The 57671-nt window shown below is 65.2% G+C and carries 45 protein-coding genes (1 of these 45 running past the window's edge); 24 read left to right on the top strand and 21 right to left on the bottom strand.

All coding sequences use genetic code 11. From position 1 onward, the window contains the following. Window positions 1–130 precede the first annotated feature (130 nt). Genes QU44_RS09955 through QU44_RS09975 form a run of 5 tightly spaced genes read right to left on the bottom strand, consistent with a single transcriptional unit; the run spans window position 131 to window position 4366 of the window. Window positions 131–907, bottom strand: a complete 777-nt coding sequence (locus tag QU44_RS09955; protein ID WP_443018086.1) for a sulfite exporter TauE/SafE family protein — start codon at window positions 905–907, stop codon at window positions 131–133. 9 nt (window positions 908–916) lie between these two features. Further along, window positions 917–2608: a bifunctional protein tyrosine phosphatase family protein/NAD(P)/FAD-dependent oxidoreductase gene (locus QU44_RS09960; RefSeq protein WP_033921979.1), complete on the bottom strand. Its 1692-nt coding sequence runs from the start codon at window positions 2606–2608 to the stop codon at window positions 917–919. A gap of 20 nt (window positions 2609–2628) precedes the next feature. Next, on the bottom strand, window positions 2629–3069 hold the full coding sequence (locus tag QU44_RS09965) for a DUF6691 family protein (protein ID WP_052134630.1): 441 nt from the start codon (window positions 3067–3069) through the stop codon (window positions 2629–2631). Continuing rightward, window positions 3066–3500, bottom strand: coding sequence for a YeeE/YedE family protein (locus tag QU44_RS09970; RefSeq protein WP_033921981.1), 435 nt, complete (start codon window positions 3498–3500; stop codon window positions 3066–3068). Before QU44_RS09970 ends, QU44_RS09965 begins: the two co-directional genes overlap by 4 nt. After that, window positions 3500–4366, bottom strand: a complete 867-nt coding sequence (locus QU44_RS09975; protein ID WP_231621700.1) for an MBL fold metallo-hydrolase — start codon at window positions 4364–4366, stop codon at window positions 3500–3502. The genes QU44_RS09970 and QU44_RS09975 overlap by 1 nt, the downstream gene beginning before the upstream one ends. Window positions 4367–4515: 149 nt before the next feature. Here QU44_RS09975 and QU44_RS09980 point away from each other — a divergent pair, with 149 nt between their 5' ends. After that, on the top strand, window positions 4516–5190 hold the full coding sequence (locus tag QU44_RS09980) for a peroxiredoxin (protein ID WP_052134638.1): 675 nt from the start codon (window positions 4516–4518) through the stop codon (window positions 5188–5190). 3 nt (window positions 5191–5193) lie between these two features. Next, window positions 5194–5571, top strand: a complete 378-nt coding sequence (locus tag QU44_RS09985) for an ArsR/SmtB family transcription factor (protein ID WP_033921983.1) — start codon at window positions 5194–5196, stop codon at window positions 5569–5571. A 69-nt stretch (window positions 5572–5640) separates the two neighbouring features. Here the strand turns inward: QU44_RS09985 and QU44_RS09990 are convergent, their stop codons facing one another. Together QU44_RS09990 and QU44_RS09995 are read right to left on the bottom strand one after the other, a co-directional pair. Then, window positions 5641–8865 (bottom strand): glycoside hydrolase family 2 TIM barrel-domain containing protein, encoded by a 3225-nt coding sequence (locus tag QU44_RS09990; protein ID WP_033921985.1) that lies wholly within the window; start codon window positions 8863–8865, stop codon window positions 5641–5643. 83 nt (window positions 8866–8948) lie between these two features. Further along, entirely contained in the window at window positions 8949–11741 is a 2793-nt protein-coding gene (locus QU44_RS09995; RefSeq protein WP_033921986.1) for a TonB-dependent receptor, read from the bottom strand. Between the two features lie 128 nt (window positions 11742–11869). Here QU44_RS09995 and QU44_RS10000 point away from each other — a divergent pair, with 128 nt between their 5' ends. Then, the gene (locus QU44_RS10000) at window positions 11870–13444 is read left to right on the top strand and encodes a tryptophan halogenase family protein (protein WP_052134640.1); all 1575 of its coding nucleotides are present in this window, start codon (window positions 11870–11872) and stop codon (window positions 13442–13444) included. Next, window positions 13441–14160, top strand: a complete 720-nt coding sequence (locus QU44_RS10005; RefSeq protein ID WP_033921987.1) for a SapC family protein — start codon at window positions 13441–13443, stop codon at window positions 14158–14160. The genes QU44_RS10000 and QU44_RS10005 overlap by 4 nt, the downstream gene beginning before the upstream one ends. 9 nt (window positions 14161–14169) lie before the next feature. Here the strand turns inward: QU44_RS10005 and QU44_RS10010 are convergent, their stop codons facing one another. Both QU44_RS10010 and QU44_RS10015 read right to left on the bottom strand, forming a co-directional pair. Continuing rightward, a complete protein-coding gene (locus QU44_RS10010; protein WP_033922029.1) occupies window positions 14170–15447 on the bottom strand; it encodes a DUF2264 domain-containing protein in 1278 nt (425 codons plus the stop codon). A 10-nt stretch (window positions 15448–15457) separates the two neighbouring features. Further along, a complete protein-coding gene (locus QU44_RS10015; RefSeq protein WP_033922030.1) occupies window positions 15458–16408 on the bottom strand; it encodes a DUF4861 family protein in 951 nt (316 codons plus the stop codon). A 145-nt stretch (window positions 16409–16553) separates the two neighbouring features. On the opposite strand from QU44_RS10015, the gene QU44_RS10020 reads away from it, so the two are divergent. From QU44_RS10020 to QU44_RS10030, 3 genes are all read left to right on the top strand, one after another. Continuing rightward, window positions 16554–17282 carry a FadR/GntR family transcriptional regulator gene (locus QU44_RS10020; RefSeq protein WP_033921988.1) on the top strand — a complete coding sequence of 243 codons (729 nt, stop codon included), beginning with the start codon at window positions 16554–16556 and terminating at the stop codon, window positions 17280–17282. Window positions 17283–17363: 81 nt separating this feature from the next. Beyond that, the gene (locus tag QU44_RS10025; protein WP_033921989.1) at window positions 17364–20288 is read left to right on the top strand and encodes a TonB-dependent receptor; all 2925 of its coding nucleotides are present in this window, start codon (window positions 17364–17366) and stop codon (window positions 20286–20288) included. A 41-nt stretch (window positions 20289–20329) separates the two neighbouring features. Next, entirely contained in the window at window positions 20330–21484 is a 1155-nt protein-coding gene (locus tag QU44_RS10030) for a glycoside hydrolase family 88/105 protein (protein WP_033921990.1), read from the top strand. 22 nt (window positions 21485–21506) lie between these two features. Here the strand turns inward: QU44_RS10030 and QU44_RS10035 are convergent, their stop codons facing one another. Then, the gene (locus QU44_RS10035; protein ID WP_081987969.1) at window positions 21507–22259 is read right to left on the bottom strand and encodes a FadR/GntR family transcriptional regulator; all 753 of its coding nucleotides are present in this window, start codon (window positions 22257–22259) and stop codon (window positions 21507–21509) included. A 215-nt stretch (window positions 22260–22474) separates the two neighbouring features. Between QU44_RS10035 and dgoD the strand changes: the two genes are divergently transcribed. Genes dgoD through QU44_RS10050 form a run of 3 tightly spaced genes read left to right on the top strand, consistent with a single transcriptional unit; the run spans window position 22475 to window position 25808 of the window. After that, on the top strand, window positions 22475–23635 hold the full coding sequence (gene dgoD / locus QU44_RS10040; protein WP_033921992.1) for a galactonate dehydratase: 1161 nt from the start codon (window positions 22475–22477) through the stop codon (window positions 23633–23635). Then, window positions 23632–24384 carry an SDR family NAD(P)-dependent oxidoreductase gene (locus QU44_RS10045; RefSeq protein WP_231621695.1) on the top strand — a complete coding sequence of 251 codons (753 nt, stop codon included), beginning with the start codon at window positions 23632–23634 and terminating at the stop codon, window positions 24382–24384. Before dgoD ends, QU44_RS10045 begins: the two co-directional genes overlap by 4 nt. A 2-nt stretch (window positions 24385–24386) precedes the next feature. Beyond that, window positions 24387–25808 (top strand): sugar porter family MFS transporter, encoded by a 1422-nt coding sequence (locus QU44_RS10050; protein WP_081987970.1) that lies wholly within the window; start codon window positions 24387–24389, stop codon window positions 25806–25808. Window positions 25809–25852: 44 nt separating this feature from the next. On the opposite strand, the gene QU44_RS10055 is transcribed toward QU44_RS10050, so the two are convergent. From QU44_RS10055 to QU44_RS10070, 4 genes are all read right to left on the bottom strand, one after another. Continuing rightward, window positions 25853–28747, bottom strand: coding sequence for a sugar-binding domain-containing protein (locus tag QU44_RS10055; RefSeq protein WP_052134644.1), 2895 nt, complete (start codon window positions 28745–28747; stop codon window positions 25853–25855). A gap of 90 nt (window positions 28748–28837) precedes the next feature. Next, window positions 28838–29464, bottom strand: a complete 627-nt coding sequence (locus QU44_RS10060) for a hemerythrin domain-containing protein (protein ID WP_231621696.1) — start codon at window positions 29462–29464, stop codon at window positions 28838–28840. Between the two features lie 41 nt (window positions 29465–29505). Next, complete coding sequence (locus tag QU44_RS10065) at window positions 29506–32157, bottom strand: exo-rhamnogalacturonan lyase family protein (RefSeq protein WP_033921993.1); 2652 nt, start codon at window positions 32155–32157, stop codon at window positions 29506–29508. 1 nt (window position 32158) lies between these two features. Further along, window positions 32159–32794 carry a DUF6250 domain-containing protein gene (locus tag QU44_RS10070; RefSeq protein ID WP_033921994.1) on the bottom strand — a complete coding sequence of 212 codons (636 nt, stop codon included), beginning with the start codon at window positions 32792–32794 and terminating at the stop codon, window positions 32159–32161. Window positions 32795–33085: 291 nt separating this feature from the next. Here QU44_RS10070 and QU44_RS10075 point away from each other — a divergent pair, with 291 nt between their 5' ends. From QU44_RS10075 to QU44_RS10105, 7 genes are all read left to right on the top strand, one after another. Next, window positions 33086–34984 (top strand): rhamnogalacturonan lyase, encoded by a 1899-nt coding sequence (locus QU44_RS10075; RefSeq protein ID WP_231621697.1) that lies wholly within the window; start codon window positions 33086–33088, stop codon window positions 34982–34984. A gap of 124 nt (window positions 34985–35108) precedes the next feature. Continuing rightward, window positions 35109–36200, top strand: a complete 1092-nt coding sequence (locus QU44_RS10080) for a rhamnogalacturonan acetylesterase (RefSeq protein WP_231621701.1) — start codon at window positions 35109–35111, stop codon at window positions 36198–36200. Between the two features lie 5 nt (window positions 36201–36205). Beyond that, a complete protein-coding gene (locus QU44_RS10085; RefSeq protein ID WP_231621698.1) occupies window positions 36206–37717 on the top strand; it encodes a rhamnogalacturonidase in 1512 nt (503 codons plus the stop codon). Window positions 37718–37798: 81 nt separating this feature from the next. Beyond that, window positions 37799–38110, top strand: coding sequence for an L-rhamnose mutarotase (locus tag QU44_RS10090; protein ID WP_443018085.1), 312 nt, complete (start codon window positions 37799–37801; stop codon window positions 38108–38110). Further along, entirely contained in the window at window positions 38107–41103 is a 2997-nt protein-coding gene (locus QU44_RS10095; RefSeq protein ID WP_052134648.1) for a glycoside hydrolase family 35 protein, read from the top strand. Before QU44_RS10090 ends, QU44_RS10095 begins: the two co-directional genes overlap by 4 nt. A gap of 42 nt (window positions 41104–41145) precedes the next feature. Further along, window positions 41146–42258 carry a beta-galactosidase BglB gene (gene bglB, locus QU44_RS10100; protein WP_033921996.1) on the top strand — a complete coding sequence of 371 codons (1113 nt, stop codon included), beginning with the start codon at window positions 41146–41148 and terminating at the stop codon, window positions 42256–42258. 14 nt (window positions 42259–42272) lie between these two features. Further along, window positions 42273–44666 (top strand): glycosyl hydrolase 115 family protein, encoded by a 2394-nt coding sequence (locus QU44_RS10105; protein WP_156141074.1) that lies wholly within the window; start codon window positions 42273–42275, stop codon window positions 44664–44666. A 9-nt stretch (window positions 44667–44675) separates the two neighbouring features. Here QU44_RS10105 and QU44_RS10110 read toward each other — a convergent pair whose 3' ends face one another. Further along, window positions 44676–45968, bottom strand: a complete 1293-nt coding sequence (locus tag QU44_RS10110; RefSeq protein WP_231621699.1) for an oligogalacturonate lyase family protein — start codon at window positions 45966–45968, stop codon at window positions 44676–44678. Between the two features lie 144 nt (window positions 45969–46112). On the opposite strand from QU44_RS10110, the gene QU44_RS10115 reads away from it, so the two are divergent. Together QU44_RS10115 and QU44_RS10120 are read left to right on the top strand one after the other, a co-directional pair. Beyond that, entirely contained in the window at window positions 46113–47615 is a 1503-nt protein-coding gene (locus tag QU44_RS10115) for an MFS transporter (protein ID WP_033922001.1), read from the top strand. Beyond that, on the top strand, window positions 47612–48055 hold the full coding sequence (locus tag QU44_RS10120; RefSeq protein WP_156141076.1) for a hypothetical protein: 444 nt from the start codon (window positions 47612–47614) through the stop codon (window positions 48053–48055). The genes QU44_RS10115 and QU44_RS10120 overlap by 4 nt, the downstream gene beginning before the upstream one ends. 117 nt (window positions 48056–48172) lie before the next feature. Here the strand turns inward: QU44_RS10120 and QU44_RS10125 are convergent, their stop codons facing one another. From QU44_RS10125 to rhmD, 6 genes are read right to left on the bottom strand one after another with little or no spacing between them, the layout of a single operon-like run. Then, window positions 48173–49246, bottom strand: a complete 1074-nt coding sequence (locus QU44_RS10125; protein WP_052134660.1) for a glycoside hydrolase family 43 protein — start codon at window positions 49244–49246, stop codon at window positions 48173–48175. 7 nt (window positions 49247–49253) lie between these two features. Further along, window positions 49254–50315 (bottom strand): L-rhamnose/proton symporter RhaT, encoded by a 1062-nt coding sequence (rhaT, locus tag QU44_RS10130; protein WP_033922002.1) that lies wholly within the window; start codon window positions 50313–50315, stop codon window positions 49254–49256. Then, entirely contained in the window at window positions 50312–51214 is a 903-nt protein-coding gene (locus tag QU44_RS10135) for an amidohydrolase family protein (RefSeq protein ID WP_033922003.1), read from the bottom strand. Before QU44_RS10135 ends, rhaT begins: the two co-directional genes overlap by 4 nt. A gap of 15 nt (window positions 51215–51229) precedes the next feature. After that, the gene (locus QU44_RS10140) at window positions 51230–51973 is read right to left on the bottom strand and encodes an SDR family NAD(P)-dependent oxidoreductase (RefSeq protein WP_033922005.1); all 744 of its coding nucleotides are present in this window, start codon (window positions 51971–51973) and stop codon (window positions 51230–51232) included. Then, window positions 51970–52824, bottom strand: a complete 855-nt coding sequence (locus tag QU44_RS10145; RefSeq protein ID WP_033922007.1) for a fumarylacetoacetate hydrolase family protein — start codon at window positions 52822–52824, stop codon at window positions 51970–51972. Before QU44_RS10145 ends, QU44_RS10140 begins: the two co-directional genes overlap by 4 nt. Window positions 52825–52835: 11 nt before the next feature. Beyond that, window positions 52836–54020 carry an L-rhamnonate dehydratase gene (gene rhmD / locus QU44_RS10150; RefSeq protein ID WP_052134662.1) on the bottom strand — a complete coding sequence of 395 codons (1185 nt, stop codon included), beginning with the start codon at window positions 54018–54020 and terminating at the stop codon, window positions 52836–52838. A 220-nt stretch (window positions 54021–54240) separates the two neighbouring features. Between rhmD and QU44_RS10155 the strand changes: the two genes are divergently transcribed. The 5 genes in view from QU44_RS10155 to QU44_RS10175 are tightly spaced (at most 11 nt apart) and all read left to right on the top strand, a layout consistent with a single transcriptional unit that may run on beyond the window. Further along, on the top strand, window positions 54241–55074 hold the full coding sequence (locus tag QU44_RS10155) for an IclR family transcriptional regulator (protein WP_033922011.1): 834 nt from the start codon (window positions 54241–54243) through the stop codon (window positions 55072–55074). An 11-nt stretch (window positions 55075–55085) separates the two neighbouring features. Next, window positions 55086–55850 carry an SDR family NAD(P)-dependent oxidoreductase gene (locus QU44_RS10160; protein WP_033922013.1) on the top strand — a complete coding sequence of 255 codons (765 nt, stop codon included), beginning with the start codon at window positions 55086–55088 and terminating at the stop codon, window positions 55848–55850. After that, entirely contained in the window at window positions 55847–56632 is a 786-nt protein-coding gene (locus tag QU44_RS10165; RefSeq protein WP_033922015.1) for a rhamnogalacturonan acetylesterase, read from the top strand. The genes QU44_RS10160 and QU44_RS10165 overlap by 4 nt, the downstream gene beginning before the upstream one ends. Next, the gene (locus tag QU44_RS10170; RefSeq protein ID WP_033922016.1) at window positions 56629–57579 is read left to right on the top strand and encodes an alpha/beta hydrolase; all 951 of its coding nucleotides are present in this window, start codon (window positions 56629–56631) and stop codon (window positions 57577–57579) included. The genes QU44_RS10165 and QU44_RS10170 overlap by 4 nt, the downstream gene beginning before the upstream one ends. Beyond that, window positions 57576–57671, top strand: partial view of a (Fe-S)-binding protein gene (locus tag QU44_RS10175; protein ID WP_033922018.1) — the 5' end (the start) only. It continues 675 nt past the right edge of the window; only the first 96 of its 771 coding nucleotides appear in the window; the start codon lies at window positions 57576–57578; its stop codon lies beyond the right edge, outside the window. The genes QU44_RS10170 and QU44_RS10175 overlap by 4 nt, the downstream gene beginning before the upstream one ends.

A 57671-nucleotide genomic window follows, 5' to 3' on the forward strand; every position in this document is an offset into this window, starting at 1 on the left:
TGCTTCACTCCCTCTCGTCGCAAAGACGGCGCGAATCACAACATACTGGTATCCCTCAACTACTTTCGGATCGGGGTCTGAGACATGGGTCACGGTAAGTTTGGCCCAACACATTCCGGTGGGTCCGTCCTTACAAAGCAGCCGCGCTTTTCCAGAGCATATAGGCCGCAACGACGAAGATCAGCACCGCGAACACCGTGGTCAAATGCCCGCCGCCCGATAGTTTTCTGGCCGCGATCGCACCTCCCAGCCCGCCGATAATGCCTCCGCCGATAAACACCCCGGCCAATACCCAATCCACCAGCCCCGAAAACGCATAGTTCAGCGCGGTCGTCAGCCCGAACGCGGTCACCGCGACCAGGCTGGTGCCGACGGCGTTGATGATCGGCATGCTGGTCGACGCGACCAGCCCCGGCACGATCAGGAAACCGCCGCCAATGCCGAAGAAACCGGAAAACACGCCGGTCCCCAGGCCATAGCCCAGCACTTTGGGCGCATTGGTGCGATTGCATTGTGCGCCGGGAATGCCGATCGCGTGGCGACCGCGCAGCATCAGCGCGCCGACCACCACCATCACGATCGCAAACAGAAACAGCAGCTTCTGGCCGTCAAACGCCTTCCCCACCGTCGATCCGCCGAACGCGCCCAGCACGCCGGCGGCCGCGTACATCGCGCCGCAGCGCCACTTCACGCTGCCCGCACGGGCGTGGCCGATCAGGCCGGTCGCCGCATTCGCCGCCACCGCCAGCGCCGAGGTGCCGATCGCGACATGCGGATTGGTGACGCCGACCAGATAGACCATCAACGGCACCGCCAGGATCGACCCGCCACCGCCGACCAGGCCCAGCGTGAAGCCGACCAGCGATCCCGAAAGGGCACCCAGCAGATATTGCAGCGGCTCGAGCATCATCATGGCTCAGGCGACCTGTTGCGCGCTGGCGGCGGGCAGCATTTGCGGCGACACCATCCATTCATGCCCCTTCAGCATGCCGTTCCAGTATATCCACGGCAGCGCCTCGGATTTCAGCAGCCAGGGCAATCGCTGCGGCTGCGTTCCGTCGATCAGCCATGTCGGAAAGCTTGGCAGCAGCTTGCCGCCATAGCCGAATTCGGCGAGCACGATCTTGCCGCGCTCGACGGTCAACGGACACGAGCCATAGCCGTCATAGCCCGCGACCGGCGGTTTGCCCGCCAGCATCGCCAACAGGTTTACCGCGACGATCGGGGCTTGTTTGCGCACCGCCGCCGCCGTCTTGGCATTGGGCGTCGATCCGCCGTCGCCCAGCCCGAAGATGTTGGCATAGCGGACATGCTGCATCGTCACCTGGTCGACCTCGACAAAGCCGGCCCGGTCGGCAAGCGGGCTGTCGGCGATGAACGCCGGTGCCTTTTGCGGGGGAGTGACGTGGAGCATGTCGAAACAGCGGGTGACTTCGCCCGCCTTTTCGCGGAACGTCGCGGTCTTGCCCGGCCCATCGACCGCCACCAGCGTCGATTCGAAGTTCAGATCGATGCCATAGCGCTCGACATAGTGCATCAGCGCCGGCACATATTCCTTCACCCCGAACAGCACCGCACCCGCGCTGTGAAACCCGACATAGATATCGTCGAGGACGCCGCGATCGGCCCATGCATCGCACGACAGATACATCGCCTTTTGCGGGGCGCCGGCGCATTTGATCGGCATCGGCGGCTGGGTGAACAGCGCCACGCCTTCGCGCAATTGGCGCACCAATTGCCAGGTATAGGGCGCGGTTTCGTGGCCGAAGTTCGAGGTTACGCCGTTCCGGCCCAGCGTTGCGGGCAGGCCGTCGATCTTTTGCCAATCCAGGCTGATACCCGGCGACACCACCAGCGCGCGATACCGCAAAACTTTGCCCTGCGCCGTCGTCACGCTGTCCTGCTCGGGCTGAAAGCTGGCGACCGCGTCCTTCACCCAGGTCACGCCCTTGGGGATCACCGACGCCATCGAATGGCAGGTCGAATCCAGATCGAACACGCCTGCGCCCACCATCGTCCAGCCGGGCTGGTAATGATGTTCGCCGCGCGGTTCGACGATCGCGATGCGGATCGTCGTATCACGTTTCAGCAGCGATGCGGCGGTCGCTATTCCCCCCGCCCCGCCGCCGACAATGACCACGTCATAGCGATCGGCGGGCGTGACATCGGCACCCACCCCGCCCTGCGGCGCACTTGCCGCCGCGATCCGGGCGCGATGTGCCGACAGGTTATAGCCAGCGGCGCTCGCGGCTTCGAGGATCTGCGCAGTCGGCCGCACTCCTGCCTGCGACAGCGCCCATAAGGTGGTTGAGCGCGTACCGGTGCGGCAAAAGGCCAGCGTATCGCCGTCAGATGCGCGCAACGCTTCGCCAAAGGCACGGATCGAGGCGTCGTCGAACTTGCCGTTGCTGATCGGCAAATGGTGATAGGCGATACCGTTCGCCGCCGCCCGCGCGGCAAGCTCGGTGGAGGTCGGCTGTCCCGGCTCTTCGCCATCGGGGCGGTTGTTGATGATCGATCGCACCCCGCTGGCGGCAGCTTGGTCGATGTCATCGGCAACGATCTGGCTTGCTACCAGCAGATGGTCGACCAGTTTGCGGGGGGTCATCGCGCCTCTCCTTGGGTAATTCAGCGTGCGTCAGCGATTGCCGGCTGGGGCAAGGCATCGATTTTCGTGACGAGGATGAAGCCGGCGATCATCGCCACGATAAACACCATTGCCGCCAGCGGATTGATGGCCAGCGCGGCCAGCGCCGGGCCGGGGCACAAGCCCCCCAATGCCCAGCCGATACCGAACATCGCCGATCCGCCAAGCAGGCGCGGCGTGACCGGATCGGTATCGGGCAAGTGAAACGCCGCCTCTGCGATCGGGGTGGCCATGCGCCGCTGCACCAGCCAGGCCAGCGCCATCGGGATCATCGCACCGCCCATCACGAATGCCAGCGTCGGATCCCATCGACCAAACAGGTCGAGAAAGCCGCGCACCCGCACCGGATCGAGCATGCCCGAAACCGCAAGCCCCGCGCCAAACAACATGCCTGCGATCAGGCTGATCAAGGTTCGATTCACCAGCCGCCTCCCATCCCGTTGACGATCGCCACGGTGGCGAAACCCGTTGCCATGAAGGTGATCGTCGCGACGATCGATCGCTTCGACAGGCGCGACATGCCGCACACGCCATGACCGCTGGTGCAACCCGACCCCAGCCGCGTGCCGATGCCGACGACAAGACCGGCAACCGCCAGCGTCGCCAGGCTCATCGGAAAGCGCGACTCGATCGGCCCGATCAGCAGCGCCACCAGCGCCGCGCCGATCGGCAGCCCGACGACAAAGGCGATCGCCAGCGCCCGGGGCGTGCCGCCGCCAAGCCCGATCGCGCGCGCCGCCATGCCGCTCACCCCGGCGATGCGCCCGGTACCCAGCAGCATGATCGCTGCGGCGGTGCCGATCATCAGCCCGCCGATCAGCCCCTGCAACGGCATGGAATAGGCCGGAAACATCACAGCGCATCCAGCGGGATTTTGAGGTAACGGGTGCCGTTATCCTCTGGCTCGGGCAAATTGCCGCCGCGCATGTTGATCTGGATCGACGGCAGGATCAGCTTGGGCATCGACAGCGTCGCATCACGCCGGGTCCGCATTTCGACGAACTCGTCCTCCCCCACCCCTTCATGCACATGCACATTGGCGGTGCGCTGCTGGCCGATGGTGGTTTCCCAGACATAGCTGTCGCGCCCGGGCGCCTTGTAATCATGGCACAGGAATGTCCGCGTCTCGCGGGGCAATTCCATCAGCCGGCGGATCGATCGAAACAGCTCGCGCGCGTCGCCGCCGGGAAAGTCGGCGCGCGCAGTGCCGTAATCAGGCATGAACAGCGTATCGCCGGTGAACACGGTATCGCCGATGATATAAGCCAGGTCCGCCGGCGTATGCCCCGGCACATGCAGCGCAACCGCGCGGATCGATCCGATCGAAAAGCCGTCGCCGTCATCGAACAATTTGTCGAACTGCGATCCGTCGCGCTGGAACTCGCTGCCTTCGTTGAAGATCTTGCCGAATACATTCTGCACGGTGACGATCTCACGCCCGATCGCCAGCTTGCCCCCCAGATGCTGTTGCAGATAGGGCGCGGCGGACAGGTGATCGGCATGGGCATGGGTTTCGAGCAGCCATTCGACCGTCAGCCCCTCAGTGCGGACATAAGCGATGATCGCGTCGGCGGATTCGCGGTGCGTCCGCCCGGCGGCGGCATCGAAATCCAGCACGCTGTCGATGATCGCCGCCGCCTTGGTGGCGGGGTCATGCACGACATAGCTGGCGGTATTGGTGGGCTCATCGAAAAATGCGCGCACCACGGGCGTCGGCATGCCGCCCGATCGCGTTTCTTCGACCAAATGGCTGGCAAGGGCGAGCGGTTCGTCCCGATCAGTTGTCATCTCGGCTCTCCTCAATGTATCGATTACACGTATCATATAATCGTGTAGCATTATTGCGTCAAGTGCGCTAAACAGCGACAATGCCGATCACTAAAGACGAGAGGTCCGATTTGTCCGCCGAGTCATTACCCGCCTGCTCGCCACTGCGCCTTGGTGAAGCAGCCCCCGATTTCACCGCCCGCTCGACTCGCGGTGTCGTGTCATTGTCGGACTTTCGCGGCCGCTGGCTGGCGCTGTTTTCGCATCCGGCGGATTTCACCCCGGTCTGCACCAGCGAATTCGTCGCGATCGCGCGCGCGCATGATCGCTTTGCCACGCTTGGCTGCGAGCTTATGGCGTTGTCGGTCGACAGCTTGTTTTCGCACCTCGCCTGGATTCGCGCGATCAAGGATCGCTTCGATGTCGTCGTCGATTTCCCCATTATAGAAGACCCGACGCTCGAAATTGCCCGCGCCTATGGCATGGTCGGGCCGAACGCGATGGACGCCAGCGCGGTCCGCACCAGCTATTTCCTCGACCCCGACGGCATCTTGCGCGCGTCGACCTGCTATCCCGCCAGCGTCGGTCGCTCGGTCGATGAAATGCTCCGATTGGTGGCGGCGCTTCAGCGGGTTCACGACGGCAGCGCCCTCGCGCCCGCCGGCTGGATGCCGGGCAGCGATCTGCTGGCGGTGCCCAGCCACGACATCGCCGACGTGCTGGGGGCAGCCGAAGCCTCCGACTGGTTCTACCAGCCTATCAAGGACGCGCGCTGAGCCATGACCGACATTGCAACGCTCGACCTCGAGGCATCAGCCGAACTGCTGCGCGCGCTGGCACATGGCACCCGGCTGGCACTGCTGCGCGCGCTGATCCCGGGGGAACGCTCGGTCGGCGAGATCGATCAGATCACCAATGTCGGCCAGCCGGCCTTGAGCCAGCAACTCGGCATCCTGCGAAAAGCCGAACTGGTGCATACCCGGCGCGAGGCAAAGCTGGTCTTTTACCGGATCAACCAGGATCGGATCGCCGAAGTCAGCGCCTTGCTCGATGCGTTCGCCGGCACCGTCGCCATAGCCCTCGAACAGGCGGCGGTGACCCAGCTACGCAGCGGCAGCGGCGCGGCGATGTTCGCACGGGTTATGCCGCGCGGCTAGGCGGCGCCGTCAGATATTCGCCGCGATCAATAACATGATATATGAAACTGTGCTTGTCGGATGCCATCGCTACTCGGCCTGCGTCGCCACCGCCATTTGCGCGCCCTCACCCGAAAGCCCCTCGCCAGCGAATGGCGTCAGGCGAAACGCGATCCGCGCGGGTTCCAGCTTGGTGCGGTATTTGCCGTGCGGCTGTCCGACCCGGCTCCAGGTAGTGTCGCCGCCGACGCCCCATTGCGCCGCGTCGATGTTGAGCGACACTTGCTCGCGCGGCACGATGCTCGCCGAATTCCAGGTGCCGGGCGCACGGCGATCGAGATCGGTATAGGGAAACGCCAGCGCCTGCATCATCAGCGGCTGTTCGGCGTGGATACGAACCCCGCCATTGCCGCCCGACAGCTCCATCCAACGCACATCGACCTTATTCCCGGTATCCTGCGGTCGCATATAATCATGATGCTGCGCCGCAATCGGCCCGCGCCACCGCCCGATCGGGGCCGAGATCTTGCGATCGACATAGCTTTCATGCGGCCCGCGGCCATACCAGCCGACGGTCTGCATCGTCTGCGGCAGGCTATACGACAGGCCGATGCGCGGCGGCGGCGGCAGATCGCTTTTCAGCGGGGTGAAGTCGCCTGCAACATCGACGCTGCCGTCGGACGCCATGACATAGGTGGTGACGAAGCGCGCGGCCCCTGCCCCCATAGCATGTTCGACGCGGATTTCGGCCTGGCCGCCGGGCAATTGCCGCGCCGTCACCGATCGAACCTGGGTTTCGCGCACCAGTTCGCGCCACGGCGCCGCGGCCTCGTAATTGCCGTTGGCCAGGTCGTTGTCGGTCGGCGCGCGGTGGAAATTGGGCGCGCCGCCGGTGATCAGCGTTCGATCGCCATTGGCATAGCGCTCGATCAATCCGGTGCGGCGGTCGATTGCCAGCGTCGTTTGTCCGGCGCTTGCCCGCACGCGATCGGCGCTGTCGGCAAGCGTCACGCGGCCGGCAGGCAGCGCCGCGCGCATCGGTGCAGCGGCGCTATCCAGCGCGAACTGATCCCACGCGACGACATGCCCCGCCGGCACTAGCGGCACCGCCCCATCCTTGGCCAGCGCGCGCACGGTAACGAAATACTCCGCGCCTCCACGCCGGCGGATCGAGGGCAGCGGTAGCGCGATCGCCTCGGCCCCGCGCGCCGGGGTGGCGAGCGGCGACAGCCGGCCTTGCGCGACGGTCACGCCGTCTTCCTCAACCCGCCAGTCGAAATCGAACCCCGACAGGTCGCGGAAATCATGGCGGTTGCGCACGGTGATCCGCCCGCTGGCCGGATCGAACTGCTCGAACTGGACCGGCGCGTACACTTTCTGCACTTCATAGAAATGCGGATTGGGCGTGCGGTCGGGCTGGATCATGCCGTCGCCATATTCGATGTCGCCGCCGGGATTGGGACCATATTCGCCGCCAGTGCCCCAATAGCGCCGGCCATCCTTGGTATAGCGATACATCGACTGATCGACCCAGTCCCAGATGAAGCCGCCCTGCAATTTGTGCGGATGCGCGTAGATGGTGTCCCAATAATCTTGGAAATTACCCCCCGAATTGCCCTGCATATGGGCATATTCGCATTGGATCATCGGCTGGGTCCGCGTGGGATCCTGTGCCCAGTCGACCATTTTTTCGATGTCGTCATACATCGGCGCATAAATGTCGGCATAAGCATTGGGCTGATGCTCCCAATCGAGCGTCCCCCAGCCCAGATACGAGATCAGCCGCCCCGGATCGCGGCGGCGGATCGCGGCGGCGGCGGCATCGAAATTGGGGCCGATGCCGGCTTCATTGCCCAGTGACCAAAAGATGATCGAGGGATGGTTCTTGTCGCGCTCGACCATGTTGGTGACGCGGTCGACATGCGCATCCTTCCAGGCGGGATCGAAGCCGAGCTGGTATTTGGCGCGGTTGGCCGGGTCGCGATTGCCCGCCTCCATATACATGTGGCTTTCGATATTGGCCTCATCCATCACATACATCCCGATCTCGTCGGTCAGTGCGTAGAGGCGCGGATCATTGGGATAATGCGAGGTGCGCAGCGCGTTGATGTTGGCGCGCTTCATCAGCTCCAGATCGCGGCGCATCGATGCTTCGGACACGACATGGAACGTCTCGGGATCATGTTCATGGCGATTGACCCCGCGAATGGTGATCGGGCGGCCATTGACCTGGACCAGCCCGTCCTTGATCTCGACGGTGCGAAAGCCGATCCGCTGTGCGTTCGCCTCGATCACCGCCCCATCAGCCCCCAGCAGCTCGATCAGCAGCGTGTAGAGATTGGGCGTCTCCGCCGTCCAGGGCCGCACGCCCGCGACGTCGCCGGCAAGCGCGACGGTTCGCCCCTTCCCCGCCGGCACCGCCACCGATTGGGTCAGGATTTCGCGGTCGCCGTCCAGCAGCACGATCCGCGCGGTGCGCGCCGCCGGTGCTTCGTCCAGCGTCACTTCGGTCCGCAACACGCCGTTGCGATTGCCGGCATCCAGCCCCGCCTTGACGAAATGATCGCGAATGCCGGTCTTGGGCTCAGCCTTCAGATACACGTCGCGCTCGATCCCCGAGACGCGCCAGAAATCCTGATCCTCCAGATACGACCCGTCTGACCAGCGATGGATTCGGATCGCCACGCTGTTGCGCCCGGGGCGAAGCGCGCGCGAGACATCGAATTCCGAAGGCAGCTTCGAATCCTCAGCATAGCCGATGTCGACGCCGTTCACCCAGACGCGATAGGCCGATCCCGCCGCGCCGATATGCAGCACGATCCGCTCGCCCGCCCAGGTCGGAGGCACGTCGAAATCGCGGCGGTACGACCCGGTTTCATTGTCGTCATGCGGCACCAGCGGACGGTTCGCAGGAAAGGGGTATACGATGTTGTTGAACTTGGGCTGGCCATAGCCCTCGGCCTGCCACATCGCGGGCACCTTGATCTTTTGCCACGCCGACACGTCGAAATCGGGGCGTTCAAACCCCTCAGGCGCGCCTGCCACCGATTTGCTGAAGTGAAACTGCCATTCGCCGTTGAGATCGACGAAACGGATCGATCTCGCGCGGTCGCCCGCCAGCGCGGCGGCGCGCGTTTCGAACGGGAATCCGGTCGCGCGCGCTGGCAGCTTGCCGCGTGCGTTGATCGCCGGATTTTCCCAATCTGGCCGCGACGCATCGATCTGCTGCGGTGCCACGGCGATCGTGCTTTGGGCGATCGCGGCGGACGACGCCCCCAACAAATCGATCGCGAGGATCGCCAGAAGTCGCTTCATGATTCACCTTTCATAAAAACAGGCCGCGAACGACGACCGGACCGTAACCGATCGATCGTCGTCCGCGCCGGCAGCATGCAATATTAGAACGAGAAGCGAACCCCGGCATCATAACGCGGACCGAAATTCTGGAAGGTCAGCACCTGATTATCGAACCGCCCGGTGGTGATATATTTGGCGTTGAACAAATTAGTCCCCTCGACAAACACTTGCGCGAACGAATTGATGTTCAGCGCCGCGCTGCCGTCGAACTGGCCATAGTTGCGGACGAAGACCGGTTCGTTGCCCGGCCCGCCCGCCAGTGTCTGCAGGAAGCGTTCGCGGCGGTTATACGCAAGCCGCGCCGACACCCCGAACTTTTCATAGAACACCGTCGCGTTCTGTGAATTGCCGATCCCCTCGGCGGCAAAGGACTGGCCGACCTGGTCGACGTCGAACGGACGGTTGGTGTCGACAAAGGTGGCGTTGGCCTGAACGCCCAGGCCGCTCAACACCCCCGGTGCCCAATCGAGCGTATGGACCAGGTTCAGCTCCAGCCCCCTTACCTCCAGCGCTTCGGCATTGCGCGGGCGGCGAACGCTGAACCGCGCCGCGTTCGGCCCGACGATCAGCCCGCCAATCGGCAACCCGCCGGCATTGGCGATGGCGAAATCCTCGAGCGCGAAGCTCTGGATGACGAAATCGTCGATCTTCTTGAAGAACACCGCCGCCGACAACGTGGTCGTGCGCGTCGGATACCATTCGACCGACAGATCGGCATTGTCGGCGCTGTAGGGGCGAAGCGCCGGGTTGCCGCCGCTGGCGGTCAGCGTCGCTGGCCGGAGCGTGCCGATGTCCAGGCTGGGGGCCAGATCGCCGATCGCCGGCCGGGTTAGCGTGCGATAAGCGGCGACACGCATCTGAAGCTGCGGCGTGATGCTCAGCCGGACGTTCGCCGCCGGCAGCAAGTTGCTGTAGTTCGACCGGCGTGTGATCGGGATCGCCTCACGACCATTGGCATAGACGCCGTTGTAGATCGTCGGATCGCCCGTCACCGGCAGCAGATCGGTCAACTGCAATTGCTGGCCCGATGAACTGAGCTGCGTATATTCATACCGCGCCCCGATGTTGACGAACAGCGTCATGCCGCCGATCTCGTTCTCGAAATCGGCATCGACATAGCTGGCATAGACGGTTTCCTTCACCCGCGCGCCCGGCTGCGGCGTGGCGGCATAGCCGTTCGAGGCGGCATAGATCGCCGCCGTCGTTCCCGCCGGCTGGCCGCGCGCCAGATCGAGCGCGGTGGTCGCCGCCGGGCTTGCCAGGAAATCGAGATAGCGCCGGGCATCGAAGGTGAAGAAATTGCGCGGCACATTGTCGCCGCTAAAGGATTTCAGCGAAAACGGGGTCAGCAGCGTCGGATCGGCCAGCGTCGAATATCCGCAATAGACGCAGCCGATATTGGGGTCCGACGTGATCGGCAGATTGTCCTTGTCGCGCATCGTCCGCATCGCGCCGAACCGCACCATCCGCACCAGATCACCGCCCGGCTGCCATTCGTTGTTCCAGCGGAACTCGTTCACCAATTCAGTCACGTCATTGCCGCCGACGACCGCGATATGCGTCCGACCAAGTGCCGGATTGCTGAAGACGGCGGGGCCATAGCCAAAGGTAGAGGGCACGCCGCCGCCCTCGGCTGCGGTCCAGCTATAGGCGCTGGGCGATCCGATCACGGCAAAGAAATTGCGCCCGCCGCCATCGTTCTTGGCGCGCGACCAGCTTGCATCCAGCACCATCCGCAACGAATCGCTGGGCTGCCATTCGGTGTTGAACCCGGCCTGATAGGTCGTGGTTTCGCGCACGCTGCCCGACGCGATGAAATCGGCATTGCCGCTGGTCGTCAGCGCCGTGACCGACCGGTTTTCGTCGATCGTCGCGGTGGCATAGCTCGATGGTTCGAACCAGCTACCCAGCGATCGGGTTTCCTGATCGCTCTTGAAGCGGTTATACAAACCATCGACTGTGAAGGTCAGCGTGTCGTTCGGCGCGAACTGGCCGACGACGGTGGCCCCCAGCCGGGTGCGATCATCGCGGGTGTTGCCGACATCCTGGTTGCGCGGGGCATATACGTTGCGCGCGATCGGCGCACTCGACGGCCCGATCGTGGTGTTGGGAATATAGCCGTCGGTGGTCGTCCGGTCGATCGACGCAATGCGGCGCTGATACGAGATCGACGCAAGTAATCCGAACCGCCCGTCGTCGAACGTGTTGCTGACCAGGCCGAACAATTGCGGCGTTACTTTTTCGCTATTGGCTTCGTACAGCGCCTTGCCCGAAACGATTCCGCGAAACCCCTTCACGTCCAGCGGGCGCGGTGTTTCGACGTTGATGGTCGCGCCGATGCCGCCACCCTGCAACGGAGCCAGCGCGCTTTTATACACCTGGGCGCCGCTGATCAGCTCGGCAGGAATCAGGTCAAAGGAAAAGGCGCGGTTGAAATTGTCCGAGGCAAAGCTGCGCCCGTTGAATAAAACGGTATTAAAAGTCGGGCCAAGCCCGCGCACGGTGACCGACTGGCCTTCGCCGTTGCTACGATCAATCGCGACGCCGGGAATACGCTGCAGCGATTCGGCGACGTTGGCGTCGGGAAACTTGCCCAGATCCTCGGACGAAATCGCATCGAGGATGCCGCTCGCCTCGCGCTTTTGCGCTGCCGATGATTCGATGCTGCCGCGAATGCCGGTGACGATGATGTCGGTGAGCGGATCGGGATCGATCGGCGGCTGCGGCGTGGTGTCCTGAGCATATGCCGACGTGGGTGCCAGCACCAGCAGGCCGGCAAGTGCGGTGGTCGCGAACAACCCACCGCGCAGCGAAACGAGATCGTCAAAGCGCATCTTTCATCCCCTGTCCAAAAGCCCACCCTGTTTCGGGTGTTGAACTTACGGTATGTGAATTATATGATATAAACAACATCCAAATAGCATCGATTGATCGCATTGACGGATAGTTGCTAGGAGCGGACATGGACACGGCATCAAGCGCGACGAACGATGGACTGGTCGAGACCATCGTAGTCGTCGGCGGCGGCACGGCAGGGTGGATCGCCGCCGCACGAATCGCCGCCGCCAATCGTAACCAGGCGAACCGAATCACCGTAAAACTTGTTGAATCGGCAAAGATTGGCACGATCGGCGTCGGCGAAGGCACCTGGCCGACGATGCGAAACACGCTGGCAAAAATCGGCCTCGACGAGGGCGATTTCATCCGGCGCTGCGATGCTGCATTCAAACAGGGCGCGCAATTCGTCGGCTGGACCGACGGCACTCCCGGCGACGCCTATTATCACCCGCTCAACCCGCCGGCCGGTTCGACCGAAATCGATCTTTCGAGCCACTGGAATGATACCCAGGCATCAGACGCGAACCGTGATTTCGCGCATTGGGCCGATTATCAGGCCGGGCTGTGCGATGCTGGGCTGGCCCCAAAATCGATCACCACGCCGCAATATGCGGGCCATGCCAATTACGCCTATCACCTCGACGCCGGAAAATTCGCCACGGTATTGCGCGAACATGCGGTCGATCGGCTTGGCGTCGACCATATCGAAGGCGATGTGGCGCGGGTGCTGGTCGCCGATGATGGCGATATTGACGGAGTCGAGCTGTCCGATGGCCGGATCGTGCGCGGCGATTTGTTCGTCGATTGCACCGGTTTTGCCGCGCTGCTGATCGGCGGGGTCTATGAAATTCCCTTTCGCCGCTGCAACGACGTGCTGTTTGCCGATCGCGCGATCGCGATGCAGGTGCCGCATGCCACTCCCGACGATCCGATCGCCTGCCACACCATCGCCACCGCGCAGGATTCGGGGTGGGTATGGGATATCGGCCTGTGGACCCGGCGCGGCGTCGGCTATGTCTACAGCAGCGCGCATGTCGACGACGAAACCGCCGAACGCACCCTGCGCCGCTATGTCGGTGCCGCCGCCGAACCGCTCGCCACGCGCAAGATCAATATCGACGCAGGCCATCGCGAACGCTTCTGGGAGCGCAATTGCGTCGCGATCGGCTTGTCGGCTGGCTTTGTCGAACCGCTCGAGGCATCGGCGCTGATGCTGGTCGAGGCGTCGACCGACGCGATCGCCGACCGCATCCCGCGCACACGCGCCGCGATGGACATGGCCGCGCGCCAGTTCAACGCGACCTTCCAGCATCACTGGGTGCGAATCATCGAGTTTCTGAAACTCCATTATGCGCTGACCAAGCGCACCGACACCGATTTCTGGCGCGACCACACCGCGCCCTCCTCGCTGCCCGATTCGCTTCGCGAACGGCTTGCCTTCTGGCGCGATCACCCCCCCGCGCCCGGCGACTTCGCCCATGCGCGCGAGGTGTTTTCCTGGCCCAGCTACCAATATGTGATGCACGGCATGCGCTTCGAAACCAGCTATCCACAGATCGACGCCGCAGCCCCGGCAGCGGCCACCGCCGCGAAATGGTTGCGCCGATCGGACAAGATGGGGGCCGAGCTTGGTCGGCAACTCCCGCGGCATCGCGAGCTGCTGCGCGCGATCCGCGAACATGGCCTGCCAACGATATGACCGCGATCCGCCCGCTCGACCGGACACGCCATGCCGGTTTGTGCGTCCAGCCATTGCGCGGCGCGGCGGCGCGGCGGCTGGCACAGGTCGGCATCTCTGAAATCGCGCTTGCTGCCGCCGATACGCCTCTGTGCCTGGCCAAGGACGCGCATACCGGGCGGTTCAACCTGATCGCGTTGATGGGGCTGGTCGAACCGGGCAATTTGTTCAGCCATGACGGCGCGATCGGCGCAACCTATGTCCCCCGTGCCGCGATGCTGACCGGCTTCCGCCTCGACCCTGCCGGTGAAGCGGGACTGGCCGTCGATGAAGACGATCCCTCGCTCGGGCCACAAGGCGAAGCGCTGTTCGACGCCACCGGCACGACCGCATTGGCCGATCGCCTTCGCGCCGAGCTGGATCATATCATCGCCGACGTCGCCGCCGCGCAGGCGCTGATCGACACCTATGCCCGATTGCGCCTGATCTGTCGGCTCCGCCTGAACCTGCGCTTCGACGACAACCGAGTCCATGCGATCGAGGGGCTGTACAGCCTGGCCGGGTCGGCGCTGGCCACGCTCGACGACGCCAGCATCGTGGCGATGCACCGCGCCGGCCAGCTTGCCCCGGCAGCGATCATCACCGCGTCGCTGTCGCAGATCGAACGGCTGCGCCAACTGCATAACGCCCGGCACGACCGCATCCGCGCGATCGACATCACGATCGACGAGGATTGACGCCCCCGCTCAATAATCGACGTAATAATCCTTGCGGAAATCCTGCCCCGAATAGGCGCGGCGCATCGTCCATTCCTGCCCCGTCACCGTCCAGAACGGATCGCTGGCGGGCAGCCCCAGCGCCAACAGGCTTTCGGATGCGATATACATGCTGCCGGCGTTCGAATACCAATCGCCCAGCGAAGGCTGGTGCCGGGTAAAGCCGATCGTCAGAAACCCATCGGCATCGAAGTTCGACGGATCGGCGAATATCCGCCGCTGCGCGGCCACCGTCGCCGCGCGCACCTGCCCCTCGGGCAGGGTCGCTGGCAATTGCTTGCGCCACGCCAGCATCGCCAGCGGCTGATGTGCCGCGGTCCGATAGGTCAGCGATCGCCCGATCGCGGCAAATGCACCGTCGGGGCCGATCATCCGCTCCAGATGCTCGGCATATCGCTGCATCCGCTTGAGCTGCACCGCCAGCCGCTCCTCGGGCTTCAGGCTGTTGAACCCCGCCTTGCGATCGACCAGCACGCCCAGAATCTGCGTCAGCATCGGGTGGATGACGTAGCTGTTGTAATAGTCGTAATGGAAATCGACGCCATCGGCATACCAGCCATCGCCGACATACCATTCGCCGAACTTGCGCAGCGCCAGGTCGATCCGCACCGGATCCCATTGCGCCCCCACCGCCAGCAGGAACGCCTCGTTCATCGCCGCGAACAACAGCCAGTTGCTATAGGGCGGCGACACCCGGCGAAGCCCCTGGATCACCGCGATGATCCGCTGCTTGGTCGGTGCGTCGAGCGGCTCCCACAAGGTTTTGGGCGCCCGCAGCAGCGCGCTGGTGAAATAGGCCGAATCGACCAGTGCCTGGCCATGGCCGTCCCATGCCAGCCGGTCGGCCCCGCCGGGCATCACCGATTGGGCATAGCTCTCCAGCGCCTGGTCGCGCAGCCGCGCGCGCAGCCGGCTTTCGGCATCGCCGCTATCGGCCAGCGCCAGCCACGGCGTGATCCCGTCGATCAACCGGCCGAAACCCTCGAGATAGGCGACCTCGATCCCGCGCTTGTCCCACGTCGCGCTCACCTCGGGCTTCCATTCGGCGCGCAGCCGCCCGCGCGCCATTCGCCCCAGCACCGGCGTCGCCATCCGCTCGAGAATGTCGAGCATGAACGCCCGGTCGGCAGCGCCGCTGGGCAGACGTGCCGCCGCCCCACCCTGGCGCTGTGGTGTCGCCCCCGCCAGCGGCACCCCGCCTGCCGCTGCACCCACCGTCATCGCAGCCAGAAAATCACGCCGTTCCATCACTCATCCCCTATCGTGCGCTTGCCGGTGGCGGCGCGAAATCCAGGCGTTCGGCGGCGACATGCGCGTCCCAGGCGGCGCGCGTGGTGAAGCCGCCCTGCCCCAGGCTCCAGGCCGATCCGCTGTAATAGACAAATGGCCTGCCCGGCTGAACGCGCAGCAGCACCAGATGATTGTCGGCATCGGCGCGCGTATCGACGATCATCGCCGGATCGACGCGGATCGCGATTGCCATGCGACCATGATCGCCATTCTCCGGCCCCCAGAAAGACAGGATACCGCGCCGCGCATCGACGCTGATCTGCCCGCCCGCCCCGGCAGCATGTTTGCCGATCCCGATCCCCACCACCAGCGGGCCGGCGCGGTCCGACGACAAGGTCGACACCATCCGCGTGAAATGCGTCCCCAGCGGCAACGTGAAGCGCCGCGTTTCCCACACCTTGCGATCGACATCGACCGGCCAGGGCGCATAATCGACCTCGAAATCGGCGACATCGGGGCCGTCGCGCAGCACCCGGTGGCGCACGAAATTGCGCGACGTCCACAGCTTGTTGTCGTGCCACACGCCCAGCCCGCCGGCCCCGCGCCCGGTGCCGACATTGTAGAAATCCATGCCCTCGCCGTGAAAGCCATGCTGGTCGCCGGTGCGAAGCTGGCGATCGGCAAAGGGCCACGCCACGTTCTTGCCCCAGGAATCGATGCCCGATCCCGATGGCGGCTCGATCGCCTCCAGCGCATGGCCATAGATGCGGTGCGCGGTGCGGTCATTTTCCCACAACAGATCGTCGTGGCGATATTCGGCCAGCACCACGCGCGCCGCCGGATTGCGATCGGGCGGCGGCGGCAGCGGCGAGACGACCAGCGGGAGCGGTGCCGCCTGCTGCCGCGCCGCGACTGCTCCCCCGACCAGCGCCAACGCGATCGAAACGGCGCCGCCCGCCACCCGCCATCCGACCATCATCGCCCCTTCCGCTTCGTCGCTGCCAGCGCGCTCCGCTGTTTGAAAGACGGATAAGTCATCATACAACTCTTGCCAAGCATCGAGTGAATCCAGCACAGATGCATCGCGCGGTGCCGGTTGCATCGCGGGATTTAGGGGAAGCGCCATGAGCAAATCGGCATCACTCACCGATACGCTGTTCGCCAAGCTGGAGGCACAGATCACCTCGGGGCTCATGCCGCCGGGATCGCGTTTCCCGACGCAAAAGATCATCGCCGAGCGCGAATCGGTCAGCCGCACCGTGGTGCGTGAGGCGGTGGCGCGGCTAGAGGCGCAGGGGCTGACGGTGTCGCGCCAGGGTTCGGGCGTGTTCGTGGCTGACGATGCCCGCTATCGAGCATTTCAGGTGACGCGTGGCGAAATGCGTGAGCTTTCTGACGTCATCAAGCTGCTTGAAATGCGGCTGGCGGTCGAAACCGAAATGGCCGCGCTCGCGGCGGCCCGCAGAACCACTTTTAATATCAATGAGATGCGCGATGCCTTGCGCCATATGGCCGAGGTCGGCGACGATCCGGTCGCCGCGGCACAGGCCGATGTCGAGTTTCACCTGGCGATCGCGCGCGCCACGCAGAATGACTATTATGTCCGGCTGATCGACTTTCTGGGCCTGCGCCTGGTCCCGCCGCGCAGCTTGTATCTGCGCGATCAGCCCGAACCCGCGCACCAGGCCTATGCCGCAAAGGTGCGCGCCGAGCATGACGCGATCCTCGATTCAATCGTGCGGATGAACCCGTCGCGCGCCCGCGCCGCCGCCCGCCGGCACATGCAGGAAAGCCTCAGCCGCCATTCCGAACTCAGCAACGAGATCGCCGCCGCCAAGCCTCCGGCGGCATAAGTATGACGATTGACCGCCCCTGCCAAATTTGTATGATAACTCGGCAGCCAGCAAGATAGCGGCGCGAAAAGGGGGCAGGACATGGGACGATCAACGTTATTCGGTTCGATTTCGTTCGCGGCGCTTTCGGTGATGCTGTCATCGCCAGCCTTGGCGCAGACCACCCAGCCGGCACCACCGCCGCCCCAGCCCCAATCCGAAACCCCGCCACGGGATGATCCCGACGGCACGACGCCTGCGGAGATCATCGTCACCGGCTTTCGCTCAAGCCTGCAAAAGGGGCTGGACCTGAAGCGTGAGGCCATCGGCGTTCGCGATTCGATCGTCGCCGAAGACATCGGCAAATTCCCCGAACAGAATGTCGCCGAATCGCTTCAGCGGATTCCCGGCGTGTTCCTGTCGCGCGACGGTGCCAGCAATGAAGGGCAACGGATCAGCATTCGCGGGCTGGGATCGCAATTCTCGGTCACCACGATCAACGGCGCGCCCGTCCGCACCACCTCGTCATCGAATGTCGGCGGGGCCAGCCGCGACTTCAATTTCGACGTGTTTCCGTCTGAACTGTTCGGCCGCGTCGATGTGTACAAGACCCCGCTCGCCAGCCTCGAGGAAGGCGGCATCGGCGGCAATATCGATCTGCAAACGCCGCGCCCGTTCGACAGTGCGGGGCGGGTCATCCGCTACACTGCCACTGGTCAGTACAACACCGCATCGGAAAAGCTGAACCCGCGTGGATCGTTCCTGATCAGCGAAACCGCCGGCGATTTTGGTGTCCTGATCGGCGTCGCCTATGCCCGCAGCGAAAATCTGCGCTCGGGCTTTCAGTCGACCGGCGGCTACAGCCCGCCAGCACTCGGGCCGATCGGCTATCTTCCCGCGGCGCAGCGACCGCCGGGCACGCTGGCCGGGCAATTTCCCTTCGTGCTCGATTTCGACAGCCCGCGCGCGAACCTGGGCGGCCTCAGCCGGCAGCAGGTCGACAACGCCTTCATGCCGCGCTTCTTCCGCGCCTATGCCTCGTCGAACGAGCGCGAACGGCTGGGTGCTACCGCGTCGCTGCAATATAAGACCGACACGATCGATTTCAGCGTCGATGGCATCTATGCCAACCTCACCGACACCCGTGACGAATTCACTTTCGGTGTGCCGGTTCGCAACACCCGCACCATCGATCGCACCGCAGCGCCGGGACGCAACAATAATAACGGCCTGATCCCGATCGACATCGCGATCGACGACAACAACAACATCTTCGGCACGTTCGGCAACGCGCAATTGCTCAGCGAAAGCTATTATTACGATGCCAAGACGCGCTTCATGTACGGCATCGCGCGCGGTATCTGGGATGCGACCGACAATCTGAAATTTTCGGGCCAGGTCAATTACAGCCGCAGCCGCGCCGAATATTCGGCCAACCGGATCGTGTACAACGCCTATAACGTCGACGTGACCTATGATCCCACGGTCGATCGCGTGTATCCGACCATATCGTCGCCGGTCGATTTCACCGATCCCAACACCTATCGCACATCGGGCAATAACGACCCGTCGCTCGGCTTCTTCCTCAATCGCGAAATCGACGAACAGAAGACCGCGCGGCTGGTCGCCGATTACACGCCCGAACCGCTGGGCAAGCTGGAGCTACAGGCGCGGTTCGGCGCAAGCTATGTCTCGACCGTGAAGGACGCCGAACTGCGCGACGGATCAGCCCTGGCCAGCAGCAGCCAGCTTCCCGGCGGCCAGACCTTCCGCCAGCTCGACATTTATGGCTTCATGGATCCGTTCGTGCCGATCGGTGCGCTGCCCAATGGCGGCAATGACGGCTTTCCTTCGCAATGGGCGACGTTCTCGCGCGATTTCGTGAATGGCACGCTCGATGCCAACGGGTTCAACCGCGCGGCACCGATCCGAGTCGATTCGAGCTTCCGGGCCGAGGAACAGGTGACGTCGCTGTTCTTCGAAACCGATGCGAAGCTGCCGATCGGTACGCGGGCGCTGCGCGGCAATGTCGGCATCCGCTATTCGGACACGCGCACGATCATCAACAATGCCGCACTGATCAACGGCGTCTTCACCCCCAACGAAAGCGAGGGCGGCTATGCCTATTGGCTGCCGTCGTTCAGCCTTGCCTTCGATATTTTCGACGACCTGCTGATCCGCGGTTCGGCAGGCAAGACGATCACCCGCGCCAGCCTGTCGAACATCGCGGGGAACACTCGGATTCCCAACCGGTTCGAAGCGCGCGCAATCGCCGGCAATCCCAATTTGCTGCCCCAGATCGCGACCCAATATGATGCCGGCATCGAATGGTATTTCGCTCCCGGCGGGCTGCTGAGCGCGGGCTATTTCAGCAAGACGCTAAAGGATACCACCCAATCGCAGCGGATATTGGTGCCGTTCAGCTCGCTCGGCCTGCCCGACAATGCGCTGGGGCCGACCTTTCAGGATGCCAATGGCCGGATCGATCCCGACCTGCCGATCTCGCTCGATACCTTCTTCAATTCGGGAACGGTGAAGCTCAGCGGACTGGAATTCGCCTATCAGCAGAATTTCCGCTTCCTGCCCAAACCGCTTGACGGGCTCGGCGTGATTACCAGCTTCACCAAGATCAATTCGCAGGGCAACACCTTCATCACCACCGACGGTCAGTCGTTCGAAGTGAATACCGTCCCCGACTATTCCTACAGCGTCACCGGCTTTTATGAACGCGGCCCCTTCGCGCTGCGCGGGTCGTATAATTACCGCGACCGCACGATCATCGAGGTGAACAACCAGGGGTCGAACCTCCAACGCTGGAGCGCCGGCCAGGGCTTTCTCGACGGCACCGTCAGCTATCGGCTCAGCGACGCGCTCGAGCTGCGCTTGGATGTGCTCAACCTCACCAACGAGCTGCTGTACGATTATTTCGAAGACCCCCGCGGCCTCAACGGCGATCCGAACAGCCGGCTGGACAACGCCCTGTACAACGGCAGAACCATCGCTTTCGGCGTGCGCGGCAGCTTTTGACTTACCTGATATGATTGACTGTTTTTAACGGAGAACCCCTCATGCCCCTTCGCGCCATTCTCGCCGCCGCCCTGCTGATCGCCCCGTCTGCCGCCGCCTATGCCCAAACCGCACAGGGCGCGGAGCAAGTCGCACCAATCGCGGCCGCCGAACGCCTGGCGAAATGGCAATTGGCACGGATGAACGACGCTTCGGGGGTCAGCCGCGTGACGGGCGAGACGAAGAAGCCACGCGCCTGGGAACAGGGCGTGTTCTGGGTAGGCATGACCGCGCTCGCCGATGCCGGCACGGCCCCCGCCATCAAGGCCGCGATCCTGAAGATGGGCCCCGACAATCGCTGGCAGCCGGGTGACCTGCCTTATTTTGCCGACGATCATGTCATCACCCAGGCCTATCTATGGGCAGCAACCCATGGTGCCGGCCCGGCAGCGCGCGGCCCGACCAAGCTGGCATTCGATAAAGTCGTCGATCAACCAGCCGACACTACGCTGGCGTTTGTCGTGCCGCCAAGCGGGTATAGCGGTGCCGAATGTCTCAAACGCTGGTGCTGGTGTGATGCGCTGTTCATGGCACCACCGGCTTTTGTCGAACTGAGCGCGCAGACCGGCGATCCCAAATATCGCGACTTCGCGCTGCGCGAATTCTGGGCGACGACCGACTTTCTATATGATCCGGTCGAGCATCTCTATTATCGCGACAGCCGCTTTTTCGATCGCCGCGACGATCAGCAGCGCAAGCAATTCTGGGCGCGCGGCAATGGATGGGTGTTCGGCGGCATCGCCCGCATCATCCCGTCGCTGCCCAAGGGTAGCCCCGATCGCGTCCGCATGGAAAGATTGTTCCTGGAAATGGCGGCGAAGCTCAAGACGCTGCAAAAGCCCCACGGCTATTGGGCACCATCGCTGCTCGCCCCCGAAAACGCGCCGCCTGAATCCAGCGGCACCGGTTTTTTCACCTATGGCATCGCCTGGGGAATCAACGCCGGATTGCTGCCGCGTGCCGAATATGAGCCGGTTGCCCGGCGCGGCTGGGATGCGTTGCAGCGGGCGATCCAGCCCGATGGCCGGCTGGGCTGGGTCCAGCAGGTGAGCGACCGGCCCGAACAGGTACTTGCCAGCGACACCCAATATTATGGCGTTGGCGCGTTCCTGTTGGCGGCAACCGCGATCGCCGAACTGGACAAGAATCGGCGATAGCCAACCACCTCATGCCGACGTTTCAGAAGCTGGCGCGTTTGGGGTCGCCGCCTGCCTTGAGCAGCAATTGCAGCGCGCCTTCGATAAGGTCGCGCATCAGCCCTGACGCCGCCGCCGAATCGCCACCGACCACCGCTTTGGCCACGCGCTGATGATCGACCGCGCTGGCCCGGCTGACGCCGGCATAGGCGTTGGTGCGGCGGATACTGAACCGCAGCGTCGCTTCGGACAATTCGGTGAACTGGCGCATGAAGCGATTGTTGCTGGCGGCGATCACCGCGCGGTGGAACGCGATGTCGGCCTCGAGCGGATCGTCGCTGCCGTTTTCGGCGGCGAACATCCGATCGACCGCGCGCAGGATCAACGCCCGCTGCGGCCCCGTCGCGGTTTCCGCCGCCAGCCCCGCCGCGCGCGGTTCGATCGCCATCCGCATTTCGGTGAAGTCGATGAGCAGGTCGATCGAAAAATCGCGCTCGAGCAGCCAGCGCAGCACATCGGGATCGAGCAGGTTCCAGTGTTCTTCGGGCTGCACGGTCGTGCCCGCGCGCTGGCGTGCCCGCAGCAGCCCCTTGGCGGTCAGCATCTTGACCGCCTCGCGCACCACCGAGCGGCTGGCTCCATAGCGTTCGCACAATTGCGCCTCGAACGGAAAGCCGCTTTCGGGGGTATAGCATTGGGTAACGATGGCGCGGCCGATGTCGTTGGCGATGGTTCGCGTGACATTCATTCTGCCGGCGTCGCCGACACCGGTTCGCTGCGCATCGGTGGAGTCCATCGGCCCAACATAGTGGGCGATCGGGCGGTAACCAGACGGGAAAAAGGTCGAAGCCGTGATAGCGGTCACATAATTTGCCGAGCAAAGCATGTGGCAAAACAAATATGATATTTGTTGACTGACAAAAGCCGATTGCTACCGAATGCCGGCAATGATGGTCCAAGCATCGATTCAGGCGGACGTTTGGACGGTCCAGTTCGAGGAAGAGAAGCTAGATGGCTGAAGCCACCACTGACAAAATCGGGCGTATCGAATGTTTTCTGGTGCGCCCGCGCTGGTTGTTCGTGCGCGTCGAAACCACCGACGGCGCGATCGGCTGGGGCGAGGCAACGCTGGAGGGCCATGCCGAGGCGGTGCTGGGCGCATTTGAAGCGGTGCGCGACCGGCTGATCGGCCATGATCCCGATCGGATCGAGGATGCGTGGCAGATGCTGCACCGGCTGGGCTTTTATCGCGGCGGCCCGGTGCTGTTGTCGGCAATCGCCGGGGTCGATCAGGCGCTGTGGGACATCAAGGCGCGCAAGCTGGGCGTGCCGGTGTATCAATTGCTGGGCGGGCGGGTGCGCGACCGTATCCCGGTCTATTCCTGGATCGGCGGCGACCGCCCCAGCGACGTCGCGGCGGCGGCGCGGGCGCGGCTGGCGCAAGGGTTCAAGGCGGTGAAGATGAATGGCACCGAGGATCTGGGATGGCTCGACAGCCCCAAACAGGTCGACGCGCTCGCCGCGCGGGTGGCCGAAGTGCGCGACGTCGGCATCGATGTCGGCATCGATTTCCATGGGCGGGTACACAAGCCGATGGCCCGCCGGATGCTGCGCGCGATCGAGCCGCTGTCGCCGCTGTTCGCCGAAGAAATCGTGTTGAGCGACAACCCCGACATCGTCACGCAACTGGCGTCAGTGACCAGCGTGCCGATCGCGATGGGCGAGCGGCTGTACAGCCGCTGGGATTTCCGCCCGTTCATGGAAAGCGGCGCGCTCGACATCGCCCAGCCCGATTTGTCGCACGCGGGCGGCATTTCGGAATGCCGGCGGATCGCGGCGATGGCCGAAACCTATGACGTGGCGCTCGCCCCGCACTGCCCGATCGGGCCGATCGCGCTGGCGGCCTGCCTGCACCTCGCCGCCGCGACCCCCAATTTCGTCATCCAGGAAATCTCGCTGGGCATTCATTACAACGGCCCATCCGCCGACCTGACGACGCTGACGACCAATCCCCATCTGTTCGACGTCAGCGACGGCTGTGTCGATATTCCGCAAGGTCCGGGGCTTGGCGTCGACATCGACGAAGCCGCGGTGCGCGAAATGGCCAAGGATCCACATCGCTGGCGCAACCCCGCCTGGCGCGGCGAGCATGGCGAGCTTCGCGAATGGTGACCGGCGCAACCGCCGCCGCCGTGCCCAGCCGCAGCGTAATCGTGACCGGCGGCCTTGGCGATATCGGCATGGCGGTGGCGCATCGCTTTGCCCTGGAAGGCGCGTCGCTGTTGCTGGTCGATTCGCGCGCCGATGACGGCGGCGCAGCGGCGCGGCTGATCGCGGCGGGTGCCGCCGATGCGCTGGCGCTGGTCGCCGATATTGGCGATCCATTGGCGGTGGCGCATGCGGTCGACACCGCGTGTGACCGGTTCGGCGGGATCGACGTGATCGTCAACGTCGCTGGCATGATGATCTACAAGCCGATCGCGGCGCTCGACGCGGCCGACTGGCGGCGTGTGATCGACGTCAATCTGATCGGCGCGGCGTTGTTCATCGGCCACGGCCTGCGGCGGATGCGGCCCGGCGGGTGCGTGATCAATATCGGATCGGTCCATGCCCGCCGCACCTCGGCGCTGGTGGCCCCCTATGCCGCGGCCAAGGCGGCGATGGTCAGCCTTACCCGTTCGGCGGCGATCGAGGGCAAGCCACTGGGCATCCGGGTCAACGCCGTACTGCCGGGGGCGATCGACACCGCGATGCTGCGCGCCAGCCCCAACATCCAGTCGGGCGAAGAAGTGATCGACCCCGACGATATTGGCCAGCCCGACGATATCGCCGCCGTCGTCGCCTTTCTGGCGTCCGATTCGGCGCGATTCATCACCGGCGAAGACGTCGTCGCCGATGGCGGCCGCATGGGGAGATTGTAACGATGCACATGGTCGATGTCGGCGGCGCGGCAACCAGCGATCTGCCGCAACCGGGCGCGTCGCGCGCGGTGTGGCTGACGGCGGCGGTATCGGCGCTGGGCGGATTGCTGTTCGGCTATGACTGGGTAGTGATCGGCGGTGCCAAGCCGTTTTACGAGGCCAGTTTCGGGATCGTCGCGCCGACGCAACAGGCATGGGCGATCAGCTCGGCGCTGGTGGGCTGTCTGATCGGGGCGATGGCATCGGGCGCGGTCGCCGACCGGCTGGGACGCAAGCCCGGCCTGTTGATCGCTGCGATAATCTTTGCGGTGTCGGCGATCGGCACCGCGCTTGCCGGCGGGTTCGACCTGTTCGTGTTCTGGCGTATCGTCGGCGGCGTCGCGATCGGCATGGCATCGGGGCTGTCGCCGCTTTACATCGCCGAAATCGCGCCATCGGGCAGTCGCGGGCGGCTGGTGTGCCTCAATCAGATCGCGATCGTGCTCGGCCTGTTGGCGGCGCAGATCGTCAACTGGCTGATCGCCGAGCCGGTAGCCTCCGGCGCATCGCTGGCCGAGATTGCCGCATCGTGGAACGGCACCACCGGCTGGCGATGGATGTTCGCAGCGGCGGCGGTGCCGGCGGTGGCATTCATCCTGGGCTGTCTGATCATCCCCGAAAGCCCGCGCTGGCTGGCCAATCATGGCCATTGGGACCGCGCCCGCGACGTGCTGCGCCGGCTGGGCGGCGAAGCGCATGCCGATGCGGCGGTGGCGGATATTCGCCGCGCGCTGGCGGCTGCCCCCGGCCGCAGCCTGCGCGCGGTGCTGAAGGAAGCGCGGTTTCGCAAAGTGCTGGTGATCGGCGTCGTGCTGGCGGTGTTGCAGCAATGGTGCGGCATCAACGTGATCTTCAATTACGCGCAGGAGATTTTCGCAGGCGCCGGCTATGCGGTGTCGGATACGCTGTTCAACATCGTCATCACCGGCGTCGTCAATTGCGTCTTCACCTTCGTCGCGCTGGTGACGGTGGAGCGGTGGGGCCGGCGGCGGCTGTTGCTGCTGGGCTGTGCCGGGCTGACGATCATCTATGCCGCGATCGGAGCCAGCTATGTCGCGGGGGTTCAGGGCTGGCCGCTGCTGCTGTTGGTGATCGCCGCGATCGCCACCTATGCGATGACCCTGGCCCCGGTAACCTGGGTCGCGCTGTCGGAGATTTTTCCGGGCGAGGCGCGTGGGGCGAGCATGGCGGTGGCCACCACTGCCTTATGGGCGGCGTGTTTCCTGCTGACCTACAGCTTCCCGCTGCTGAACGCCGCAGCGGGGACCGGGGTGACCTTTTGGATCTATGGCGTGATTTGCGCGGCGGGTTTCGTATTCATTCTGCGCGCGCTGCCCGAAACGCGCGGCAAGACGCTGGAACAGATCGAACAGGACTGGCGCTGACCAACCCGTGACGGCCCCGCCCGACGCGCGGGGCCGTTGCCCGATCAGATCGCCAGCTTGCGAAGCTGCTCTGGCGACACCTGTACCGACGGACGGAAGCTGGCACCGGCCATGTACCGCTCAAGGCTGGCGACCAGTTGGCGGCTGACCGGATCGGTCGCCCCCGCCCCGTCGACGGCAAAGCCGCACACGATCGCGCGGCCCTTGCCCACTTGCAGTTCGACCACCAGCCCCAGCGGGCGCGCGGTGAACCAATCGTCGATGACTCGGACGATCGGATCGACCCCGGCGGGCAGCAGATCGAGCCGAAGCGCACCGGCGCGGTGCATCAGATACCACCATTGCCAGTTGCTGTGCGGCTCGGTCGGGAAATCGGCGAGCGCGGCGTGGCGCGGATCGCACAGGATGCCCAGCGTCGTCGGCGGCTGCCGCTCGGTCCACAAGGTGTTCCAGAAGATGCTGGAAAAGCCCAGTTGCACCGGCCGATCGGCATAGTTGGCGATCTGATTGCCCGGCAGGCCGATCAGCGCGGTGCCGCCCTGCGCCAGATGATCGAGCGTCGCTGAATCGATGCGATCGCTTCGCCGGATGGCGGCAGCGGCGGGGACCGCGGGGGCAGCGGCGGGATAGACCCACAAATCCCAGTCATTCTCGGCAATGGTGCGCCCCGCCTGCGCGATCGTCACGATCAGCTTGGCCGCGCTGGCGGTGTCGGCGCGCAGCACCGGCGCTGCCGACAGGCCAAGCGGCGCATTGCCGAGCGCGATGCCGTCAACCGCGAACGCGCCCTGCGCCAGTTCGCCGCCGTCACTGGCGACGACCCGCCAGGCGATCTGCGCCGCGCCGATCGGTGCCTCCCCGAAATGCGCGACATCTATGGTGAAGGCAAAGGGCGACCCCGATTGCACGACCCGCGCCGGCATGCGTGCAAGCGGCACGGTGCGCGCGCAGAACCGGCTATATTCGGCGGCGGTGACATAGCCCTTCTCATCCCAGAACGGATCGAGCACGCCGACCAGCGCGGTGCCCTGCCCCGGAAAGTCCTGAAGCCCAAGCAACTGGAAGCCGCCCATCTTGTGCGTTCGCAGCGCGCTTTCGATGTCCTCCTTGTAGCACATTACCTGCAACCGGCCCGACGCATAGAGAAACTCTGGGGCATGATCGCGCAGGCCGCTGTCGCGCAGCCGGTCTTCGAAAATGTCGAAGTTCCGCGCCTTGAGATAGCCGGTATATTTCCGCCGCTCGTTCAGGTCGGGATAGACGCACCATTGGCCGATTTCGTGGCTGATGACGGGCACCGGATAGCGATTGATGAAATCGCGATAGTCGGCCTGGGTTTCGGGCGGCTTGGCGTTGATCCGCGACTTCAGCCCCTCGCCCCAGCCGTGCATGCGCGGCGACGGGGTGACGTGGAACTCATTTTCGTCGATCATCGGCCAGCCGGCCCCCGACGTCCACAACCGCCGAGGATCGCGGGCGCGATAGTGCAGGACATAATCGCGCAGATACGCATCGCGCCGCGCCTCCCCCGCCTTGTCGCCGCCGCCCGGCTCGTTGCCATGCGTCATCAGCATGAACGAGGGGTGGTTGCCGTGCATCGCGACGATGCGGTCGGTTTCGGCATATACCCATTGATCGACCGGCAGGCCGCTGCCGATCCGCACCGACTGGTTCGCCCACACGGTTTCGACCTGGATATAGATGCCGGCGGCGTCGGCGGCGTCGAACGCGGCACCCGGCGGGCAATAGCTGTGAAAGCGCAGATGGTTGAGACCATAATCCTTCAGCTTGCGCATGATCCGGTGCCAGCTTTCGATGTCGGTCGCCGGGTGGCCGGTCAGCGGAAAGATCGCGCAGTCGAGCGCGCCGCGCAGCATCGCCGGGCGACCATTCATCGTGAAGCCGTTCGCGCCCGCGCTGAACTTGCGCCAGCCGAAATTCCCCTCCCAGCTTTCGCCATTGTCGAGTTGCAGGCGCACCTGGTGCAGCACCGGATCGAACTCGTCCCAGGTGCGAAGCGCGGCGGGGTCGATGCCATCGGACAGCACCCGCGCGGTCAGCCGGCCCGTATCGCCCTGCCACGTCACTGCCGCGCGCACCGGCTTTCCAGCGAACAGGATGGTGCCGCCAGCGACCGGCTTTGCCCCGGGGCGGCGGCGGATCGTCGCTTCGACCGCCAGAACCCTGTCATCGAACGAGGGATGCAGATCGACGCGGTCGATCCACACCGGCTCGGTCGCGCGCAGCTCGATACGCCCGGCGATGCCGTTCCAATTGCCCTGGGTATGGTCGGTGACGCCGTGGCCGTTAAAGCCGATCTCGACGATCATCCGGTTATCGACGCGGATCGTCAGCCGGTGCGTGCCCGGCGACACCATGCCCAGGTCATGCAGATGCGGGACGTGCAGCGCGTCGCTGCGCCCGATGGGCCGATCGTCGAGCCACACCTGAGTTTCCCAATGCGGGCGTTCCAGGAACAGCTCGACCCGCTTGCCCTGCCAATCGGCGGGTATCTCGATCTCGCGCTGATACCAGGCGGCACCGCGATACCAGCTATCGGGCTGAAGGAAGAACGGCACCTTGAAGTTATCGGCGGTGCGATAGCGGGCGTAGTCGTCGGCCTTGAAGAACGAGCGATCGTTGATGTCGCCGGTCCAGGGGGTTTCCAGATCGGGCTGGTTGCCGACCGCTTGTTGCTCGAGGCTTCCGGGCAGCGTCAGCGTTTCAGCGGGCAGCGCGCGTGCATACCAGCGCTTGGTCACGCCCGCATCGCGCGGATCGAGCGCGCGCCGCCATACCGCGCCAAGATCGAGCGCCGGGTCCGCGTCTTCGGCAGCCATCGCCTGCGCGCTCAAACACCCGAGGAAGGGCGCGACCGCAAGCGATTGGATCAGGCGACGGCGGCCGAGATCGGCCACGGACTCTATCGGCATGCTCATCTTCGGACCCTTAACACAGTAACCGGCGCAATGATTAAGTATTACATTATTTCGAAGCGTGTCAAACCGATCAAACGCGCCGCTAGCGTTTCACAGCAGCGGACGCTCGCCATGTTCGAGCAGCGCGGGGATCACCAATTCCTCCTCATCGGCCAGGTGACGCCGCAGCAAATCGGCAAACTCGTCCGCGCCGGTTGCATAAGCATCGGCGGCACGCAGCGCCGCATCCCCAGGCGACGACAGCGCCAACAGCAGCGCGCGCGCCGCGTCCACCGTCGCCACCAACCGCTGGTGGATCAGCACATGATCGCCCTCGAGCAGATCGAACCCGACGATCATCCGCTGGTCGAGCGCTCGAAACTTGGGGAAATAGGCGGCGTCCTCGATCCGATGATGCTGATCGAGATGGCGAAGAAAGCCGTTGAACCGGGGGACGAAGCCGCGCTGAAACCCCGCCGCGTCCACCTTGCCGCCGCGAAAGGCGTCGACCACCTGCGCCACATCGGCGGCCTCACCGCGCAGCGCCGAATGTACGTTCAGCCAGAATTCGGCCAATTGCCCGAAATTGCGGTGCGCGCGCCAATCGGGCTGCGGATAGGCGGCGCGAAGATACGCAATGCCGTCGTCCAACCCCGATCGCTGGGCCAGGCCCAGGCCGCCATGTTGCTCAACGATGCCCTGATCCTCCTGCGACACGCCGGGCGGCTGCATGGGCATCACCGATATGGTTGCCGCCGGCGGCTGGGCGATTACGCAAGCTATAGCACGCTATCAAGAGCGTCCGGCACCAGTGCCAGATTCTGGATCGCCGCCAGCCCCCATTGCGAGGCGGCGTTGGTCGAAACCCGCCGCCATTCGATCTGGCCGCCGGGCAGCATCGTGCGCGGATCGCCATCGACCATCCCCAGCCCCGCATCGCCCGAATAAAACTCGGCCGCGGCGCGCCGGGCAAGCGCCGGATCGCCGGTCTGTACCGCAGCATAGGCGGTGAGCCGCGAATGCGCCTCGCGCAGGTTCGACGATCCCCGGCGCGGGCCGAACACCGCCACAAACTCCGCGCGCGGCGCATTATACCAGCGGCAATAATCGAGCCACGCCTTGCGATAGCCGGGCACGTCGAGCAATTGCAGCAACTCGGCATTCACCTCGACCGCGCCGAACACCGCGTTGAGGTGCGAGAACGAAATCTCCGGCCCCGGATTGTCGAAGCGCCCGGTCTTGAGATCATAGGGGGCCGCGCCCGACAGCCAGCCATTGGGCATCGCGCCGATACTCTCCATCCCCGCCACCAGCCGATCGCGCCAATAGGGATTGCGCGTCCGCTCCCATTCGGTGAGCCACGCGGCGGCAAGCGAGCACCAACTGGTGCCAAATGCCATGCCGACCACCCCCTCCCGATTCTGTTGGCGATCGCCGCCGGGGACTTTGCGACCGATCTCGATCGTTTGCAGCATCGAATCCGACCGCAACAGGTCGCGCATCAAATCGCCGACGCGATCGTCGGCGGTGAGGTAATAATAGATGCGGCGATAGGCGGCGTTGCTGACGCGCGGCTGTTTCGAGCTGTCGCTGAAATGCTGCACGCCGTGGCGCGTGCCCAGCCCCTTGAACCGGCCCAGATGATAGACATCGACCTCGCCGGTATGCCGGGTCATCGCCTCGGCCAGCCGCCAGGTCGCGGCATCGCGGGTGCGAAGCGCCTGATACCATAGCCACAGATCGGGCGAGAGCTCGCTGTTCGCCCAGGCAAAACCGCCAATGTCATAGCGCCATTGATGCCGGTCGGCGTCATAAGTGTGCATGACATCGCCATGATCCCAAAAGCCGTACCAGGATCGGCGATCGACCTCCCCGGCATAGAAATCGGTCAGGTCGGCAAGCTGCGCCTCGATCCGTGCGCGCGGGGGCGTCGAACGATCGGGCAGCCCCCAGGGGCCAAACACTTGCGCGGCATGGATATGGCCGGGATCGGCCATCATCTGCGGCGGGGTCGATACCGCGCCCGCCATCGCCAGCAATTCGCTGGCCGGCGGGGTGGCGGGCAAGGCCCATAATGTCAGTTCGCTGGTGCGGGCGATGCCGCGCGCATCGTCCCAGCCGGGTTCATAATCCTCATAGGTGACGTCCAGGCCTTCGTTCTGCGCGGGATAGGCATCCATCCCATCGACCCCGCGATAGGATCGCAGGTCCATCGGCGCGGCATCGGGCGACCAGAGCCAAGCAGTCAGCGTCGCGGCGTCCCCGGCAGCGCCGCGCACGTCGATGCCGGTGGGGTGGCGCTCCCAGAACCAGCGCAAGCCGATCGCAGCCCCGCCCTGCGGCCCGCCGACATAGCCAAGACCCGGCGCACGGCGGGCCTCGTCGGCGTCGATCCAGGCGCGGCCTTCGCCGGTGCGCTTGGCGAGCGTGGCACCATTGGCGCTTAACTGGTTCAACCGGAAATCGCTCCAGCCGGGGATGCGATCGAGCCGGTCGCGCACTGCCGGGGCCATGTCGACGAGCCGAGGCACCGCCCTGCCCGCCACCTGCGCCTCCCGAAATGCGCGGCCCGGATCGCGGCGAAGCCCGGTGAGCGGGCGAACGGCTTCGGCGAACAGCGTGGCGGGTCCGGTGGCGATTCGGACATGGCGGTCATGCAGCGCGCCCGACATCGGCACCGTCGCGGCGACTCCTAAGCTGGTGACAAAATCCTGCTCGGGCGCGCCGTCATGGACGAAGCTGTGGACGATCCGCAGCGCGCGCGACCCGGCATAGGCATAGAGCCGCACGACGAAGGGCAGCATCCGCCGGTCCCCGCCCTGGTGCCAGCCCTCGACCTTCACCACCGCGCGCACCGGGCCGCGCTGTTCGATCGTCACTTGCGCGATGCTGCCGGTCAGCGGCACGGCATCATTGCCCGCCGGATTGGCCGAAACCGCCGCGACCAGGCGCGTTTCGCCCAATACCGTGCGCCCGCCGCTGCTGGCCGAACGCACCACCGCATCGCCGCCGCGCGCGATCTCCCACATCGTGTCGCCGGTCGAAATACGGATCGCGTCGGTAGTTTCGGCAACGCGGATCGGCGCTGGGGGCAAGGCGGGCCGGCCCGGTGCGATCGTCACCGATGCGGGTGCGATGCCGGCGGGCAGCGCATGCGCGCTCCATTTGATCGACCCGTCGGGCCAATAGGCGGTTGCCCAGCTCTGCACCGGCACCGCGCCCGCCGCCAGCCGCTCGGCATCACGCACCTGCCCGCGCGGCCACGGCACGCCAAAGGTCTGGCCAAGCGACAGCGCTGGTGCTTCGCGGTCGATCCAGCCGATCGAGGCCGATGGCGCGGGACGGCGCTGCGCCATCACCTGCGCCGGCAGCATCGCGCCTGCACCTGCCAGCAGGGTTCGCTTCATCGCATCGCGGCGCGTGATCGGCATGTCAGTTTCCCAGCGACTGGATGGTGAGGTTGCGAATTCGCAAATGGCTTTGGGTGGTGCGGATCGCGAAATGGCCGGCGCGATAGGGCTGCGGATCGTCGAGGCGGAACACCGCCTGCCCGTCGCGCTCGACCGCGATTCGGCTGCCGTCGGCGATCAGCGTGATCCGGGTCCAGCGATCGGGTTGCAGCATCGCACCGGCGTCGCTTCGGTCATGTTGCGGCAGGATCGGGCGATCGCCCACGCGGCCGACATAGCGGCGAAAGCGCGTGGTCGTATTCCGATTGCCGCCGATGCCGACATAATAGGTCGCCAGCGTGTCATAGTCGGCGAACGCGCCACTGCGCCCATGACGAAGCGGCGCGCCATCGGCTTCGCGCGCCATCCAGAAGGCGTTGAGGTCGCTCACCTGATCGTTCGCCCCGCCCTTGGCCACCGCCATCGCATCGAAACCGATCGCCACCGGCCCCTTAATCGGGCGGACCAGCCATAGGGACAGGCCAGCGGGGGTATCGATGTCGATGACGTCGCCGAAGGTCACGCGCGCGGCGGGGCTTTCGGCCTCGACCCGCCATTGCGCCGCGCTGAAGCTGGCGGGCTGCACGCAACCAACCAGCGCGGCGGCGATGACGGGCATGCCGATCGCGCGCCATCGACGGGTCCAGGCTGATAGAGGTGCCAATGGGTGCGGCCCTATCGCCGCCATTGGTTGCGGATCATGGTGATGACAGCCTCTCCCCGATGGCCTTTTCCGGGAGATTAATGGCAAGTCGGGTAGCTTGGCAAATGATTTCGCTATGTGGATAGCGGTGTCACAATGTGGATAGACGACCCCTGCCCCAGCAAAGTCGCTTTACATATGTGGGATTATTGCTCATCATATGGAACATGTCGCGGGAGACGGCATCGTGGAGCGGGAGAGGGCAGCGTGCGTAACCGATGGCGTCTTCATTCGCTGGCAATCCTCGCCGCCGCTATCGGTGCGGCCAGCGCTGCCCCTGTGGTTGCCCAGCATGCGCTCGATCGTGGCACCGTCGCGGTGCCGGCAGCGGAGGGCGGTAATCATGTGAGCTGGCGGCTGTTGCACGCCGATGGCAGCAAGCCGCGCTACATCCTCACGCGCGACGACCGCGAGATTGCGCGCACCGATATTCCAAGCTTTATCGATCGCGACGGCACGCCCGCGTCGCGCTATGCGGTGGCATTGGTCGGGCAAAAGCCGTCGGCGGAAATCACCCCCTGGGCGCGCGGCTATCTGCCGATCCCGCTCGATCGCCCCGCCGATCGCACCACCCCTGCGGGCGAGCGCTATGGCTATACCGCCAATGATGCCAGCGTCGGCGACCTCGATGGCGACGGAAGCCTGGAAATCCTGGTCAAATGGGATCCGACGATCTCGAAGGACAATGCCTTTCCTGGCTATAGCGGCGAAACGCTGATCGATGCCTATACGATGGCAGGCAAAAAGATGTGGCGGATCGATCTGGGGCGCAACATCCGCTCGGGCGCACATTACACCCATTTCATGGTGCAGGATTTCGACGGCGATGGCCGCGCCGAACTGATGATGAAAACCGGCGACGGCACGATCGACGGCACCGGGCGCGTGCTGGGCGATGGCGACGCTGACTGGCGCGAGACCGGCGGCGAGGTCGCCCAGCGCGACCGTACCGGGGCCAAGACATTGCCCGATGGCACCCGCGTCGCGCCGATGCAGGGCCGGATCGTCAGTGGGCCGGAATATATCACGGTTTTCGAAGGGACGACCGGGCGGGCGCTCGCCTCGGCCCCCTATGTGCCGGCGCGTGATCCTTCGACGATACGCCCCTCCGCCGCGGCGATGACCGCTGCCTGGGGCGATGGCTATGGCAATCGCGGCGAGCGCTATCTGGCGGGCGTCGCCTATCTCGACGGCAAACGCCCGAGCGGCATTTTCGCGCGCGGCTATTATGCGCGCACCGCGATCGCCGCCTGGGACTGGCGCGGCGGCAAGCTTACGCAGCGCTGGCTGTTCGACAGCGCCGCGCCCGGCCTGCAAGCCTATGGCGGCCAGGGCAATCACCAATTGGCGACCGCCGATGTCGACGGCGATGGCCGCGACGAAATCGTCTATGGCGCAATGGCGATCGACGATGACGGCAAGCCATTATGGACCACCGGGCTTGGCCACGGCGACGCGATGCACGTCTCCGACCTCGACCCCACTCGCCCCGGCATGGAAAAGTTCGGCGTGCTGGAAGATGTGAGGGGCAATGGCGGCGTCGGCGCGGCGATGCTCGATGCGCGCACCGGCGAGGTGCTGTGGTCGACCCCAGCCGACAAGGATACCGGGCGCGGGCTGGCCGCCGACATCGACCCCCGTCATGCCGGGGCCGAGGCCTGGGCATCGAACAGCCCCGAATTGTTCGACGCGCGCGGCAAAGTCATTCCCGGCGGCAAGCCCCGCTTCGCCAATTTCGCGATCTGGTGGGACGGCGACCGCCTGCGCGAAATGCTGAGCGGTACGCGGATCACCAAATGGGATTGGCGAAGCGCGACCGAGACGGTGCTGCTCGACGCGACCGGCGCGGCATCGAACAACGGCACCAAGGCCACCCCGGCGCTGAGCGGCGACTTGATCGGCGACTGGCGCGAGGAAGTGTTGCTGCGCGCCGAGGACAGCAGCGAGCTGCGGCTGTACACCACCCCGATCCCGACCCGCCACGCCATCCCCGCGCTGCTGCAGGACCGGCAATATGCCAACGCCATCGCGTGGCAGAACACCGCCTATAACCAGCCGCCGCACCCCAGCTTTTTTCTGGGCGAGCAATCGCCCCCCGCGCGCTGATCGCGGCGACCCTTTCTCCCCCTGGGGCTGCCGGTTTCCCCCGGCAGCCCATTTTTTTTGCTAGCCACCGGGGATGTGCGCGATGATGTTGTTCTTGCTGCCCGCCTTGCTGACAGGTGCCGTGATGCCCCAGCGCCCAGACCTACCTGATCCGGCGGCGCGCGATTTTTCGGTCGCGCTGGCGGAGGGGAATTACCGCGTGACGCTGCGGATCGGTGCGGCGGATCGCCCGGCGGTGACCACGGTGAAGGCCGAAAGCCGCCGGCTGATGCTGCACCAGGTCGCCACCCGCGCGGGCGAAGTGATCGAGCGGTCCTTCGTCGTCAATATCCGCAACGACCGGCTACCCCCGCCCCCCGCCAACGCCCCCGGTGGGCAGCGGGTGCTGCTCAAAGCGCGCGAGGCGGGCAGCCCTAGCTGGGACGACCGCCTCTCACTCGAATTTCTGGGCGACCCGGCGGCGGCCGTGATCGACATCGCCCCGGTCGAGGTGCCGACGCTGTATCTGACGGGTGATTCAACCGTCACCGACCAGCGCACCGAACCCGCCGCAAGCTGGGGACAGATGCTGCCGGCGTTGCTCGACGATCGGGTGGCGGTGGCGAACCACGCCGAATCGGGCGAAACGCTCAAATCCTTCGTGACCGAACTGCGCCTTGCCAAGCTGCTGTCGCAGATCAAGCCGGGCGATTATCTGTTCATCCAGTTCGGCCATAACGACCAAAAGGCGAATTGGCCGCAAACCTATGCCGATCCCGAGCACGCCTATTCCGCCTATCTGCGCCTCTACATCGCCGAAGCCCGCGCGCGCGGGGCGATGCCGGTGCTGGTAACCTCGCCCGAACGCCGCAGCTTCGAGGGTGACCGGATCGTCTCGACGCTGGCCGAGCATGTCGCCGCCGCCAAGCGAGTCGCCGCTGCCGAACACGTGCCGCTGATCGACCTGAACGCCGTAAGCGTGGCGGTGTACGAAGCGCTTGGCCCCGATCGCGCGGCGCTAGCGTTCAACGATGGCGGTGCCGACAAGACCCACCATAACAATTATGGCGCATGGCTGCTGGCCAATGCGGTGGCGGGTGAGATTCGGCGCGCGATCCCCGCGCTCGCGCCGCACATCAACGCCGCGCGCTTCGATCCGCGCCACCCGCCCGCGCCCGAGGCGGTAGCGATCGCGGCGAGCGCGGGATCGAGCGCGGTTCGCCCGGCGGGCAACTGACCGCGATGATCCTGAACCGCCGCACGATGCTGATCGGGATGAACGCGATGCTGATCCCCTGCCCCGCCCATGCCGCGCAGCGGATCGACGTTCGCTCGCTGGGTGCGCGCGGTGATGGCACCACGCTCGATACCGATGCGATCAACCGCGCGATCGCGCGCGCCGCCGGGGGCGGCACCGTGGTATTTCCACCGGGCCGGTATCTCAGCTTCTCGATCCGGCTGCAGAGCGACGTCACGTTGCTGCTGCAAGCAGGCGCGACGATCGTCGCCGCCGATCCGGCGCGGCATCGCGGCAGCTATGACTTGCCCGAAATGGACGACGAGCAGCTCTATCAGGATTTCGGGCATAGCCATTGGCACAACAGCCTGATCTGGGGCGATAGCGTTCGCGGCGTTGCGATCCTGGGGCCGGGCGGGATCGACGGCGCGGGGCTGACTCGCGACGGCCCCGGTGCGCGCTGGCGCAAGCAACGCGGCGAACGCCCGCTGTCGATGCGCCAGATGACCACCGCCCAAATCGCCGCGCTCGAACCTGATGCCGCGCGGATGCAGGGCCTTGGCAACAAGGCGATCGCGCTGAAGAACGCGCGCAACGTGCGGATTGCCGGGCTGACCATCGCCAAGGGCGGCCATTTCGCGATCCTCGCCACCGGCTGCGACGATCTGGTGATCGAGGATTGCACGATCGACACCGACCGCGACGGCATCGACCTCGATTGCGTCCGGCGAGTCCGCGTGGAACGCTGCCGGGTCAATTCACCCAATGACGACGCGATCGTCCTGAAAAGCAGCCATGCGCTTGGCCGGCTGGCCCCGACGCAGGATGTGACGGTGCGCGACTGCACGGTCAGCGGCTGGGACATGGGCACGGTGCTCGACGGCACGCGGCAGGCGACGCAAATGCTCGCCCCCGATCGCGACCGCGTGACCGGGCGGATCAAGATCGGCACCGAAAGCAATGGCGGCTTCCGCCGAATCCTGATCGAGGATTGCCGGTTCGAGCGGTCACGCGGGCTGGCGATCGAAACCGTCGATGGCGGCGCGATCGAGGATGTCGTCGCGCGGCGGCTGACGATGGCCGACGTCACGACCGCGCCGCTGTTCGTGCGGCTGGGCGATCGGCGGCGGGGGCCGGAAGGCACCGGCATTGCGCGCGTTCGCGGCGTGCGGATCGAGGAGGTTCGCGCCACCGGGATCGACCATCGCTATGCCGCGCTGCTGGCCGGCCTGCCCGGCCATGCGATCGAAGACGTCACCTTGCGCGACATCGACCTGAGCTTTGCCGGTGGCGGCACCCAGGCCGACGCCGCGCGCCGCCCACCCGCGCTTGCCGATGCCTATCCCGAACCGAGTATGTTCGGGGTGACGCCCGCCTGGGGGCTGTGGGCGCGGCATGTGCGCGGGCTGGTGATCGACGGACTGGCGATGCGAACCGAGGCCGCCGATGCCCGACCGCCGGTGTTGCTGGAAGACTGCACCGTCGCCAGTGTGCGCGCGGCGACGCCGTGGATCTGATTATCCTTTGACCAGCCTGCGCTTGCTCGTTACCATATGATGAATAGCAATACCATATATTGCACATTGCAGGAGAGGTCGTTGATACACGCATTCCGGATGCAGCTTCGTCCCGGCATGACGGCGCAGTATCGCGCCGCGCATGACGCGGTCTGGCCCGAACTGGTCGATCTGCTGCACGATGCCGGGATCAGCGATTACAGCATCTGGCACGATGCCGACAGCAACGCACTGTTCGCCACCCTGGTGCTGGCCGATCAGAACCAGCGCGACGCGCTGCCGTCGCATCCGGTGATGCAGCGTTGGTGGGCGGCGATGGCGCCGCTGATGGAAACCAACGAAGACGGATCGCCGTGCGAATGGCCGCTAGAGCAAGTGTTTCACCTGGCATGACCGGCTGTCGCGCGCTGTTGCTGGCCTGTGCCGCGCTGATCCCCGCCGCGATCCCCGCGCAGGCGCAGGTGTCGCGCCCGACCGCCAATTTCGACGCGCCGGTGCAGCAATTCGGGCGCGTCGGCTTCGATGCGCGATCGCTGCTGATCGATGGCAAGCGCACCATCATCTGGAGCGCCGAAATCCATGCGTTCCGCCTGCCGAGCCCCGATTTGTGGCGCGACATGCTGCAAAAGATGAGGGCGAACGGCTTCAACACCGTCGCATTATATTTCGACTGGGGATTCCACAGCCCGAAACGCGGCGTGTATGATTTCGACGGCATCCGCGACATCGACCGGCTGCTGACGATCGCCGCCGAAGAGGGGCTGTACGTGATGACTCGCGCCGGCCCCTATGTGAATGCCGAACTGACGCGCGGCGGCTATCCCGGCTGGCTGGTCAACCAGCGCGCCCGCGCGCGCACCGACGATCCCGATTATCTGGCGGCGGCGGACGAATGGCTGACGCAGGTCAACGCGATCATCGCCCGCCACCAGATCAACGGCGGCAAGGGCAGTGTGATCCTGCACCAGATCGAAAACGAGCTGGCGCTGACCACCCCCTCGCAGCGCCGCTATATGGATCACCTATATGCCAAGGCACGCGCCGACGGCATTACCGTGCCGATCTTTCACAACGACCAGGGCCGCAACGGCTATTGGGTGCCCAAGGGCGCGAATGTCGAAAAGACCGTCGAAGGCCCGGTCGATCTATATGCGTTCGATGGCTATCCCGGCGGCACCTGCACCGTGCAGGGCGAACCGACGCGCGGCGCGCCGGCCCCCGATTGGGGCTTTTACGGCACCGGCGGCGCGCGCGGCGGCGCTTCGGCCAGCCCCAACACGCCGGGTTTCGCGGCGGAGTTCGGCGGCGGCTGGTTCGATTATTGGGGGTCGAATGGCGGCTATGCCTGCAACGCGATCCAGCGCGGGCGGCGCTATCAGCGCGTCTTTTATGGCACCAATCTGGTCAACGGGATTTCGATCCAGAGCTTCTACATGGGGTTTGGCGGCACCAGTTGGGGCTGGCTGCCGGGGCCGGTGGTGTTCACCAGCTATGATTATGGCGCGGCGATCAGCGAAACCCGCGAGGTGCGCGACAAGCTGCTCGAACTGAAGCAGCTCGGCGGCCTCATCGCCTCGGTCCCCGATCTGGCGGGCATGATTCCTGCCGGGCCGGTCGAGGTGTCGACCCCCGACATCCAGGTCTATCACAACAAGTCACCCGAAACCGACGCCCGCTTCCTGCTGGTCACGCACAAACCGTCGGTGTCGACCGCCAATGCCAGCTTCACGATCAGCGCCGCGCTGCCCGACGGGCAATATACGCTGTCGATGAAGCTCAATGGCTATGACGCCAAATGGCTGGTGGCGGGCGTGACGCTTGGCGGCCAGCGGCTGGTCTATTCGACCAGCGAAGTGCAGACGGTGATGGCGCGCGGCGGCGAGACGCTGGCATTGCTCTATGGCCGCGCGGGCGAAGATGGGCAGACCGTGCTGCGCTATGCTTCGGCCCCGCGCGTGACGGTGCTCGACGGCGACGTTCGCCACCGCTTCGATGCGGCGAGGGGCGATCTGGTGCTCGATTACCCGCATCAGGGGCTGACGCGGCTGCGGATCGAGGGGGGCGGTCGCCCGGCGATGACGCTGCTGCTGGCCGACGAACCCGAAGCGATGCGCTTCTGGCGCGATGGCGACACGCTGGTGCGCGGGCCGCAACTGGTGCGCGATGCCAGCGTCACGCGCGGCAGGCTGGCGCTGACCGGCGATACCGCGGCGCAAAGCCCGCTCGAAATCTGGGTACCCGCGCAGGTTCGCAGCATCCGTTGGAACGGCCAGCCGATCGCCACCACCGCCGGCATCGGCGGCAGCCGGATCGCGACCGCCCCGCTTGCCGGCCCGACCGACTTCGCGCTGCCCGATCTGGCGCAATGGCGCACCGCCACCGGCTCGCCCGAAATCGCCCCCGATTTCGATGACTCGCGCTGGCAGGCGATCGACCATCGCGCCAATGCCAGCACCACGCGGCCCCCCGATGGCCAGCCGAACATGGGCATGGACGCCTATGGCTTTCACGAAGGCGATGTCTGGTATCGCGGTCGTTTCAAGGGCGGGGCCGATGCCAGGAAACTGGCGATCCATTATGGCGCGGGCGGCGCTGGGATGGTGCAGGTCTTCCTCGACGGCAAGTTCGTCGGCCAGGATGAACTGGCAGGCGGCCTGCCGCGTCCGATCACCACCGGCACCGCCAGCTTCGATCTGCCCGCCGCCGCGCAGGCACCCGGCGAGCATGTGCTGAGCATCATGGTCCGCAACAACGGCCATAACTGGGATCTCGACGCCGACGACTTCCACAAGGAAGCACGCGGGCTGGTATCGGCGACGCTGATCGCGCCGGGCGGGCGCAGCTTTGCCCAGCCGATCGCGTGGAAGATCAACGGCCGCGAAGGTGGCGAGGATATTGTCGATCGTGTGCGCGGCGTGCCCAATAATGGCGGCCTTTCGGGCGAACGGCTCGGCTGGCATCTGCCGGGCTTCGACGACACCGGCTGGCAGGCCGCGACGATCCCGGCGACGACCGCGGCAGCGGGCACAAGCTGGTATCGCACCAGCTTCGACCTGGCGGTGCCGCGCGGGCAGGATGCGACGATCGGCGTCGAATTCGGCGATCCGCTGACGCCGCGTTCGCCGGTCAGTTATCGCGTACTGCTGTTCGTCAATGGCTGGCACATGGGCCAGTTCATCGCGCATGTCGGCCCGCAGCGGACCTTCCCGATCCCCGAGGGTATATTGAACCATCGCGGGCGCAACAGCATCGCGCTGGCGGTGACGTCGGACGGCGCGCCCGGCAATGCGCTCGAGGCGGTGAAACTGGTCACCTTGCGAAACGTGCGCGGCGGCTTGGCCGTGCGGAACGTGCCCGCACCCCGATCGCTTGCCGAGATGCCCTGACCCCGCCCTTTCCTCTTCGCCCCCTTCCCTTCGGAGCACTTCATGGCCGCGCTTACCCACGACATTCCCCGCCACAGCATCACCGGCGCGATCGACCTGCTGATGCACAATCTGGTCAACATCAAGGACGAGACCGGCGCATTCCTGCTGCATCTGGAAGATGGCCGGATCATCGACACCAAGGGTTGGGCCGGATGGGAATGGACCCATGGCATCGGCCTGTTCGGCATGTGGCGTTATTTCGAACAGACCGGCGATGCCAAGGCGCTGGCGATCATCAAGCAATGGTTCGAGGATCGGTTCGCCGAGGGGACGCCGACCAAGAACATCAATACGATGGCCCCGTTCATCACCCTTGCCTATCTGTACGAGCATCAGCCCGATCCGCGCTATTTGCCCTATCTCGACACCTGGGCCGAATGGCTGATGGCCCCCGACGGCCTGCCCAAGACCGAAGAGGGCGGGTTTCAGCACATCGTCTATAACGACGAAAATCCCGGCGAAATGTGGGACGACACGCTGATGATGAGCGTGCTGCCGCTCGCCAAGATCGGCCTGCTGCTCAACCGCCCGCATTATGTCGAGGAGGCCAAGCGCCAGTTCCTGGTCCACGTCAAATATCTGTTCGATAAAAAGACCGGGCTGTGGTTCCACGGCTGGGACTTTAACGGGCGGCACAATTTCGCCGAGGCATTGTGGGCGCGCGGCAATTGCTGGGTGACGATCGCGATTCCTGAGATCATCGAAATCCTCGATCTGCCGCAAGGCGATGCGTTCCGCACCTTCCTGATCGACACGCTGGCGGCGCAGGTGAAGACGCTGGCCGAAACGCAGGACGAAAGCGGGCTGTGGCACACGCTGATTGTCGATCCGACCAGCTATCTCGAAGCATCGGCGGCGGCGGGCTTTGCCTATGGTATCCTGAAGGCAGTGCGAAAGGGCTATCTGCCGCGCCATTATGAGGCGGTCGGGATCAAAGCGGTGCGCGGCGTGCTCGCGAATATCGACGAGGCCGGCGAATTGAAGCAAGTCAGCTTCGGCACCGCGATGGGCGACACCCAGCAATTCTATAAGGACATCGCACTCACCTCGATGCCCTATGGCCAAAGCCTGGCGATCTGCGCGCTGGGCGAATTCCTGCGGACCTATATCTGATGTGGCGGCGGGTAATGGCGGCGCTCGCGCTGGCGCTGTCATCGCCCGCCCTTGCGGCTGAGGACTGGATCAGCGGCATGGCGCTCCCCGGCGCGATCGCGCTCGCCGCCGATGGGCGGATGGCGCGGATCGTCACCGATCCCAACGACCATGCAGTGGTCGCGATCGCAGCGCAGGATCTGCGCGAGGATTTCGCCGCCGTCACCGGCGCGAAGGCGATAGGTGACACCCAGATATGGATCGGCACCTTAGGCAAGAACGCCGCGATCGACCGGCTGGCGGTCAGTGGGCGGATCGACGTCGCCCGGCTGCGCGGCGCATGGGAAAGCTTCCTGATCACCGTCGTCGATCGCCCTGCCCCCGGCGTCGCGCGTGCGCTGGTGATTGTCGGCAGCGATCGGCGCGGCACCGCCTTTGGCAGCTATGAACTGGCGCAGGCGATCGGGGTGTCGCCCTGGGCCTGGTGGGCAGATGTCACCCCGGCCAAGCGCCCGGCGCTCTATGCCGCCGCGGGCACTCGCCGCTTCGGGCCGCCTTCGGTGCAATATCGCGGCATTTTCCTGAACGACGAAGATTGGGGGATGATCCCCTGGGCCGCCAATCATGCTCCCGACGAGGCGCCGATCGGGCCGAAGACGCATGCGCGCCTGTTCGAGCTGCTGCTGCGGCTGAAGGCCAATGTGTTCTGGCCCGCGATGCACAAGGTAACCCGCCCGTTCAACGCCGATCCCGCCAATGCCGCGCTCGCCGATCGCTATGCCATCGTCATGGGATCGAGCCATGCCGAGCCGGTGCTCCGCAACAATGTTGGCGAATGGACCGCGCCCGCCGCCGATTTCGACTATGTCGCCAATGCCGGCGGCGTTCGCCGCTACTGGGCCGAGCGGGTGGGCACCAACGCCGGATACGAAAGCGTGTGGACGCTGGGGATGCGCGGCATCCACGATAGCGGCATGGTCGGCCCGACCGATACCGACGATCGCCGCCGCGTGCTCGAACGCATCTTCGACGATCAACGCGCCCTGCTGGCCGGGGCCGGCATCGCGGGCGCGCCGCAAGTGTTCACCCCCTATAAGGAAGTGCTCGACATTTATCGCGCCGGGCTGGCGGTGCCCGATGATGTCACGCTGATGTGGCCCGACGATAATTTCGGCTATATCCGCCACTTCCCCGATGCCGCCGAGCGCGCGCGGCCCGGCGGGTCGGGGGTATATTATCACCTGTCCTATCTGGGCGCGCCGCTATCCTATCTGTGGCTGTCGACCACCCCGCCCGCACTGATCCGCGAGGAAATGGGGCGCGCCTGGGACCTGGGCGCGCGGCGGATGTGGGTAGCCAATGTCGGCGACCTCAAGCCCGCCGAACTCGCGACCGACTATTTCCTGGCGCTGGCCTGGGATGTCGATGGCACCCGCGCGCAATCGATCGACGGCTGGACCGCGGCATGGGCGGCGCATGCGATCGATCCGGCGCTGGCCGAACCCGTCGCGGCGATCATGGCCGAGCACCACCGGCTGAACTTCGCGCGCCGGCCCGAGCATCTGCAATGGTGGCTGCCCAATCAGAAGCCGCGCCCGAGCGGCCTGGCCGAAGCCGAGATCGCCGAGCGGCTGGCGGCGTTCGATCGCACCCTGGCGGCGCTCGATACGGTCGAGCCGGCGGTGCCGCCACATCGCCGCGATGCGTTCTTTCAATTGGTGCGCTATCCGGTCGAAGCCGCTGTAATGGCCAATCGCCGCATGTTCGCGATCGAGGCGCATGACCGGCTGCGCGATCGCAACCTGCCCGCAGCGGGCACCGCCGCCGAACAGGCACACGCCGCCGACGCGCGGATTGCGGCGCTTACCCACCAGTATAACGAGACGCTGGCGGGCGGAAAATGGCGCGGGATGATCGCGCCAGAACCTGCCGATGGCCAATGGCGAAGCTATCGCACCACGCCGGTGGCGCTTCCCCCGCGGTACGGCCCCACCGGCCCACTGCCCGCCTCCGCCGCCTCTCCGCCGATGATCGTGGTCGAGGCCGAAACGGCAAGCGGCGACTGGCGGCGGATCGATGGGCTTGGCCGCAATGGCGGCGCGATCGGCTCGCGGGTCGATCGCGCGGTAGCGGGCGTGGCGGCAATGACGCTGCCACCGGGCACTTGGTCGCTGTCGATCGAGCTGCTGCCCACCTACCCCGATCGCGACGGCGCGCCGATTGCCCTCGACGTGATCGTCGACGACCGCACGATCCCGGTGTCGGTGCCGCGCATGACGGGCGATCCCGGCTGGGCACAGGCGGTGCTCGACAACCGGATCACGGTCGAGCTGCCCGGCATGTTGGCGACAGGCTCGCACCGGATCGAGCTGCGCGCCAATAGCGGCGGCGTGCTGATCGATCGGCTGATCGCACGGCCAGCGCGATAGCCGGGAACGCTACCGCGCCCTTGCGACCTCGACCGCATAGACATGGGTCGCGCCTTCGAAATTGCCGCGAAACACGATCCATTTACCGTCGGGGGTGAAGGTCATGTTGGGCTCCAACCGATAGTCATGCCCCCGCATATCGACCAGCTTCTCGGCAACCAGTGTACCCGGCGCAATCAGTTCGTCGGCATCGGGAGCACTGATCCCGGCGACGTCGGGGATGTCCCTTGGCGTGAACAGGTACAGATATTTGCCGTCGGGGGCCTTGGCGACCATCTCGCTGTCGCCGCCATCACCCGAAAAGCGCGTGCCATCAGGCGACTGGTAATAATGCACCGACCATTGATTGCGCTCCACCTTATACTGGCGGCGCTTGCCGGTGGTGAGCTCGTATCCGGCCAGCCAGAACACCTCGCCGCGCGGGGTTTGCAGATCGTACCAGATCGTCTTGCCGTCGCTTGAGAAGAATTCGTGGCCGGCGATTTCCATGTTCATCGTGCGCTTGTGGACCTGGCGCTTGCCCGTTCCATCGGCGCGGATCGTCCAGATTCGGTCGACCTTGTGCCACGGCCCTTCATGGCAATACATGATCTGCTGCGGATCGGTGGGCGAGAATTGGACATGGTTGAGCCAGTCGGTGGAGGCGGTCACCACCCGGCGCGCGCCGGTCTTCACGTCGATGGTGAAGATTTCCATCGGGATTCGCGCTTCGAGCCGTTCGTTCAGCCGCACCTCCTTGGCATCGGCAAAGCTCAGCGGCTGGCCGTCCCTACCGGTGGCGGCATAGTCATATTCGCCGGGGCCGACCTTGCGCCCAACGGCGCTGCGATCTTGCTGGCGGGTGCCGTCGGGGCGCAAATCCTGATTGCCCAGCGCGACTTGCCCCAGCAAGAGCGTCTCGTCGGCGTTGATCGATCCGATCGTGCCGGCGGGCACATCGGCGATCTTGCGGCTGCGTCCGGTATCAATGTCGACCGCGAAGATCGTCTGCCCGCCGCCGGCATCGTCGCGCGCGCGGTTGCTGTAATAGGCGGTGCGGCTGCGCCGGCCAGTGAATAGCAGCGCGATCCCCGGTTGCTTAACCAGCGGCGTCACCGCCCAGCTTTTCAGATCGACGACCGCGATCCCATCGGGCACCGCCATCACCATCTTGTCGCCCTGCGGCGTGTAGCTGTTCTGATGGAAATACAGGCTGATGCTGTCGGGCACCTGGCTGACGCGCACGATCCGATGCCCGGTAAGCGTATCCACCCATTGCCGCGCGGGCTGTGCCACGGCAGGTGAAGCGATATGGACGGCCATCACGGCCAACCCGATCCAACGCCGCAAACCCATCCGCCTCTCCGCTTGCCAGTTCCACATTATGTGATAGTTATTCAACATATGAGCATTTAAGCCCGGGCAGCACAAGCCCGTACAGGGGCTATCCAAGGGAGGGGTCAGGCGTTGACAGCACCAGCATCGGGACGGCCCGTCCGGCTGATAAACTACATCGCCTATGGCTCGAACGACGTGCTCGGGGCCGGGTCGATGGCGGTGATCTCGGGCTGGGTGCTGATCTTCTACACCCAGTTTTGCGGGCTGTCGGCGGGTCAGGCGGCGCTGATCTTCGCCGTCGCGCGTATCCTCGATGCGATCGCCTCGCCGCTGATCGGCTATGTCTCCGATCATTTCGGCGATACCGCGCTTGGCCGGCGTTTCGGGCGGCGGCGCTTCTTCATCATCGCCGCGATCCCGCTATTGCCAAGCTTCGCGCTGATGTGGCTGCCGGGCCAGACCTTCCCCTATTACCTGGCTACCTATGTGTTTTTCGAGCTGGTCTATGCCAGCGTCATCATCCCCTACGAAACGCTCGCCGCCGAAATGTCTAGCGATTACAAGACCAAGGCAAAGTTCGCCGGCGCGCGCATCCTGTTCGGCCAAAGCGCGGCGATCCTGGCGGGTTTCCTGCCATTGTGGCTGATCAACGCGCTTGGCCGCGACAGCGCCGATACCTTCTTTTGGATGGGCTGTATCTTTGCCGCGTTGTTCATGGCGACGGCGGGCTTCCTCTATGCCTTTAGCTGGGAGCGCGAGCGCAAGGTGTCGGCGGTGCCCACCAGCGGCGGCGGCGCGGGATCGGCGTTCAAGGCGCTGTATCGCAACCTGTTCTCGACCATGCGGATCCGCGCATTCCGGCTGCATCTGGGCATGTATCTGGGCGGCTATATCAGCCAGGATATTTTCAACGCCGCCTTCACCTTCTTCGTCATCTTCGCGCTGGCGGGATCGACGGCGGTGGCGTCGGGGCTGCTGGGTACGATGTATATCGTCCAGTTCGTCGCGGTGATCCTGGCGATCAACCTGGCGCTACGCGCGTCGCCCGCCTTTGCCTATCGGCTCGCGGCGATGGCGTTCGGTGCCGGCGTCGTCGTGTTGCTGGCATTGTGGTTCGGCGGATTGACCGCGACCAGCCCGTGGATCTGGGCGGCGATCGGGCTTGCGGGCTTGGGGCGCGGCGCGCTCAACTACATCCCCTGGGCGACATATAATTACATGGCCGATGTCGACGAGATCGTGACCGGCCAGCGCCGCGAGGGCAGCTTTGCCGGGGTCATGACCTTCATCCGCAAGGCGACCCAGGCCGCCGCGGTCGCGGGCGTCGGGCTGATGATGGAAGCCGGCGGGTTCATATCGGGTGCGCCGGTGCAAAGCGGCGCGGCGGTCAACACGATCGCGCTGATCCTGGGCATCGGCACCATCGCGGTGCTGGCGGCGGGCATCTTGGTGTCGCTTCGCTTCCGCCTCGATCCCGCCACGCACAAGGTGCTGATGGACGAGATCGAACGGCTGCGCGCCGCCGATCCCACGCCCCCCGCGCCCGAACATCGCGCGATCGTCGAGGATCTGTCGGGCTGGCGCTATGACCAGCTTTGGGGCCGCAACCCGGTGGCCGGCACCGCCCGGTGATCGCTGCGCTGGCGCTGTTGCTGGCGGCGCAGGAGGCAGCGCCGGTCCCGCTGCTGCGCGATCCGATCCATGACGGTGCCGCCGATGCATCGACGGTATATGATCCGGCAACCGCGCAGTGGCGGATGTTCTACACCAATCGCCGCGCGAACCTGGCGCTGGCCGATCCCGACGACGTGTCGTGGGTGCATGGCACGCATATCGGCACAGCCACCTCGCGCGACGGGATGCGCTGGACCTATGACGGTCCGGCGGCCCTGCCCGTCGAATGTACCGGCCCCACGCTCTGGGCGCCCGAGGTACAGCGATTCGGCGAGGACGAAATGAAACGCGATCCGCACTGGGGCCGCCGCAGCGTGCTCCAGATCGCCGAACTGCACGAGGCGGGCGGCGTCCTCTCGGTCGATCGTGAAGCCGCGGTGCGCCTGCCACCCCGCTAACGGATTTCCGTCCGTCATTCCCGCGAAGGCGGGAATCCATATGCCAGTGCAGTGGTTATAGATCCCCGCCTTCGCACGAATGGCGTAAGGAGAGAATCACCCCGTCAACCTCGCGGCTCAGCAATCGGGCAAGGGATTCCCGGTCGGCGATTCCCGCACCGCGCACGGATGCGTTGGATAAGCCTCAAGGTCTAGTTCGGTCGCCTCGCGCACCACTTCGACGCTGCCGCCGGTGTCGCGCATCTCATAGAGCTTGCCCAGCGCATAGGTGAAGGGCCGGTGCAGCACCATCATCAGCCGCCCGTCAAATGCGCGGAACAACATGCCATGCCCGCTATCGCGCTTGACCAGCGGCCCTAGCTGCTCCCACGGCCCCTCGACCCCGCCCGATTTCGAGCGGGCGAGCGCCTGGACATAGCCCTTTCCACCATAGCTCGACCACAGCATCATCAGCTGCCCGCCGGTGGTGCGATAGAATTCGGGGCCATCGGTGACATAGACCGTGTCGCCTTCGGGCTGTTTCTGCCCCTTGGCCCAAAGTGCCTCATCGGCGCGGAACAGCAGGCGCGGCTCGCCCGCGGCCGTCAGGTCGTCACGCAGCGGTATCGCCTCGATCGTGCCCACCCGCGTCTGCAACCATTCATGGGCATAGACGAACCACGGCCGGCCCTGCGGATCGACGTGCAACGTCCCGTCGAGCGTCATCATTTGCTTGGGCGCGATCGGTTCGCCGCCATTGACCAGCGTATAGGGGCCATCGAGCCGGTCGGAGACCGCCAGCACGGTGCCGCGCCGATAGGGCTTGCGGCGGCCTACCCGCGGCAGCCGCGCGGCGCTGTCGTGGAAGGTGCTGAACAGATAATATTTCCCCTTCCACGCATGAACTTCGGGTGCCCAGCTGCCTTCCTTGGCCCAGGTGCCGCTGGCGGGGAGCCGGAACACGACGCGCGGGCGGGTCCAGTGCTTCAGGTCGCGGCTGGTGTACATCATCGTGCCCAGCGCCGGATCGCCGGTCATCGCCGGTTCGTTGCGGGTGAACAGATAATAGGTCCGGCTGGCCTGGCCCGCGACGATATACGGATCGTGCAGGTGCATCTGCGGCAGCAGCAGCAGATCGTCCGACGATTGCCGTGCCGAACCGGGCAGGATCGCAGCGATCGCCAGCGCCAGCGCGAGAAACAGACCTTTCATCATGCGATCATTCCGCAGCCAGCCGATTGCCATATCCGATGACGATGGTGGCCAGGATGAGCACCCCGATCCCCGCCCATACCAAGGCGCGCACGCCCGCGCCGGCATCCTTCCATTCGCGCAGCGCAAAGCCCCACAGCGTGCCGAAAATGATGATGCTGGCCATGTGCAGCGTCCAGCTGGAAAAGCCCAGCGACCCCATCTGGCTTTCGCCCATGGTGTAGAAAAAGAACTGGAAATACCAAGCCACCCCGGCGAGCGCGCACAAGGCGAAGTTGCGCGCGAGCGGCGCGCCGAGCGCCTGCCCCTGCCCGATCCATTGCGACGCGCTGCGGTTGCGCGCGATCAGCACCGCGCACCACACCACATTGGTCAGCAATCCGCCGAACATCACCAGGCACAGCACCGGCAGCCCGGTCCATAGCGGCCCGGTGCCCGCCGCCGCCGACAGCGCCTTGATCGGCTCGCCCGCCGCCAGACCGAAGGCGAAACAGGCCGACATGATCCCCGCCAGGATCGCGACCACGATCCCCTTGCGGAAATCGAACTCGGCAACGGCGGCGGTTTTCTGCGCCACCGACAGCGAAGCGTCCTTGCTCGCCCCCGCGACCGCGACGATGCCGATTCCGGCCAGCGTCAGCGCGATGCCCAGCAGGATGATCCGCCCCGACAGCGTCACCAGCAGCTTGTCGGCAAAGTCGCCTGCGAACAGCGGCGGGATCAACGTGCCGAACACCGTACACAGCCCCAGCACCACCGCCATCCCCAGCGACAGCCCCAGATACCGCATCACGAGGCCATAGCCGAGCCCGCCAAACCCCCATAAAATCCCGAACAGGATCGGCCAGCCGATCACCGGCAGCGGCGTCCGCGCGAGCACGCCGAGCAGGTCTTGGGTCTGCAGCGCGGCAAAGAACCACGGGGCCAGCGCCCAGGAAAACAGCCCGCCGGTGAGCCAGTAAATCTCCCAAGACCAGCTTCGAACCCCGCGATAGGGGACGTAAAAGCTGGCCGAGGCAAGGCCGCCCAGCCAGTGGAACAGCACCCCGGTCAGCGGATTGGGGGTCAAAGCGCCAGCCCGAGCCGGTAGATGCGGTTGGCGTTGCCAGCGAACATCGCCCGCCTTTCGTCATCGGAGAAATCGGTGGTCAGCGCATCATAGGCCGACAGCGTCTGATCGAACCCGCCGAACAATTTGTCGGTGGGGAAATCGCTGGCGACCATCACTCGATCGGGGCCGAACAGCTCGATCGTCCGCAGCACATAGTCACGCACGGTGTCGCGGTCCCAGGGCCGGAAAGCGAACCCCATGCCCGATAGCTTTACCGCGACGTGCGGCAACGCCGCCAGCGCCGCCATGCCGCCCGCCCATTGCGCCATGCCGTCGGGATCGGAGGGCACCGCCATGCCCGCATGGTTGACAATCACCGGCGTATCGGAATGCCGCGCGATCAACGCCGCCAGATGCGCGAACTGGCCGGGATAGGCTTGCAGATCGAAGCTGAGGTTGCATTTGGCGAGCGCGGCATAGCCCCGCTCCCAGGCGGGATCGAGCGTCACGTCGCGCGGGGTATAGCTTCGCTGCGGATCGCGGTGCCAATTGACGATATGTCGGATGCCGCGAACCTTCGGGTGCGCCGCATGCGCCGCCAGCAGCGCCTCTACACCGGGATCGTCGAGCGCGGCGAATGCGACGATCGCATCGGGCCGGCCATCGGCAACGGCCATCGCCTGAAGCCAGCGCGTCTCATCCAGCGCGTGGCGCGGATCGGCCCCGGCATCGACATGCACGATGCCGCGCACATCCCAATTGGCGGCATCGCGGTGATAATCGCCGAGCAGATAGGTCTTGGCGATCGCCGCGACGCTGCCATTGGGGCCATCATCGCCAAAGGGCGGCGTCAGCCAGGGATAGGCAAGCCGATCAAGATCCCACAAATGCACATGCGCGTCGATGAAGGGCAGCATTTTGCCCACCACCCATCAATAGGTGGTGCGGCCGCCCGACGTGTCGAACGTCGATGCGGTGGTGAAGCTGCATTCCTCGCTCGCCATGAAACACACCATCGCGGCGGTTTCATGCACTTCGCCCAGCCGGCCCATCGGGATGCGCGAGCGCATATATTCGACCTGTGCGGGCGGCAGTTGTTCCAGGATCGGGCTTTCAAACGTCGCGGGGGTGATCGCGTTGGCGATGATGCCCTTGCCCGCCAGTTCCTTGCCCAGCGATTTGGTGAGGCCGATCACCGCCGCCTTGGTCGCCGAATAGGCGCTGGCGTTAGGATTGCCCTCCTTGCCCGCGACCGAGGCGACATTGACGATCCGGCCATAGCCGCCGGCGATCATCGCGGGGACGATCGCGCGATTGCAATAGAACAGGCCGTTCAAATTGATGTCGACGACGCGCAACCAGCTATCGATCGGATATTCATGCACCGGCGCGGTCGCCCCGGTAATGCCCGCCGAGCACACCAGAATATCGACCGCGCCCAGCGCTTCGAGCGTTTCCGCAGCCGCTGCGGCCACCGCCTGCTGATCGGCCACATCGACATGGACGCCATGCACGCCGCCCAGTTCGGCGCGAGCCTCCCCCAGCGCGACGTTCATGTCCCATAGCGACACCGTGCCGCCTTCGGCCAGGATGCGGGCCGCAACGGCGCGGCCAAGGCCCGAGGCACCCCCGGTAATAATCGCCTTTCGCCCGGCGAAGCGGCCCGCAAAGCTCATCCCAGCACCGCATCGCCAAGGTTGCGCCACGCGACGACCTGCTGCTGCTGTTCGCCAAGCCCGGCAATGCCAAGCCGCATCGTGTCGCCAGCCTTCAGAAAGATTGCCTCGGGCTTCTTGCCCTCGCCTACGCCCGGCGGCGTGCCGGTGATCAGCAGATCGCCCGGATACAGTGTCACATAACGGCTGACATAAGCGATAATCTCCGCCACGCCGAAGATCATCGTGCGCGTGTTGCCGGTCTGCATCCGATCGCCATTGACGTCGAGGAACATGTCGAGCGCCTGCGGATCGGCGATTTCGTCGGCGGTCACCAGCCAGGGGCCGACCGGGCAGAAGCTGTCATGCCCCTTGCCCTTGCTCCACTGCGATCCGCGCTGCTTCTGGTTGAACCGCTCGGACACGTCATTGGCGACGCAATAGCCCGCGACATGCGACAGCGCGTCGGCCTGCTCGACATAGCGGCAGGTCTTGCCGATCACCACGCCCAGTTCGACCTCCCAATCGGTATGCGTCGAATCCTTGGGGATCATCACTTCGTCATTGGGGCCGGTGAGCGACGACAATGCCTTCATGAACATCACCGGCTCGGTCGGGATCGGCAGACCCGATTCGATCGCGTGATCTTCGTAATTCAGCCCGATCGCGACGATCTTGCCGATGCCGGCAACAGGCACGCCCATGCGCTGCTCGCCCGCCACCAGCGGCAGGCCGGCAGGATCGATCGACAGGCCGGCAATCGCCGCAGGCGTCACATCATCGATCACGCCCGACAGGTCGCGCAACGCGCCGTCTTGATCGATCAAACCGGGTTTTTCCGACCCGCGCGGGCCGAAGCGGCAGAACTTCATTTATTTCGTCCTCAATGTTCGTAGGGGCGGTGCATATCGAGGTCGCGGTTCAGCTCGACGCCGAAACCGGGCTTGTCGAGCGCCGATGCACGCAGCACGCCGCGTTCGGGAACGGGTTCGCCGATCAACTGCGGGTGGAACATCGGGACGACCTCGGTGGGACCAGGGTGCATCATCAGGAATTCGGCAAAGGGTGAATTGTGCCGAGTAACGACGAAGTGATAGCTATAGACACTCGATCCGTGTGGCACCACCAGCTTGCCATGCGCGTCGGCCAGCGCCGAAATCTTCATCAATTCGGTGACGCCGCCGCACCAGCCGACATCGGGCTGGATGATGTCGCAGCATTCCATCTCCAGCAGCATGCGAAAGCCCCATCGCGTCGCTTCATGCTCGCCTGTGGTGACCAGCATCCCCTTGGGGACATTCCGCTTCAGCTCGGCATAGCCCCAATAATCGTCGGGGCTGATCGCCTCTTCGATCCATTTCAGACCATGTTCATGCGCCGCGATCGCCAGCCGTGTGGCGTAATCGACGTCGAGCGCCATCCAGCAATCGAGCATCAGCCAGAAATCATCGCCGCATTTCGCGCGCATATCGGCGATCATCGCGATGTTCTTCTTGAACCCCTCGGCCCCTTCGGCGGGTCCGTGGTGCAGCGGCATCTTGCCGCCGATGAAGCCTAGCTCCTTGGCAATATCGGGCCGCGCGCCGGTGGCATAGAATTGCAGCTCATCGCGCACCGCGCCGCCCAGCAGGTGATACACCGGCTCCTGCCGCAGCTTGCCCAACAAATCCCACAGCGCCAGATCGACGCCCGAAATCGCGTTGATCACCAGCCCCTTGCGGCCATAATATTGGGTCGAGAAGTACATCTGGTCCCAGATCTTCTCATATTCGGTCGGGCTGCGCCCTTCGAGGAAGCGCGCGAGATGCTTTTCGACGATATAGCAGGCCGGCTCGCCGCCGGTCGTCACCGCAAAGCCGATGGTGCCGTCATCCGCCTCGATCTCGACCACCAGCGTCCCCAGCACGTTGATGCCGAAGCTTTGCCGCGATGCGCGATATTCGGGATAGCGCGCCATCGGCGTGGCGATATGGTCGTCGATCCAATGGCCTTCGCCCTGGTCGTGGTAATCCGCCCCGCCGCCGCGCACCGTATAGGCGCGGACCTGCTTGATCCTGGGTAATCCCATAGCGCCCATGCGACGCCCCCTCCTCTGGCCGTGTCTTATGAACGCATTGCTGGCGATCATCTGAAAATGTAGCGTCGCGCCATACCATTATGTGATACGCAAAGCCGTAATTTCGCTGGTGTTCTGTCGATCGAGCGCAACCCCCTGACGATTGCGCCATACCGGCAAGACACCGTTATCACGCTTTACTTTCTCACTTTATGGGATAGGGTGTTACTAGATGAGACAAACCGCGTCAAATGAAGAATCGGCGGAAAAAGCCGATACCGGCAACAAGGTGCAGGGCAGCCAGACGCTGCTGCGCGGCCTCGACATGCTCGATCAGGTGCTCGACGGCCCGATCAAGCTTGCCGATCTCGCCGCGCGCATGGGGCTGACCCGGTCGACCACGCATCGCCTGGCCAATGCGCTGGTCGATCGCGGATTCCTCAATTTCCTGCCGCGCGAGGGCTATCTGCTCGGCCCCAAGCTGCTGCATCTGGGCTTCCTTGCCCAGTCACAGGCCGATGTGGTGCAGATTGCCCGCCCGCGGATCGAAGCGCTGGCGCTGGCGACTGACGACACGGTGCATCTGGGCCGGCGCGACGGCGATCTGGCGCTGTATCTCGACAAGATACCCGGCCGCCGGCGGGTCGACATTTCCAGCCGCGTCGGCGATCGCCAGCCGCTCACCTCGACCGGGCTTGGCAAGGCGCTGCTGCTCGACGAGCCCGAGGGCAATTGGAACCGGCTGTTCACCGAAGACCGCGTGATCGGCGCGCCGCAGGCGGACTATACCGTGTGGAGCGAGCGGATGCGCGACTATGTCCGCTCGGGCCACGCCTTTGACCTTGAGGAAAACGAGGATCTGATCCGCTGCGTCGCCGCCCCGGTGCGCGATGCTTCGGGCAAGATCGTCGCGGCGATCAGCGTATCGAGCGCGGCGCAATATATGGACGATGATCGCATGGCATCGCTGAGCCAGGACGTGCGGGGTGCCGCGCGGCTGATCAGCGCCGATCTGGGCTGGAACGCCGAAACCAGCCCGTCGCCGCGCCCCGGCAAAAAAGGATAAGGGAGAGTTTCGTGAAGCTGTTGGAAGGCAAGACGGTATTGGTGACCGGCGCATCGACCGGGATCGGGCGCGCCGCCGCGATCGGCGCGGCACAGCATGGCGCGAATGTGGCGATCAACTATCACAGCCGCGACGCCGATGCCGAAGCCTGCATCGCCGCGATCGAGGCCACCGGCCAGCGCGGGCTGGCGGTGAAGGGCGACGTCGCCGATGCCGCCACCGCGACCGATTTCGTCGCCCGCGCGGTCGATGCCTTTGGCCGGGTCGATGTGATGGTGTCGAATGCCGGCATCTGCCCCTTCCATTCGTTTCTCGACATGCCCGCCGAAACGCTGGAACGCACGCTGCGGGTGAACCTGCACGGGGCCTATTATATGGTGCAGGCGGCGGCGCGGCGGATGGTCGATCAGGGCGATGGCGGTGCGATCGTCGCGGTATCGTCGATCTCGGCGCTGGTGGGCGGCGAGTATCAGACGCATTATACCCCGACCAAGGCGGGCGTGCATTCGCTGATGCAATCGACCGCGATCGCGCTGGGCAAGCATCGCATCCGCTGCAATTCGGTGCTGCCCGGCACGATCCTGACCGAGATCAACAAGGAAGACCTGGCCGACGAAAAGAAGCGATCGGCGATGGAGGGGCGGGTGCCGCTGGGGCGGCTGGGCCAGCCCGAGGATATGGTCGGGCCGATCGTGTTCCTGGCGTCTGACATGGCCGCCTATGTCACCGGCGCGGCGCTGCTGGTCGATGGCGGCTTGTTCGTGAATTTGCAGTGATCCGCGCAGCCACGACCGCACTCGCCTTGGTGCTGGCGGCGATGCCGGCGGCGGCGCAGACGATCTGGATCGCCGGCGATTCGACCGCGGCCACTTATCGCGGGGCCGCCTATCCGCAAACCGGCTGGGGGATGATGCTCCCGTGCGCGCTGGCCGACGGCGTTCGCGTCGAAAATCGCGCAATGGGCGGACGCAGCACGCGCACCTTCGTCAGCGAAGGACGCTGGGCGGCTATTCTCAAAGAAATGCGCCCGGGCGATACCGTGCTGATCCAGTTCGGGCACAATGACGCCAGCCGCAACCGCCCCGCCCGCTATGCCCCCGCCGCGACCGATTATCGCATGTACCTGACCCGCTTCGTCACCGATGTCCGCGCGCGCGGCGGCACGCCGGTGATCCTCACGCCGGTGGCGCGGCGATCGTTCGACGGCGGCAAGGCGCGCGCCGATTTCGCCGACTATTCCTCGGTCGCGCGAGTCACCGCGCGCGAAACCGGCGCGGCATTGATTGATCTGGAGGCATTGTCGCTCGATCTGCTCACCCGGACCGGCCCCGAAGCGGCCAAGGCGCTGTACCTGCATTATACCCCGGCGGACCAAAAAGCCGCATTTCCCGGCGGCATTGCCGATGATACGCATTCCAGCGAAATGGGCGCGCGGCGTATCGCCGATCTGGTGGCGGGTGAATTGCAGCGGCTGGGGCTGCCGGTATCGGCATCGGTTCGCAGCGACCGGCCCGAACTGCAACGCGAAACGCCGCTGGGCAAATGGGAATGTAGATGAACGGGATCGACCGCCGTACCCTGATCGCCGGTGGTGCCGCGCTTGGCACGGCCAGCCTCGCGCCGCTTCCGCTGCAGGCAGCGGCGACCGAACGGTTCGCGATCTGGCCGGATGCGGTGCCCGGCGGCGAAGCGGTCAGCGTTACCGAAGCCGAAATCCGCCGCTCGCCCACCGGCCCGGTGAACGACACCGCCTTCGTCCACGTCACCCGTCCCACGCTCACCGTCACGCGCCCTGCCCGGCCTAATGGCGCGGCGCTGCTGCTGATCCCCGGCGGCGGCTATATCCGCGTGGTGATCGGGCATGAGGGGCTGACGATCGCCGATGCCTTCGCGGCGCTTGGCTATACCTGTTATTCGCTGATCTATCGCCTGCCCGCCGATGGCTGGGCCGCCGGCCCCAACGCGCCGTTGCAGGACGCGCAGCGCGCGCTTCGGATCATCCGATCGCGTCCCGAGCATGATCCCGACCGGATCGGCGTCATCGGCTTTTCGGCCGGCGGTCACCTCGCCGCGCGGCTGGCGGCCCGGCAGGACATCGCAAGCTACCCGCCCGCCGATGCGATTGATCGCCTGCCGCTTCGCCCGCGCGTTGCGGCACTGATGTATCCAGTAATTGCGATGGAGGGGCCGCACGTTCACGGCGGGTCGCGCGATCAATTGGTGGGCAAGGCGGCCTCGCCCGAAGCGCTGCGCGCCGTCGCCGCCGACACGCTGATCGCGCCCGGCACGCCGCCGATCTTCCTGGCGCACGCGATCGACGATCGCGCGGTGCCGCCCGAAAACAGCATCGCCATGCTCACCGCGCTGCGCGCCGCCAAGGTGCCTGCCGAAATGCATTTGTTCGAACGCGGCGGTCATGGCTTTGGCCTGACCTTGCCCGGCGGCGAAGCATCGCCCTGGCCGCAATTGTTCACCGGCTGGGCCAGGCAGCACGGCCTCACATGATCGAGGCGCCTACCCGCCCGCGCGTGGCGCTGTTTGTCACCTGCCTGGTCGATGCCATGCGCCCGTCGATCGGCTTTGCGACACTGCGCGCG

The organism is Sphingomonas sp. 37zxx (assembly GCF_000786205.1).
In the GTDB taxonomy this organism is placed as follows: Bacteria; Pseudomonadota; Alphaproteobacteria; order Sphingomonadales; family Sphingomonadaceae; genus Sphingomonas.

Excerpts from the sequence above, each read along its gene's own strand:
- QU44_RS09955 (WP_443018086.1), bottom strand. The coding sequence starts at position 907 with ATGCTCGAGCCGCTGCAATATCTGCTGGGTGCCCTTTCGGGATCGCTG.
- QU44_RS09960 (WP_033921979.1), bottom strand. The coding sequence starts at position 2,608 with ATGACCCCCCGCAAACTGGTCGACCATCTGCTGGTAGCAAGCCAGATC.
- QU44_RS09970 (WP_033921981.1), bottom strand. The coding sequence starts at position 3,500 with ATGTTTCCGGCCTATTCCATGCCGTTGCAGGGGCTGATCGGCGGGCTG.
- QU44_RS09975 (WP_231621700.1), bottom strand. The coding sequence starts at position 4,366 with ATGCCGACGCCCGTGGTGCGCGCATTTTTCGATGAGCCCACCAATACC.
- QU44_RS09980 (WP_052134638.1), top strand. The coding sequence starts at position 4,516 with ATGCCGATCACTAAAGACGAGAGGTCCGATTTGTCCGCCGAGTCATTA.
- QU44_RS09985 (WP_033921983.1), top strand. The coding sequence starts at position 5,194 with ATGACCGACATTGCAACGCTCGACCTCGAGGCATCAGCCGAACTGCTG.
- QU44_RS09990 (WP_033921985.1), bottom strand. The coding sequence starts at position 8,865 with ATGAAGCGACTTCTGGCGATCCTCGCGATCGATTTGTTGGGGGCGTCG.
- QU44_RS09995 (WP_033921986.1), bottom strand. The coding sequence starts at position 11,741 with ATGCGCTTTGACGATCTCGTTTCGCTGCGCGGTGGGTTGTTCGCGACC.
- QU44_RS10000 (WP_052134640.1), top strand. The coding sequence starts at position 11,870 with ATGGACACGGCATCAAGCGCGACGAACGATGGACTGGTCGAGACCATC.
- QU44_RS10005 (WP_033921987.1), top strand. The coding sequence starts at position 13,441 with ATGACCGCGATCCGCCCGCTCGACCGGACACGCCATGCCGGTTTGTGC.
- QU44_RS10010 (WP_033922029.1), bottom strand. The coding sequence starts at position 15,447 with ATGGAACGGCGTGATTTTCTGGCTGCGATGACGGTGGGTGCAGCGGCA.
- QU44_RS10015 (WP_033922030.1), bottom strand. The coding sequence starts at position 16,408 with ATGATGGTCGGATGGCGGGTGGCGGGCGGCGCCGTTTCGATCGCGTTG.
- QU44_RS10020 (WP_033921988.1), top strand. The coding sequence starts at position 16,554 with ATGAGCAAATCGGCATCACTCACCGATACGCTGTTCGCCAAGCTGGAG.
- QU44_RS10025 (WP_033921989.1), top strand. The coding sequence starts at position 17,364 with ATGGGACGATCAACGTTATTCGGTTCGATTTCGTTCGCGGCGCTTTCG.
- QU44_RS10030 (WP_033921990.1), top strand. The coding sequence starts at position 20,330 with ATGCCCCTTCGCGCCATTCTCGCCGCCGCCCTGCTGATCGCCCCGTCT.
- QU44_RS10035 (WP_081987969.1), bottom strand. The coding sequence starts at position 22,259 with ATGGACTCCACCGATGCGCAGCGAACCGGTGTCGGCGACGCCGGCAGA.
- dgoD (WP_033921992.1), top strand. The coding sequence starts at position 22,475 with ATGGCTGAAGCCACCACTGACAAAATCGGGCGTATCGAATGTTTTCTG.
- QU44_RS10050 (WP_081987970.1), top strand. The coding sequence starts at position 24,387 with ATGCACATGGTCGATGTCGGCGGCGCGGCAACCAGCGATCTGCCGCAA.
- QU44_RS10055 (WP_052134644.1), bottom strand. The coding sequence starts at position 28,747 with ATGAGCATGCCGATAGAGTCCGTGGCCGATCTCGGCCGCCGTCGCCTG.
- QU44_RS10060 (WP_231621696.1), bottom strand. The coding sequence starts at position 29,464 with ATGCCCATGCAGCCGCCCGGCGTGTCGCAGGAGGATCAGGGCATCGTT.
- QU44_RS10065 (WP_033921993.1), bottom strand. The coding sequence starts at position 32,157 with ATGCCGATCACGCGCCGCGATGCGATGAAGCGAACCCTGCTGGCAGGT.
- QU44_RS10070 (WP_033921994.1), bottom strand. The coding sequence starts at position 32,794 with ATGCCCGTCATCGCCGCCGCGCTGGTTGGTTGCGTGCAGCCCGCCAGC.
- QU44_RS10080 (WP_231621701.1), top strand. The coding sequence starts at position 35,109 with ATGCCCCAGCGCCCAGACCTACCTGATCCGGCGGCGCGCGATTTTTCG.
- QU44_RS10085 (WP_231621698.1), top strand. The coding sequence starts at position 36,206 with ATGATCCTGAACCGCCGCACGATGCTGATCGGGATGAACGCGATGCTG.
- QU44_RS10095 (WP_052134648.1), top strand. The coding sequence starts at position 38,107 with ATGACCGGCTGTCGCGCGCTGTTGCTGGCCTGTGCCGCGCTGATCCCC.
- bglB (WP_033921996.1), top strand. The coding sequence starts at position 41,146 with ATGGCCGCGCTTACCCACGACATTCCCCGCCACAGCATCACCGGCGCG.
- QU44_RS10105 (WP_156141074.1), top strand. The coding sequence starts at position 42,273 with ATGGCGGCGCTCGCGCTGGCGCTGTCATCGCCCGCCCTTGCGGCTGAG.
- QU44_RS10110 (WP_231621699.1), bottom strand. The coding sequence starts at position 45,968 with ATGGCCGTCCATATCGCTTCACCTGCCGTGGCACAGCCCGCGCGGCAA.
- QU44_RS10125 (WP_052134660.1), bottom strand. The coding sequence starts at position 49,246 with ATGAAAGGTCTGTTTCTCGCGCTGGCGCTGGCGATCGCTGCGATCCTG.
- QU44_RS10135 (WP_033922003.1), bottom strand. The coding sequence starts at position 51,214 with ATGCTGCCCTTCATCGACGCGCATGTGCATTTGTGGGATCTTGATCGG.
- QU44_RS10140 (WP_033922005.1), bottom strand. The coding sequence starts at position 51,973 with ATGAGCTTTGCGGGCCGCTTCGCCGGGCGAAAGGCGATTATTACCGGG.
- QU44_RS10145 (WP_033922007.1), bottom strand. The coding sequence starts at position 52,824 with ATGAAGTTCTGCCGCTTCGGCCCGCGCGGGTCGGAAAAACCCGGTTTG.
- rhmD (WP_052134662.1), bottom strand. The coding sequence starts at position 54,020 with ATGGGATTACCCAGGATCAAGCAGGTCCGCGCCTATACGGTGCGCGGC.
- QU44_RS10155 (WP_033922011.1), top strand. The coding sequence starts at position 54,241 with ATGAGACAAACCGCGTCAAATGAAGAATCGGCGGAAAAAGCCGATACC.
- QU44_RS10170 (WP_033922016.1), top strand. The coding sequence starts at position 56,629 with ATGAACGGGATCGACCGCCGTACCCTGATCGCCGGTGGTGCCGCGCTT.